Source organism: Halomonas kalidii (genome assembly GCF_030010475.1).
In the GTDB taxonomy this organism is placed as follows: Bacteria; Pseudomonadota; Gammaproteobacteria; order Pseudomonadales; family Halomonadaceae; genus Halomonas; species Halomonas heilongjiangensis.
The window spans coordinates 341,434-395,605 of sequence record NZ_JASCQN010000051.1 but is presented as its reverse complement, the minus strand read 5'-3'; the positions used below and the strand labels follow the sequence as shown (position 1 = coordinate 395,605).

At 67.4% G+C, this 54,172-nt stretch carries 59 protein-coding genes (2 of these 59 running past the window's edge); 21 read left to right on the top strand and 38 right to left on the bottom strand.

Annotated features, from left to right (window positions below):
• Together dnaG and rpsU are read right to left on the bottom strand one after the other, a co-directional pair.
• A protein-coding gene (gene dnaG / locus QLQ85_RS18465; RefSeq protein WP_282740330.1) for a DNA primase crosses the window boundary here: on the bottom strand, positions 1-1,597 show its 5' portion. 245 nt of this gene lie to the left of the window's left edge; 1,597 of the gene's 1,842 nt are visible here — the first part of the coding sequence; its start codon is at positions 1,595-1,597; the stop codon falls past the left edge of the window.
• Positions 1,598-1,728: 131 nt separating this feature from the next.
• Positions 1,729-1,944: a 30S ribosomal protein S21 gene (gene rpsU, locus QLQ85_RS18460; RefSeq protein ID WP_086622362.1), complete on the bottom strand. Its 216-nt coding sequence runs from the start codon at positions 1,942-1,944 to the stop codon at positions 1,729-1,731.
• 304 nt (positions 1,945-2,248) lie between these two features.
• On the opposite strand from rpsU, the gene tsaD reads away from it, so the two are divergent.
• Positions 2,249-3,286: a tRNA (adenosine(37)-N6)-threonylcarbamoyltransferase complex transferase subunit TsaD gene (gene tsaD / locus QLQ85_RS18455; protein WP_282740329.1), complete on the top strand. Its 1,038-nt coding sequence runs from the start codon at positions 2,249-2,251 to the stop codon at positions 3,284-3,286.
• A gap of 292 nt (positions 3,287-3,578) precedes the next feature.
• Here tsaD and plsY read toward each other — a convergent pair whose 3' ends face one another.
• Positions 3,579-4,148 carry a glycerol-3-phosphate 1-O-acyltransferase PlsY gene (gene plsY, locus QLQ85_RS18450; protein ID WP_282740484.1) on the bottom strand — a complete coding sequence of 190 codons (570 nt, stop codon included), beginning with the start codon at positions 4,146-4,148 and terminating at the stop codon, positions 3,579-3,581.
• A gap of 188 nt (positions 4,149-4,336) precedes the next feature.
• Here plsY and folB point away from each other — a divergent pair, with 188 nt between their 5' ends.
• Positions 4,337-4,702: a dihydroneopterin aldolase gene (gene folB / locus QLQ85_RS18445; RefSeq protein ID WP_282740328.1), complete on the top strand. Its 366-nt coding sequence runs from the start codon at positions 4,337-4,339 to the stop codon at positions 4,700-4,702.
• Entirely contained in the window at positions 4,702-5,220 is a 519-nt protein-coding gene (gene folK / locus QLQ85_RS18440; protein WP_282740326.1) for a 2-amino-4-hydroxy-6-hydroxymethyldihydropteridine diphosphokinase, read from the top strand. Before folB ends, folK begins: the two co-directional genes overlap by 1 nt.
• A 17-nt stretch (positions 5,221-5,237) precedes the next feature.
• Here the strand turns inward: folK and QLQ85_RS18435 are convergent, their stop codons facing one another.
• From QLQ85_RS18435 to QLQ85_RS18400, 8 genes are all read right to left on the bottom strand, one after another.
• Positions 5,238-6,377, bottom strand: coding sequence for a polynucleotide adenylyltransferase (locus QLQ85_RS18435; protein WP_282740325.1), 1,140 nt, complete (start codon positions 6,375-6,377; stop codon positions 5,238-5,240).
• 3 nt (positions 6,378-6,380) lie between these two features.
• Positions 6,381-6,710, bottom strand: coding sequence for a thiosulfate sulfurtransferase GlpE (glpE, locus tag QLQ85_RS18430; RefSeq protein WP_282740324.1), 330 nt, complete (start codon positions 6,708-6,710; stop codon positions 6,381-6,383).
• A gap of 29 nt (positions 6,711-6,739) precedes the next feature.
• The gene (locus QLQ85_RS18425; RefSeq protein WP_282740323.1) at positions 6,740-7,573 is read right to left on the bottom strand and encodes a symmetrical bis(5'-nucleosyl)-tetraphosphatase; all 834 of its coding nucleotides are present in this window, start codon (positions 7,571-7,573) and stop codon (positions 6,740-6,742) included.
• A gap of 28 nt (positions 7,574-7,601) precedes the next feature.
• Positions 7,602-8,000 (bottom strand): Co2+/Mg2+ efflux protein ApaG, encoded by a 399-nt coding sequence (gene apaG, locus QLQ85_RS18420; RefSeq protein ID WP_282722955.1) that lies wholly within the window; start codon positions 7,998-8,000, stop codon positions 7,602-7,604.
• The gene (gene rsmA / locus QLQ85_RS18415; protein WP_282740322.1) at positions 7,997-8,815 is read right to left on the bottom strand and encodes a 16S rRNA (adenine(1518)-N(6)/adenine(1519)-N(6))-dimethyltransferase RsmA; all 819 of its coding nucleotides are present in this window, start codon (positions 8,813-8,815) and stop codon (positions 7,997-7,999) included. Before rsmA ends, apaG begins: the two co-directional genes overlap by 4 nt.
• Positions 8,816-8,919: 104 nt before the next feature.
• Complete coding sequence (pdxA, locus tag QLQ85_RS18410; protein ID WP_282740321.1) at positions 8,920-9,978, bottom strand: 4-hydroxythreonine-4-phosphate dehydrogenase PdxA; 1,059 nt, start codon at positions 9,976-9,978, stop codon at positions 8,920-8,922.
• On the bottom strand, positions 9,978-10,982 hold the full coding sequence (locus QLQ85_RS18405) for a peptidylprolyl isomerase (RefSeq protein WP_282740320.1): 1,005 nt from the start codon (positions 10,980-10,982) through the stop codon (positions 9,978-9,980). Before QLQ85_RS18405 ends, pdxA begins: the two co-directional genes overlap by 1 nt.
• 44 nt (positions 10,983-11,026) lie before the next feature.
• Positions 11,027-13,459, bottom strand: coding sequence for an LPS-assembly protein LptD (locus tag QLQ85_RS18400; RefSeq protein WP_282740319.1), 2,433 nt, complete (start codon positions 13,457-13,459; stop codon positions 11,027-11,029).
• Between the two features lie 172 nt (positions 13,460-13,631).
• On the opposite strand from QLQ85_RS18400, the gene QLQ85_RS18395 reads away from it, so the two are divergent.
• The 3 genes from QLQ85_RS18395 to QLQ85_RS18385 all read left to right on the top strand — a co-directional run bounded on the left by QLQ85_RS18395 (position 13,632) and on the right by QLQ85_RS18385 (position 15,821).
• On the top strand, positions 13,632-14,657 hold the full coding sequence (locus QLQ85_RS18395; protein ID WP_282740318.1) for an aminoglycoside phosphotransferase family protein: 1,026 nt from the start codon (positions 13,632-13,634) through the stop codon (positions 14,655-14,657).
• The gene (gene murU / locus QLQ85_RS18390) at positions 14,654-15,325 is read left to right on the top strand and encodes an N-acetylmuramate alpha-1-phosphate uridylyltransferase MurU (RefSeq protein ID WP_282740317.1); all 672 of its coding nucleotides are present in this window, start codon (positions 14,654-14,656) and stop codon (positions 15,323-15,325) included. Before QLQ85_RS18395 ends, murU begins: the two co-directional genes overlap by 4 nt.
• Before the next feature lie 76 nt (positions 15,326-15,401).
• A complete protein-coding gene (locus QLQ85_RS18385) occupies positions 15,402-15,821 on the top strand; it encodes an OsmC family protein (protein WP_282740316.1) in 420 nt (139 codons plus the stop codon).
• A 12-nt stretch (positions 15,822-15,833) separates the two neighbouring features.
• Here QLQ85_RS18385 and QLQ85_RS18380 read toward each other — a convergent pair whose 3' ends face one another.
• From QLQ85_RS18380 to QLQ85_RS18370, 3 genes are all read right to left on the bottom strand, one after another.
• Entirely contained in the window at positions 15,834-16,439 is a 606-nt protein-coding gene (locus QLQ85_RS18380; protein WP_282740315.1) for a DNA-3-methyladenine glycosylase family protein, read from the bottom strand.
• A 12-nt stretch (positions 16,440-16,451) separates the two neighbouring features.
• Positions 16,452-17,096 carry a 2-polyprenyl-3-methyl-6-methoxy-1,4-benzoquinone monooxygenase gene (gene coq7, locus QLQ85_RS18375; protein WP_282740314.1) on the bottom strand — a complete coding sequence of 215 codons (645 nt, stop codon included), beginning with the start codon at positions 17,094-17,096 and terminating at the stop codon, positions 16,452-16,454.
• A 162-nt stretch (positions 17,097-17,258) separates the two neighbouring features.
• Entirely contained in the window at positions 17,259-17,600 is a 342-nt protein-coding gene (locus QLQ85_RS18370) for a histidine triad nucleotide-binding protein (protein WP_282722963.1), read from the bottom strand.
• A 285-nt stretch (positions 17,601-17,885) separates the two neighbouring features.
• Here QLQ85_RS18370 and QLQ85_RS18365 point away from each other — a divergent pair, with 285 nt between their 5' ends.
• From QLQ85_RS18365 to tal, 7 genes are all read left to right on the top strand, one after another.
• The gene (locus QLQ85_RS18365) at positions 17,886-18,617 is read left to right on the top strand and encodes an SDR family oxidoreductase (protein WP_282740313.1); all 732 of its coding nucleotides are present in this window, start codon (positions 17,886-17,888) and stop codon (positions 18,615-18,617) included.
• A gap of 268 nt (positions 18,618-18,885) precedes the next feature.
• Positions 18,886-19,824 (top strand): ABC transporter substrate-binding protein, encoded by a 939-nt coding sequence (locus QLQ85_RS18360; RefSeq protein WP_282740312.1) that lies wholly within the window; start codon positions 18,886-18,888, stop codon positions 19,822-19,824.
• Between the two features lie 58 nt (positions 19,825-19,882).
• A complete protein-coding gene (locus QLQ85_RS18355) occupies positions 19,883-21,385 on the top strand; it encodes a sugar ABC transporter ATP-binding protein (protein ID WP_282740311.1) in 1,503 nt (500 codons plus the stop codon).
• Positions 21,382-22,362, top strand: a complete 981-nt coding sequence (locus tag QLQ85_RS18350) for an ABC transporter permease (protein ID WP_282740310.1) — start codon at positions 21,382-21,384, stop codon at positions 22,360-22,362. Before QLQ85_RS18355 ends, QLQ85_RS18350 begins: the two co-directional genes overlap by 4 nt.
• 140 nt (positions 22,363-22,502) lie before the next feature.
• Positions 22,503-24,056, top strand: coding sequence for an FGGY-family carbohydrate kinase (locus QLQ85_RS18345; protein WP_282740309.1), 1,554 nt, complete (start codon positions 22,503-22,505; stop codon positions 24,054-24,056).
• Positions 24,053-24,784, top strand: a complete 732-nt coding sequence (locus QLQ85_RS18340) for an SDR family oxidoreductase (protein ID WP_282740308.1) — start codon at positions 24,053-24,055, stop codon at positions 24,782-24,784. Before QLQ85_RS18345 ends, QLQ85_RS18340 begins: the two co-directional genes overlap by 4 nt.
• 144 nt (positions 24,785-24,928) lie before the next feature.
• The gene (gene tal, locus QLQ85_RS18335; RefSeq protein WP_282740307.1) at positions 24,929-25,882 is read left to right on the top strand and encodes a transaldolase; all 954 of its coding nucleotides are present in this window, start codon (positions 24,929-24,931) and stop codon (positions 25,880-25,882) included.
• 126 nt (positions 25,883-26,008) lie between these two features.
• Here tal and QLQ85_RS18330 read toward each other — a convergent pair whose 3' ends face one another.
• The 4 genes from QLQ85_RS18330 to phaR form a co-directional block, all read right to left on the bottom strand.
• On the bottom strand, positions 26,009-26,989 hold the full coding sequence (locus QLQ85_RS18330) for a LacI family DNA-binding transcriptional regulator (protein ID WP_282740306.1): 981 nt from the start codon (positions 26,987-26,989) through the stop codon (positions 26,009-26,011).
• A gap of 44 nt (positions 26,990-27,033) precedes the next feature.
• Positions 27,034-27,906, bottom strand: coding sequence for a phosphoribulokinase (locus tag QLQ85_RS18325; protein ID WP_282722964.1), 873 nt, complete (start codon positions 27,904-27,906; stop codon positions 27,034-27,036).
• 43 nt (positions 27,907-27,949) lie between these two features.
• A complete protein-coding gene (gene purD, locus QLQ85_RS18320; RefSeq protein WP_282740305.1) occupies positions 27,950-29,245 on the bottom strand; it encodes a phosphoribosylamine--glycine ligase in 1,296 nt (431 codons plus the stop codon).
• An 80-nt stretch (positions 29,246-29,325) separates the two neighbouring features.
• Positions 29,326-29,778: a polyhydroxyalkanoate synthesis repressor PhaR gene (phaR, locus tag QLQ85_RS18315; RefSeq protein WP_102627346.1), complete on the bottom strand. Its 453-nt coding sequence runs from the start codon at positions 29,776-29,778 to the stop codon at positions 29,326-29,328.
• A gap of 88 nt (positions 29,779-29,866) precedes the next feature.
• Between phaR and QLQ85_RS18310 the strand changes: the two genes are divergently transcribed.
• Positions 29,867-30,580, top strand: coding sequence for a 16S rRNA (uracil(1498)-N(3))-methyltransferase (locus QLQ85_RS18310; RefSeq protein WP_282740304.1), 714 nt, complete (start codon positions 29,867-29,869; stop codon positions 30,578-30,580).
• Positions 30,581-30,588: 8 nt separating this feature from the next.
• Here the strand turns inward: QLQ85_RS18310 and rloA3 are convergent, their stop codons facing one another.
• Positions 30,589-31,164, bottom strand: a complete 576-nt coding sequence (gene rloA3, locus QLQ85_RS18305; RefSeq protein WP_456070617.1) for a retropepsin-like aspartic peptidase RloA3 — start codon at positions 31,162-31,164, stop codon at positions 30,589-30,591.
• Between the two features lie 194 nt (positions 31,165-31,358).
• Here rloA3 and QLQ85_RS18300 point away from each other — a divergent pair, with 194 nt between their 5' ends.
• A complete protein-coding gene (locus tag QLQ85_RS18300; protein ID WP_282740303.1) occupies positions 31,359-31,943 on the top strand; it encodes a PRC-barrel domain containing protein in 585 nt (194 codons plus the stop codon).
• Positions 31,944-31,982: 39 nt separating this feature from the next.
• Here the strand turns inward: QLQ85_RS18300 and QLQ85_RS18295 are convergent, their stop codons facing one another.
• The 8 genes from QLQ85_RS18295 to QLQ85_RS18260 form a co-directional block, all read right to left on the bottom strand.
• Entirely contained in the window at positions 31,983-33,263 is a 1,281-nt protein-coding gene (locus QLQ85_RS18295; protein ID WP_282740302.1) for a lytic murein transglycosylase, read from the bottom strand.
• Between the two features lie 161 nt (positions 33,264-33,424).
• Positions 33,425-33,829, bottom strand: a complete 405-nt coding sequence (mnhG, locus tag QLQ85_RS18290; RefSeq protein ID WP_282740301.1) for a monovalent cation/H(+) antiporter subunit G — start codon at positions 33,827-33,829, stop codon at positions 33,425-33,427.
• A complete protein-coding gene (locus QLQ85_RS18285) occupies positions 33,822-34,091 on the bottom strand; it encodes a monovalent cation/H+ antiporter complex subunit F (RefSeq protein WP_282722971.1) in 270 nt (89 codons plus the stop codon). Before QLQ85_RS18285 ends, mnhG begins: the two co-directional genes overlap by 8 nt.
• A gap of 11 nt (positions 34,092-34,102) precedes the next feature.
• Positions 34,103-34,576, bottom strand: a complete 474-nt coding sequence (locus QLQ85_RS18280) for a Na+/H+ antiporter subunit E (RefSeq protein WP_282740300.1) — start codon at positions 34,574-34,576, stop codon at positions 34,103-34,105.
• Positions 34,573-36,090 (bottom strand): Na+/H+ antiporter subunit D, encoded by a 1,518-nt coding sequence (locus tag QLQ85_RS18275; RefSeq protein WP_282740299.1) that lies wholly within the window; start codon positions 36,088-36,090, stop codon positions 34,573-34,575. Before QLQ85_RS18275 ends, QLQ85_RS18280 begins: the two co-directional genes overlap by 4 nt.
• Positions 36,087-36,434: a Na+/H+ antiporter subunit C gene (locus QLQ85_RS18270; protein WP_282740298.1), complete on the bottom strand. Its 348-nt coding sequence runs from the start codon at positions 36,432-36,434 to the stop codon at positions 36,087-36,089. Before QLQ85_RS18270 ends, QLQ85_RS18275 begins: the two co-directional genes overlap by 4 nt.
• Positions 36,422-36,874, bottom strand: a complete 453-nt coding sequence (locus tag QLQ85_RS18265; protein WP_282740297.1) for a Na+/H+ antiporter subunit B — start codon at positions 36,872-36,874, stop codon at positions 36,422-36,424. The genes QLQ85_RS18270 and QLQ85_RS18265 overlap by 13 nt, the downstream gene beginning before the upstream one ends.
• On the bottom strand, positions 36,867-39,197 hold the full coding sequence (locus QLQ85_RS18260; RefSeq protein ID WP_282740296.1) for a putative monovalent cation/H+ antiporter subunit A: 2,331 nt from the start codon (positions 39,195-39,197) through the stop codon (positions 36,867-36,869). The genes QLQ85_RS18265 and QLQ85_RS18260 overlap by 8 nt, the downstream gene beginning before the upstream one ends.
• A 207-nt stretch (positions 39,198-39,404) precedes the next feature.
• On the opposite strand from QLQ85_RS18260, the gene QLQ85_RS18255 reads away from it, so the two are divergent.
• The 6 genes from QLQ85_RS18255 to QLQ85_RS18230 are packed head-to-tail and all read left to right on the top strand — an operon-like array spanning position 39,405 to position 45,317.
• Positions 39,405-42,296 carry a monovalent cation/H+ antiporter subunit A gene (locus QLQ85_RS18255; RefSeq protein WP_282740295.1) on the top strand — a complete coding sequence of 964 codons (2,892 nt, stop codon included), beginning with the start codon at positions 39,405-39,407 and terminating at the stop codon, positions 42,294-42,296.
• The gene (locus QLQ85_RS18250; protein ID WP_282740294.1) at positions 42,296-42,640 is read left to right on the top strand and encodes a Na+/H+ antiporter subunit C; all 345 of its coding nucleotides are present in this window, start codon (positions 42,296-42,298) and stop codon (positions 42,638-42,640) included. Before QLQ85_RS18255 ends, QLQ85_RS18250 begins: the two co-directional genes overlap by 1 nt.
• Positions 42,637-44,145: a monovalent cation/H+ antiporter subunit D gene (locus QLQ85_RS18245; RefSeq protein ID WP_282740293.1), complete on the top strand. Its 1,509-nt coding sequence runs from the start codon at positions 42,637-42,639 to the stop codon at positions 44,143-44,145. Before QLQ85_RS18250 ends, QLQ85_RS18245 begins: the two co-directional genes overlap by 4 nt.
• Positions 44,142-44,651, top strand: a complete 510-nt coding sequence (locus QLQ85_RS18240) for a Na+/H+ antiporter subunit E (protein ID WP_282740292.1) — start codon at positions 44,142-44,144, stop codon at positions 44,649-44,651. The genes QLQ85_RS18245 and QLQ85_RS18240 overlap by 4 nt, the downstream gene beginning before the upstream one ends.
• Entirely contained in the window at positions 44,633-44,902 is a 270-nt protein-coding gene (locus QLQ85_RS18235) for a K+/H+ antiporter subunit F (protein ID WP_282722981.1), read from the top strand. Before QLQ85_RS18240 ends, QLQ85_RS18235 begins: the two co-directional genes overlap by 19 nt.
• Positions 44,903-44,924: 22 nt before the next feature.
• Positions 44,925-45,317: a Na+/H+ antiporter subunit G gene (locus QLQ85_RS18230; RefSeq protein WP_282722982.1), complete on the top strand. Its 393-nt coding sequence runs from the start codon at positions 44,925-44,927 to the stop codon at positions 45,315-45,317.
• Between the two features lie 27 nt (positions 45,318-45,344).
• Here the strand turns inward: QLQ85_RS18230 and hemH are convergent, their stop codons facing one another.
• The 11 genes from hemH to rnr all read right to left on the bottom strand — a co-directional run.
• Positions 45,345-46,439: a ferrochelatase gene (gene hemH, locus QLQ85_RS18225; protein ID WP_282740291.1), complete on the bottom strand. Its 1,095-nt coding sequence runs from the start codon at positions 46,437-46,439 to the stop codon at positions 45,345-45,347.
• A gap of 211 nt (positions 46,440-46,650) precedes the next feature.
• Positions 46,651-46,953: a DUF6482 family protein gene (locus QLQ85_RS18220; RefSeq protein WP_282740290.1), complete on the bottom strand. Its 303-nt coding sequence runs from the start codon at positions 46,951-46,953 to the stop codon at positions 46,651-46,653.
• A 148-nt stretch (positions 46,954-47,101) separates the two neighbouring features.
• Positions 47,102-47,395, bottom strand: a complete 294-nt coding sequence (locus QLQ85_RS18215; protein ID WP_282722985.1) for a hypothetical protein — start codon at positions 47,393-47,395, stop codon at positions 47,102-47,104.
• Between the two features lie 67 nt (positions 47,396-47,462).
• Positions 47,463-48,851, bottom strand: a complete 1,389-nt coding sequence (gene dnaB, locus QLQ85_RS18210; protein ID WP_282740289.1) for a replicative DNA helicase — start codon at positions 48,849-48,851, stop codon at positions 47,463-47,465.
• Positions 48,852-49,024: 173 nt separating this feature from the next.
• Positions 49,025-50,518, bottom strand: coding sequence for a carbohydrate porin (locus QLQ85_RS18205; protein ID WP_282740288.1), 1,494 nt, complete (start codon positions 50,516-50,518; stop codon positions 49,025-49,027).
• A gap of 336 nt (positions 50,519-50,854) precedes the next feature.
• Positions 50,855-51,301: a 50S ribosomal protein L9 gene (gene rplI, locus QLQ85_RS18200; protein ID WP_102627368.1), complete on the bottom strand. Its 447-nt coding sequence runs from the start codon at positions 51,299-51,301 to the stop codon at positions 50,855-50,857.
• A 15-nt stretch (positions 51,302-51,316) separates the two neighbouring features.
• The gene (locus tag QLQ85_RS18195) at positions 51,317-52,168 is read right to left on the bottom strand and encodes a YybS family protein (protein ID WP_282740287.1); all 852 of its coding nucleotides are present in this window, start codon (positions 52,166-52,168) and stop codon (positions 51,317-51,319) included.
• Between the two features lie 11 nt (positions 52,169-52,179).
• Complete coding sequence (gene rpsR / locus QLQ85_RS18190; protein WP_016853668.1) at positions 52,180-52,407, bottom strand: 30S ribosomal protein S18; 228 nt, start codon at positions 52,405-52,407, stop codon at positions 52,180-52,182.
• A 33-nt stretch (positions 52,408-52,440) separates the two neighbouring features.
• Positions 52,441-52,812, bottom strand: coding sequence for a 30S ribosomal protein S6 (rpsF, locus tag QLQ85_RS18185; protein ID WP_102627370.1), 372 nt, complete (start codon positions 52,810-52,812; stop codon positions 52,441-52,443).
• Positions 52,813-52,960: 148 nt separating this feature from the next.
• Positions 52,961-53,794 (bottom strand): 23S rRNA (guanosine(2251)-2'-O)-methyltransferase RlmB, encoded by an 834-nt coding sequence (gene rlmB, locus QLQ85_RS18180; protein WP_282740286.1) that lies wholly within the window; start codon positions 53,792-53,794, stop codon positions 52,961-52,963.
• A protein-coding gene (rnr, locus tag QLQ85_RS18175) for a ribonuclease R (protein ID WP_282740285.1) crosses the window boundary here: on the bottom strand, positions 53,794-54,172 show its end. The gene runs 2,024 nt beyond the window's last position; the window shows 379 of its 2,403 coding nt (coding positions 2,025-2,403); the start codon falls outside the window, past its right edge; its stop codon occupies positions 53,794-53,796. The genes rlmB and rnr overlap by 1 nt, the downstream gene beginning before the upstream one ends.

Below are 54,172 nucleotides of genomic sequence, written 5' to 3'. Positions count from 1 at the left end.
CCAGCAGCACCTGGGCGCTGCGGTAGCGCCCCGCCCGCAGCAGCCGGATCACCTCCCGGCACAGCACACCATCGCTATCGTCCGCCGGGCACCAGTCGTCGCCCTCGGGCACCCGCTCGATCAGTAACGGCTCGTGCACCAGCAGCTGCAGCATTCGCGCCACCAGGCTCAGCGAGCCGCTACCGGCCCCGCGCCGCCCGCCCCCCTCGGGGGGTGGCACCTCGTTTCCCGGCACGTCGGGCTCATCGCCGCCCCCGCTCGCCTCGCTAGGCGCCGAGTCGCTCCCCGGGGCGCTGCGCGCCAGCAAACTCTCGAAGCTTGACTGGTCGACGCCGGTACGCCGCGAGAGTTCACTGAGCATCAGCGACTTGAGCACGCCTTCCGGCAATCTGCCGAGCGCCGTCAGCACCTGGCTGGCATAGCGTTCACGATCCTCCATCCGGGCCAGGTCGCGCCCCGCCGCCGCCTGGTCGAAGAGAAACTCCGACAGCGGGCTGGCGCAGGTGATGCGGTCCTGGAAGGCCTCAGGGCCCTCGCGGCGCACCAGGGTGTCCGGATCCTCGCCTTCGGGCAGGAACAGGAAGCGCGCCTGGCGGCCGTCGATCATCAGCGGCAGCACCGTCTCCAGCGCCCGGGCCGCCGCCTGGCGGCCCGCCCGATCGCCGTCGAAGCAGAACACCACCTCGCCCACCAGCCGGAACAGCCGGGAGAGATGCTCCTCGCTGGTCGAGGTCCCCAGCGTCGCCACGGCGTTGCGGATGCCGAACTGTGCCAGGGCCACCACGTCCATGTAGCCCTCGACGATCACCAGGCGCTCGAGGCGCGATTCGGCCTGGCGCGCCTCGAAAAGCCCGTAGAGCTCACGTCCCTTGTGGAACACCGGCGTCTCGGGCGAATTCAGGTACTTGGGCCTGGCATCGCCCAGCACCCGCCCGCCGAAGGCGATGGTGCGCCCCTTGAGGTCGCGGATCGGGAACATCACCCGGTCGCGGAAGCGGTCATAGGTGCGCCCGCTCTCCTCCCGGTGCACCAGCAGGCCATACTCCACCTGCACCGCCTCGGGGATCCCCCGCTCGTCCAGGTGGCGCTTGAGCGCCTCCCAGCCGTCGGGGGCATAGCCGATGCCGAAGGCCTGCTGGACCTCGGACGACAGGCCGCGACGCGCCAGGTACTCCCGGGCCGCGCCGGCTTCCGGCATCTTCAGCCGCTCGCGGAAGAAGGCCGCCGAGAGCTCGAGCAGGTTGACCCCCTCCTTGCGCTTGCGCTCCCGGGCCTGTGCCCGCGGATCGTCGGCGCCCTCCCGGGGCACCTCCATGCCGAGACGGGAGGCGAGTTGCTCCACGGCTTCCGGGAAGCGCAGCTTGTCGTACTCCATCAGGAAGCGCAGGGCGCTGCCGTGGGCACCGCAGCCGAAGCAGTGGTAGAACTGCTTGTCGGCGCTGACGGTGAACGACGGCGTCTTCTCCTGGTGGAAGGGGCAGAGCCCCGAGTAGTTGCGCCCGGCCTTCTTCAACTGCACGCGCTCGCCGACCACCTCGACCACGTCGACGCGAGCCAGCAGGTCATCGATGAAACGCTGCGGAATCTGACCGGCCATCCTGGTGAACTACCTCGAGCGGGGCGACAACGAGCGCGCGGCGGAAAAAACAAGCGGCCACCTAATGGCGGCCGCTTGGCGTCCCTCCTGAGACGGCCCGCGCAATGCGCTGCGGCCGACTCCAGTACGGATCAATAGAGCCGTTCGAAACGCTTGCGCTCGCGCTGAAGCTTCTTGGCATGGCGCTTGACGGCGGCAGCCGCCTTGCGCTTGCGCTCTGCGGTCGGCTTCTCGTAGTTCTCGCGACGACGAACCTCGGAGAGAACACCGGCTTTTTCACAGGAACGCTTGAAGCGACGCAGCGCGACGTCAAACGGCTCGTTATCACGTACTTTGACAGAAGGCATTAAGCACTCACCTACCTTAGGAAACTTGAGTTCGGTTAGTACGCACACCCCTGCGGGCGGCTCCTGCCGCTGGCACCATGCCCGACCTTGCCGGCGAACCGTCGTCGGACGGTACCGGAAAGCAACAAACCCCGGGCGGATGCGTCACGGGAAATCGCCACCTGGGTGCACGACCCAGTCTTGCAGCGCACAATAGTCTAGACCCGAGGCACAGGCTTTGCAAACCGTTTCCACCCCGGCCCCTGCCGTCCCGCGGCCAAAGCGCGTAGAATACGGCCCTCCCCCGCACTACCGAGCCATCACCATGCGCGTACTGGGCATCGAGACTTCCTGCGACGAGACCGGCGTCGCCCTCTTCGACAGCGACCGCGGCCTCGTGGCCGACGCGCTCTACAGCCAGGTCGCCATGCACGCCGACTATGGCGGCGTGGTGCCCGAACTCGCCTCCCGCGACCATACCCGCCGGCTGCTGCCGCTGATCCAGCAGGTGCTCGACGAGGCAGGCCTGGCCCGCCACGAGCTCGACGGCATCGCCTACACCGCTGGCCCCGGCCTGGTGGGGGCGCTGATGGTGGGCGCCAGCACCGCCCACGGCATGGCCCGTGCGCTGGGCATCCCGGTGCTCGGCGTCCACCACATGGAGGGCCACCTGCTGGCGCCGATGCTCGAGGACGAGCCGCCGGCCTTCCCCTTCGTCGCCCTGCTGGTCTCCGGCGGCCACACCCAACTGGTGGAGGTGCGGGGACTGGGACACTACCGGCTGCTCGGAGAGTCGGTGGACGACGCCGCCGGCGAGGCCTTCGACAAGGCGGCCAAGATGCTCGGCCTGGACTACCCGGGCGGCCCCCATGTGGCCCGGCTGGCCGAGGCGGGCGACCCGAAGCGCTTCCGTTTTCCCCGGCCGATGACCGACCGGCCGGGCCTGGACTTCAGCTTCTCGGGGCTCAAGACCCATACCCTGACGGCGATCCGCGAGCTGGAGGCGGCCGGGAACCTGGACGACCAGGCGCGCGCCGACGTGGCCCGGGCCTTCGAGGAGGCGGTGGTGGACACCCTGGTGATCAAGTGCCGCCGCGCCCTCGACGCGACCGACCTCAAGCGGCTGGTGGTGGCCGGCGGGGTGAGTGCCAACGTGCGCCTGCGCGAGCGCCTCGAGCGCGAGACCGACAAGCGCGGCGCCCGCGCCTACTACCCCCGCGGGCGCTTCTGCACCGACAACGGGGCGATGATCGCCTACGTGGGCGCCCAGCGGCTGCTGGCCGGCGAGCACGACGAGACCGGCATCATGAAGGCCGTGCCGCGCTGGCCGATGGATAGCCTCGAGGCCCCGGCCGGCACCTGACGGCTGGCGACCTTCTCCCGCGGCCGACCCTCGGGCAGGCGCTCAGCCAAGAGCCAGTTGCCGCCTGGCTACCAGAAGCGGGCGAGACAGGGTAACGATGCGAAGCGATATATACCCGGGGACGCTGACAACGAGCGCTGCGGCGCGCGGGAATCGACAGGGATGTCGATTCAGGGCCGGCAAGAGGGACCTTGTTCCGGCCCGACGCGCAGGCCGCAAGCGATGTGTCAGGGTTTCGTCCACGGGATCGCGAGCTTCGTCACCCTCCCGAGCCACCGACGTCGCGGGTTGACTAGTCGTGACGGCGCCCCAACCCCGGCTCGTCACCCCGCCCCAGCCGGCGGATATTGAGCACATGGCGTGCCAGCACCAGCAGGGTGAAGGCGATCACCACCCCGACATAATCCGGCGCCAGCCAGATGCTGGCCAGCGGCGCCAGGGCCGCACTGGCCAGGGTGGCGATGGCGGCGGTGCGCACCCGCCAGGCCAGCAGTGACCAGAGCGCCGCACAGACCAGCGCCACCCAGGGCGTCAGTACCAGCATCACGCCGAAGGCGCTGGCCACCGCCTTGCCGCCGCGGAAGCGGTGCCAGGCCGGATAGCTGTGGCCCAGCAGCACACCGAGACCGACCAGCCCCTGGGCCCAGGGCGGCATTCCCATGGCCATGGCCAGCCACAGCACCGGCATGCCCTTGGCCGCATCCACCACCAGGGTGGCCAGGGCCAGGCGCGTGCCGTAGAGGCGCAGCACATTGGAGAAGCCGGGATTGCAGGAACCGGCCAGGCGCGGGTCACGCACGCCGGCGAGCCGGCACACGGTCAAGGCACCGAGCCAGGTACCACTGAGGTAGCCCAGCGCCATCAGCGGGAGAAGGAGTTCGGGTTGCACCGCCACGGGCCGGCCTCTCGTTGTTGTCCGACGACGAATTCTGCCAGCCCCGGGCGCGACAGGACAGCCGGGCGTCGTCCGCGCGGTGTCGTTGCGCGCCGCGCTCACGTACAATCCCCGCCACATTATCTCTACCACCACCCAGCCCGGAAGCACCATCCATGGATCTTGTGCTGATCGAGTCGCTCGCCGTGGACACCGTGATCGGGGTCTACGACTGGGAACGCACCATCACCCAGCGCCTGGTGCTCGACCTCGAACTCGCCACCGACATCCGCCCGGCCGCGGCGGACGACGACATCGCCCTGACGCTGGACTACGCCGCCGTCAGCGAGCGCATCGTGGCCTTCGCCGGCGAACACGACTTCGCCCTGGTGGAGACCTTCGCCGAGCGGCTCGCGACCGCCCTGCGCGAGGAGTTCGCCATCGCCTGGCTGCGCCTGACCGTGCGCAAGCCCGGTGCCGTGGCGGCCGCCGCGGCGGTGGGGGTGCGCATCGAGCGCGGCACCCCGCCGGAGGACAGCTGATGGCTCGGGTCAGCGTCAGCATCGGCAGCAACATCGACCGCGACCGCTACGTGCGTGCCTGCCTGGACGCGCTGACGGCCACCTTCGGCGAACTGGCCGTCTCGCGAGTCTTCGAGAGCGAACCGGTGGGCTTCGAGGACGGCCGCAACTTCTACAATCTGGTGGCGACCTTCGCCAGCGACTGGCCGGTGGGCGAGCTGCAGGCCTGGTGCAAGCGGCTGGAGTTCGCCAACGGCCGACGCAAGGACAGCCCCAAGTTCAGCCCCCGCACCCTGGACATCGACCTGCTGACGGTAGGCGACCTCACCGGCCTCCACGACGGCATCGACCTGCCGCGCGACGAGATCCTTCATCACGCCTTCGTGCTGCAGCCACTGGCCGAACTGCTGCCGGAAACGCGCCATCCGCTCACCGGCCGGACCTATCGTGCCCACTGGGCGAGCTTCGAGGCCGGCGATCAGCGCCTCTGGCCGGTGGACTTCGTGTGGGCCGGCCGTACGATCTCCCGGGCCGACTAGCCCCCCCTCGTTCACCGTCACAGCGCGGCGTCGATCGCCTCACGCCGTCGCCGGGCGAGCTCCGCGCCCAACTCACGCCCCTTGAACCCCTCCTCCATCAGCAGGGCCGGGAGAATCTGCGCCGCCAGCCGCCAGGCCAGCGCCAGGTCCTCGGCCAGCTCGGGAGCATCCAGGCTGACCAGGCTGATCAGTGGAGCGACCCGCTCGCTGCGTCGCCAGGCATCGATGCCATCGAGCCAGGCCATTACCCGTGCGCCATCCGGTGCCGCACATGCGGCCTCCAGCCTCAATGTCCGCGTCAGAGCGGCCTGGTGCGCCAGGTCGGCATGGGCCCTGGGCAGGCGCAGGCGCTCGGCCAGGGCCGCTCGCGCCGGCTCCGCCAGGTGCTCGACCAGCCGAGCCCAGCGCCAACGGACCTCCTGCTCGGCCTCGATGTCCTCGGGCAAGCGGTGCAGCCGTCCCAGTGCCTGGTCCAGGGCCTCGCGGTCTGCCACCAGTTCCGGCAACAACTGCGCCAGGGCGCCACACTCGTCCAGGGCCTGGAAGTAGACCTCCGGCCAGGGCTCCCCGAGGGCCTTCTCGGTCTCGGTCCAGACACGCTCGGCCACCAGGTGGGCCAGCTCGCCGCTGTCCACCAGTTCGGCCATCAGTGCCCGGGTCTCGTCGGCGATGACGAAGCCGAGCCCGGCGTAGCGGGCCAGGAACCGGGCAGTGCGCAGCACCCGTAGCGGATCCTCGACGAAGGCCGGCGATACGTGGCGCAGCCGCCGTGCCTCCAGATCGGCCAGGCCGCCGTGGGGATCGATCAGCTCGCCCCCCGGTGTCTCGGCCATGGCGTTGATGGTCAGGTCGCGCCGCGCCAGGTCTTCCTCGAGCGTCACCTCGGGACTGGCGTGCACCGAGAACCCGGTGTAGCCGTGGCCGGACTTGCGCTCGGTGCGGGCCAGGGCGTACTCCTCGTGGGTCTCGGGATGCAGGAAGACCGGGAAGTCGCGCCCCACCGGCCTGAAGCCCCGGCGGGTCAACGCCTCCGGCGTGGCGCCCACCACCACCCAGTCGTTGTCGTAGACCGGCCAGCCGAGCCGCGCATCGCGCACCGCCCCGCCGACCCGATAGACCTCGAGCCCGTGCAGGTACGGGTCCCGTGCCTCGGCCATGGCTCAGCGCTCCACCCGCTCGGGATACCGCAGCCGCCAGCCGGCGAAGCCCCCGTCGAGGCTGTAGACCTCGGCGAAGCCCTGGCCCGCCAACCAGTCGGCCGCCTGCTGGCTGGAATGGCCGTGGTAGCAGACCACCACCAGCGGACGCTCCCGGGGGATCTCCTCGAGCAGGGCCGCCACGCTGTTGTTGTCCAGGTGGCGACTGCCGGGAATATGGCCCTCGGCGAAGCTCATGGGATCGCGGATATCGACCAGGGTGAGCGTGGTGTCGCTGGAGAGCCGCTCGCCCAGGGTCGGAATGTCCAGGTGTCGAAAAGCAGGTGCGTCCATGGTGGACTCCGGGTCGTCGGAATGGGGAATCAGGAGTGGCCCCGGCGACTAGGCACACTGACACGCTCGCCGCTCGCCAGGTTCAGGGCCGTCAGGCGACCGCCCCAGACACAGCCGGTATCCAGTGCCTCGGCGCGGATCCGGCAACCGGGCAGCCGGCCCTGCAGGGCGGCCCAGTGGCCAAACAGCAGCCAGGGGTCGTCGGCACGCGGGTACTGGAACCAGGGGGCGAAGCCGGGAGGGGCACTGTCGAGCCCCTCCTTGGTGGTGAAATCGAGCCGTCCCTCGGCGTCGATGAAGCGCATACGGGTGAAGGTGTTGACGATCACCCGCAGACGATCGATGCCTTCGAGGTCGTCGCGCCAGCGGGATGGCTCGTTGCCGTACATCCGCTCGAGGAAGGCCCCGGCGTGCTCGCTGGCCAGCCGCGCCTCGAGCTCCCCGGCCAGGTCGGCGGCAAGTGCCACCGACCACTGGGGCGGCAGCCCGGCATGGGTCATCACCGTCTCGCCGTTGCCGGGTGTCCCGGCAGCACGCATCAACAGGGGACGTGACTGCAGCCAGTCGAGCAGCCGCTCGCGGTCCGGCGCCTCGAGCACCTCCGCCAGGGTGTCGCTGGGCTTCACGCGTTCTCCCCCCCGCGCCACCGCCAACAGGTGCAGGTCGTGATTGCCGAGCACCGTGGTGGCCGCCTCGCCCAGCGCCATCACCTCCCGCAGGCAGGCCAGCGACTCGGGCCCGCGATTGACCAGATCACCGGCGAGCCACAGCCGGTCCCGGCGTGGATCGAAATCGAGCCGTTCGAGCAGCGCGACGAATTCGGCGTGGCAACCCTGCAGATCACCGATGGCGTAGGTGGTCATCTCCGCTCCTTGCGACGCGTGTGATTGCTCAGTGCACCTGGTTGGGGCCGGCCAGCCGGAAGGGCGCGATGGCCACCTCGAAGGGACGCTGGCTGGCGGTATCGACACAGGTGTAGGCCCCCTCCATCACCCCCACCGGGCCATCGAGGATCGCCCGGCTGGTGTAGCGAAAGGTCTGGCCCGGGCCGATCATCGGCTGCTGCCCCACCACGCCCTTGCCGCGCACTTCCTGCACCTTGCCACTGCCCTGGGTGATCTTCCAGTAGCGGGCGAGCAGCTGCACACTGCGCTGGGAGTGATTGTGCACCGTGACCGTGTAACTGAAGACGAAACGCTGCTCGTCGGGGGCAGACTCCTCCACGCGAAAGACCGGCTCCACGTCGACACGCACGGCATCGTCGAGTTCTTCGGGGGTTCTCAGGGTCATGGGGTCGCTCCTTGCCCGGTATCGGCCAGGTGGTTGGCGATGCGCACGAACTCGGCCACCGTCAGGGTCTGAGGGCGGCGGCTGGGGTCGATCCCCAAGATCTCGAGGTCGGCCGCCTCGATGCGGCCCTTGAGGTTGTTGCGCAAGGTCTTGCGCCGCTGGCCGAAGGCTTCGCGGACCAGGGTAAACAACTGCGCCTCGTCATGCGCCCGGTGCGGCCGTTCGGCGTGGGGGGTGAGGCGAACGATGGCGGAGTCGACCTTGGGCCTCGGCACGAACGCCTCCGGCGGTACCACGAACAGCGAGTCGACCCGGCAGTGGTACTGGGCCATCACCGAGAGCCGGCCCCAGTCGGCCCCGCCCGGTTCGGCAGCCAGACGGTCGACCACCTCCTTCTGCAACATGAAATGCATGTCGGCGACCGCGTCACCGGCCTCGAGCAGGTGCATGATCAGGGGAGTGGAGATGTTGTAGGGCAGGTTGCCGACCACCCGCAGCGGCTCTCCCTCGCCCCGGAGTGCTCGAAAGTCGAACTTCAGGGCGTCGCCCTCGTGGATCACGAACCCGGCATGATTGAAGAACTGCACGCGCAGTCCGGGGATCAGGTCACGGTCGAGCTCGATCACCTCCAGGTGCCCGCCGGCCGCGTCCAGCAACGGTTCGGTCAGCGCACCCTGGCCGGGGCCGATCTCCACCAGGCGCTCGCCGGGCCGCGGCCCGATGGCGCGCACGATGCGCGAGACGATGCCCGGGTCGCGCAGGAAATTCTGGCCGAAACGCTTGCGGGCCCGATGAACCGGGGGGCGGGATGCCATTCAGGGGTGTCCTTCTATCGCTGTGGTCTTCTGCTGGATGCTATACGGTGTGATCCGGCGACAGCCCCCGGGGTGCCGGACCATCGCGGAGGCGCTGTGAACCCTTACATGGGCGCCACTTCAGCGCCGCGCCGGGCCATGTCGGCGGCCAGCGCCACGGCCACCGCGAGGCTGCCCGGGTCGGCGCTGCCGCGGCCGGCCAGGTCCAGCGCTGTGCCGTGATCCACCGAGGTGCGCACCAGCGGCAGGCCCAGGGTGATGTTGGCGGCGCGCCCGAAGCCGGCGTACTTGAGCACCGGCAGGCCCTGGTCATGGTACATCGCCAGCACCGCATCGACGCCCTCGAGGTGTCGCGGAGTGAACAGGGTATCGGCGGGGAGCGGGCCGTCAAGGGCCAGGCCCTCGGCGCGCAGCGTCTCCAGCGCCGGAATGATGACGTCAAGCTCCTCGCGTCCCAGGTGACCGCCCTCCCCGGCGTGGGGGTTGAGTCCGCAGACCGCGATACGCGGCGCCTCGATGCCGAACCAGCGCCGCAGGTCGGCATCGAGGATGCGCAGGATTCGCGCCAGGCGGGGCCCGGTGATGGCATCGCTCACCTCGCGCAGCGGCAGGTGGGTGGTGGCGAGCGCCACGCGCAGCGCGCTATCGCCCCGCCAGCCCGGCTGGCCGGCGTGCAGGGCGCTGTCGGTGGCCAGCAGCATCACCACCTCGTCGACGCCACAGGCATCGCGCAGATACTCGGTGTGGCCGCTGAAGCCGGCATGACCGGCGTCGAGGATCACGCCCTTGTGCAGCGGGGCAGTCACCATGCCGGCGGCGTGGCCCTCCCGGCAGGCTCGAATCGCCACATCCAGGGTCTCGAGCACATAGGCGGCATTGGCCGGCTCGAGCACGCCGGGCCGCGACGGCGCGCGCAACGTCACCGGCCATACCGGCAGCACACCGGGGCGAGGTGCCGGCAAGGGATCGCCAGCCGCGAGCTCGACGAGATCGATGCCACGACCGATGAGCGCGGCCCGCTCGGCCAGCAGCGCCGGATCGCCCACCGCCACCACGCGGCCCACCGGAACGGCCCTTGTCGCCAGCATCACCGCAAGCTCCGGCCCGATGCCGGCGGGCTCGCCGGTGGTCAGCGCCAGGACGGGGGACGGGGTACCGGCCATCAGCGGTCGTCGAGTCGGTTGTCGACGAAGGCCTGGGAGCGGATCTCCTGCAACCACACCTCCAGCTCCTCGTTGGCCTTGCGCTGGAACAGCGCCTGGCGGATCTGGTCGCGCCGCGCCTCGCCACTGACATCCTGCTGGCGGCGCTCCTCCACCTGAATCAGGTGGTAGCCGAACTGGGAGCGCACCGGCGGGGAAACCTCTCCGATCTCGAGTTGCGTCAGGGCCTCCTCGAAGGCCGGCACGGTCTGACCGGGGCGCACCCAGCCGAGCTCGCCGCCATTCATGGCGCTGCCGCGGTCGCCGCTGAATTCCTGGGCCAGGGCGGCGAAGCTCTCGCCCGCCTCGAGGCGACCGCGCAGCTGCTCGGCCAGTCGACGGGCCTGGTCGTCGTCGCGGTCGGGGGTGAGATCGATCAGGATATGGCGAGCGCGATGCTCCTCGATCACCACCTGGTCGCCGCCGCCGCCCTGCTGTTCGAGAAAGCGTTCGACCTCGCGGTCGCTGACATTGATCCGGCTGGCCACCTGACGCTGCTGCAACTCGCGCAGCAGCATCTCACGGCGTACCTCTTCGCGCACCGACGCCAGGGTCAGGCCGTCGGCCTCCAGGGCATCGGCGAACTGCTCCAGGGTCATGCCGTTGCTCTCGGCGATGGCACGCACCTGGCGGTTGAGCGCGGTGTCGTCGATGGAGAGCCCGGCGTCGCGGGCCATCTGCAGCTGGATCTCCTCGACGATCATGCGGTCGAGCACCTGCTCACGCAGGACACGCTCCGAGGGCGCATCGATGCCGCGCCCGGCGAGCTGGCTGCGGGTCTGCACGACACGCTCGTCGAGTTCGCTCTCCATGATCGCGCCCTCGTTGACCACCGCCACGATGCGGTCCAGCGCCCGGCGCTCCATCGGCTGGAAGTCCTGGGCCTGGCCCGCCGGCGGCAAGACCCCGAGACACAGAGTCAGGGCCAGGCCGGCGCCCAGGGTGGCGGTACGTCGACTGCGCATAACGTTCTTTCCTCTCATCGATTCTCTCATTGGCGGTCTCCGGGTCAGAAGGCGGTGGAGCGATAGCCCGGAATGGCCTCCTCGAAATAGCTGTCGGCTTCGCGGCCCACGCCGCCCAGGCCCTTGAACACGAAGCGCAGGAAGATCCCTCGATCGGTGAAGTCGTCGTCGATGGTGTTCGCGGTCTCGTTGTCGTCGATCCACTCGCGCCAGACCAGCTGCAGACCATAGCAGCAGTCGTTCCACTGCACACCCGCCAACTGCTCCAGCGCCCGGCTGTTGGTGTGGTCGTAGAGGAAGCGCCCGATCATGTCGACCCGAGGGCTCGCCTTCCAGGCGAACGACAGGTCGTACTCCTCGCGGTTGTAGTTGAGTACGTCCTCGTCCTCCAGGGAGGGATCGAAGCCTTCGAGTTGCCAACGGTAGCCAAGGTTCACCACGTGTCCCGCTGGAGCCCGATATTGCAGGCTCGTGGAGGCCCGTTCGGTACGCTCCCGCTGGTCGTCATAGAGCCACTCCCAGCGCGAGCGCCACTGGTCGTTGATGCGCCAATCGAGCCGGGTCACCAGTGGCGAGCGATCCCGGGTAGCGCGATACCACTCCTCGTCCCGGAGCTCCCGGTCAGGCAGCGTATCGGGGTCGCCGTTCATGTCGATGGTGCGATCATCGAAGTAGGCCGACTGCCCCACCCCCACCGCGAGACGCTCGCGGCCACGCGCGTCCTCCAGCAGCCGTGACTCGACCCCCAGGGAGAGCCGGTTGAGATCCCCCACCCGGTCGGCCCCGGAGAAGCGGTACGGCGACCAGAGCTGGTTCCAGGAGAAGGCCCGCTCCCTGGTGTCGAAGTCGGGAAACTCGCTCTGGTTCCGTGCCGGCACATAGGCGTAGTTGAACCGCGGCTCGAGGGTCTGACGGTAATCACGCCCGCCGAGTTCCAGTTCGCGTTCGAAGACCAGGCCACCGTCCACCGAAGAGACCGGCACCTCGCGGGTCAGCGAGGTGTCGCGGTCGGTCTGGCGGTCGCCGTAATCCAGGTCATAGGCGGTGGCGAGCCACTCCACGCGGGGCTCCAGGTGCCCCCAGCTTTGATCGAAGCGCCAGCCGGTCGCCGGCGACAGGTGCAGCCGCGAGCCGGTGGCCGACTCGCGCAGCGGCACGCGGTTCTCGTCCACGTCACGCCAGAAGTGCGTGGCATTGGAACGCCACTGCTGGTAGAAGCCGGTGTCCTGGGACCAGCGGGCGTTGGCGGTCAGGCTGGGCAGGCGATAGAAGGGCTTGTCACGGTCGCGCAGCGGGTCGTCGAGCTTCTGGTAGCCCTGGGCCTTGGCGTCGAGCTGCCAGACGTCGCCGCGCCAGTCGAGCTGTGCCAGCCGCGGCAGGTTGGAGGTGCCGCGCTCGCCGAAGTCACTGCCGAAGTCATCGAAGTAGCGCCCGTCGCTGGCCGCGCCGTAGCGAAGCCGATAGCGGGTACGGTCATCGAAGCGACCGGCATGCCGGTAGTCCACATACCAGCGGTCCTCGCCCTCGTGGCGACGGGCAGCATCATTCGGTTCGCTGCTGGAGCCGCCCTTGTCGCTACCGAGGAAGGCCCCCTCGAGCTGGCCGGCGTCCGTGGGGAAGAGGTAGCGGTACTCGCCGCCCAGCAGCAGGCCGCGGTCGGTGATCCAGCGCGGGGTGATGGTGGCGTCAAAGTTGGGCGCGATGTTCCAGTAGAACGGCTGGGCATAGTCCAGGCCATCGCCCGAGACCCCGAGCGCCGGCCACAGGAAGCCGGTTTGACGGCGGTCGTCGATGGGAAAGCGCACCCAGGGCCAGTAGAATACCGGCACTCGGCCCATCTCGAGGCGCGCGTGGCGAGCGGTGCCGAAGCCGCTCTCGCGGTCGAGCACCACGTCGTTGCCGATCAAGCGCCACAACTCGCTGCCCGGGTCGCAGGTGGTGAAGCTCGCTTCCGAGAGGCGGTAGCGGCCGTCCTCGAGACGCTGCAGGCGCACGGCGTCGCCACGCAGGCGATGGTCATGGACCACGTAGTGGGCGGTGTCGATGCTCGCCGCGTCCGAGGTCAGGGAGACCTCGGCGGCCTCCCCTCGTACCAGCAGGTTCTGGTCACGCAGCGCCAGCGGGCCCTCGGCGAAGGCGCTCTCCCGCGAGCCCGGCACCCGCACGCGCGGCGCCTCGAGCTGGGAGGTGTCACGACGAAGGATCACCTCACCGCCGAGAATGGTCTCGCCGTCCTCGCCGTAGTGGGCGCTGTCCGACTCGCTGCTGACCCGCCCCCCCTCGGGGGGCGGCAGCCGGTAGCCGGGCATCACGTAGGTCCCGCGGCACAGGGCGTCCGCGGGACGGTCGTCGCCCCAGGGTTGCCAGTCCAGCGACTCGGCCGGCAGCGGCTCGGGAGGCGCCGCCGAGAGCGGCCCGCTGAGCAGGCCAGAAGTCGCCAGGCCGGCCAGGGCCGTCCATGTGAGTCGCTTGCCCATGTTCCTCGATGTCCTTGGCGGGATGAATCGGTATTATACAGGCCGCACCGAGCCTGTCCCCCCGACATCCAGCACCCTGGAGGCCGGCGGTGGTCGGCTCAGCATGCGGTGACGCCATGGACCCGTCAACCGGGCATGACCACCCAGCCCGTCCATCGAATCAGGAGCCAGAATGCCCCAGGCCACCCCCGTCACGCGAACCGAACGACTGCGTCTCTGGGCCGCTGCGCGACACGGCCTGGCGCCCGAGGCCCTGGCACTGAGCCTGGCCGCCGGCGATGCCAGCTTCCGGCGCTATTTCCGGCTGCACCTGCCCGACGGCACCACCCGCATGCTGATGGATGCACCTCCGGCGCAGGAGGACAGCCATCCCTTCGTGGCCATCGCCCGGTACTGGGGGGCCGTCGGCCTGCCGGTGCCGCGCCTCCACGGCGAGGACCTCGGCGCGGGCTTTCTCGAGCTCGACGATCTGGGGGACACCCCGTTGCAGGCATACCTGCGCGGCGACGACCACCCCGAGACCCTGGCCTGGCACGAGCGCGCCATGGCGCTGCTCCATGAGCTGCAGAACCGAGCGCTCCCAACGGACCTGCCGCCCTATGACGCGGCACTGCTCGGTCGCGAACTCGACCTCTTTCCCGACTGGTGCCTGGACGCGTGGCTCGAGATCGAGACGCCACCAGGCTGGGCGGCACTGCGCGAGACGCTGATCGCCTCCGCCCTGGCCCAGCCGGTGGTCACGGTGCATCGCGACTTCGACGCCATGAACCTGATGGTCCATGAGCGGTGCCTCTACCTGATCGACTTCCAGGACGCCGTGGCGGGGCCGATCAACTATGACCTGATCTCGCTGCTGCGCGGCCGCTACTGCCGCTTCCCGCCGACCCGCTTCGCCGCCTGGGTCGAGGCCTTCCGGCAGCGCGCGGTCGCCGATGGCCGCCTCCCGGGCACCACCACGGCCGATGCCTTCCTCGCCCAGGCGCAGGCCATGGCCGCCCAGCGCGCCCTGAAGGTACTGGGCATCTTCTGTCGCCTGACCCTGCGCGACGGCCGCGAGGGCTATCTCGAGCGATTGCCGCACTTTCTCGACCACCTCGACGACAGCCTGGCGCACCTGCCCGATCGGGACGCCTTCCGCACCTGGCTGACACGCGAGTTCCGCCCGGCGCTGTCGCGGCGCCTGGAGGCCACCCCATGAAGGCGATGATCCTGGCCGCCGGGCTCGGCACCCGCATGCGTCCGCTCACCGACCACTGCCCCAAGCCACTGCTGCCGGTGGGCGGCAAGCCGTTGATCGTGCATCACCTGGAACGCCTGGCCGCCGCCGGTATCACTGAAGTGGTGATCAATGTCAGCTACCGGGCCGAGCAGATCATCGCGGCCCTCGGCGACGGCAGCGATTTCGGCATCGCCATCGCCTGGAGTCGCGAGGAGATACCGCTGGAGACCGGCGGCGGCGTCCTCCAGGCCCTGCCGCAGTTGGGGGAGGCCCCCTTCCTGCTGATCAACGGCGATATCTGGTGCGATCTCGATCCCGCCCGCCTGCCGCCGCTCGGTGACGACCTGGCCCATCTGGTACTGGTGGACAACCCCGACCACCATCCCGCGGGCGACTTCCACCTGGACGATGGCGGCCGGGTGCATGCCGAGGGCGAACCGCGGCTCACCTTCGCCGGGATCAGCCTGATCGCCCCGGCGCTGCTGGCCGGCCAGGCAGCGGGCGCCTTCGCCCTGGCACCGCTGCTGCGACGGGCCATGACCGCCGGGCTGGTCGGCGGCCATCATCACCGGGGCGGCTGGGTCGACGTGGGCACCCCCGCACGCCTCGATGCGCTCGATCGCCGGCTGCGGACCGAACGGAGCTGAGCCCCGATCCGTCAGATGCTATGCTGCCCTGCCCGATGCGGGCCCCAAGATACCGACACAGAAGGAACCCCACCCCATGAAAGCCAGCGTCAAGTGGACCGACGGTCGCCAATTCGTGGCCGAATCCGGCAGCGGCCACAGCGTGGTCATCGACGGACCACCCGACCACGGCGGCCGCAACACCGGCCCGCGCCCCATGGAGATGCTGCTGATGGGTCTCGGCGCCTGCACCTCCTTCGACGTGCTGGAGATCCTCGAGAAGTCCCGCGCCCCGGTCGTCGACTGCGTGGCCACCATCGAGGCGGAACGCGCCGACAGCGTGCCCAGCGTCTTCACCCGGATCCACGTGCACTTCACCGTCTCCGGCACGGGACTGAAGGAGAACCAGGTGAAGCGGGCCGTGGAACTCTCGGCCGAGAAGTACTGCAGCGCTTCGATCATGCTGACCAAGGGCGGCGTCGACGTCAGTCACTCCTTCACCATCGTCGACGGCTGAACGGCGGACGCCTCACACCGGCGGGGCATCCGCGTGGCGCCACATGTAGAGGGCGAGGCGCGAGCGGTATGGAGCGAAGCGCGCGGCCGTCCGCACGGTCTTGCGCCTCGGGCTGGTGAGCCGTGACAGGGTCTTGCGGGCGGCGACGTCGCCATCGGGCCAGACGTCCTCATCGCCGAAATAGAAGATCGAGATCATGTCCGCCGTCCACTGGCCGACGCCCCACAGCGCGGTGAGGCGGCGAGAACGCGCCGCATGATCGAGGTCGCGCAGCTCACCGGCCTCGAGCCCACCGGCTCGCGCCTCCCGGGCGATGGCGCACATCGCCCGCGTCTTGGCGGCGGACAGCCCGCAGGCCCGAATCGCCTCGCCGTTCGTCTCGACGAGAAACTCCGTCAGCGGCATCGAGCCCGCCGCGGTGAGCACACGACTCCAGATCGAGCGGGCCGCCTTCACCGACAGCTGCTGGCCCGCCACCGACCGGCACAGACGCTCGGCCAGGGGCTGGCTCGCGTCGGCGCGGAAGGCCACCGGCCCGCCGCGCTCCAGGGCGTCGACCAGCACGGGGCTCAGCCCCCCGGCAATCTCGACAAACCGGCGGTGGATCTCCTCGGACATGGGTCGCCAGGCTCAGATGCGATAGACGCTCTTGGTCATCACCTTGGACATCAACGACATACCGAACTTCACCGGGGCCGGGAAGCGGGCACCGCCGGCCTCCAGCGCCAGTTGGGCGTGATGGGCCTCGTCGATGGCCATCTGCTTGAGCACCGCACGGGAGCGATGATCACCCGGCGGCAGACGCTCCATGTGATCGTCCAGATGCTTGCCGACCTGCTCTTCGGTAGCGGCGACGAAGCCCAGGCTGAGGCGATCGCCGATCGCCCCGGCCACGGCACCGAGGCCGAAGGAGGCGGCATAGAAGAACGGGTTGAGCCGGCTGGTGTGGTCATGCAGCTCCCGGAGGCGTTCATCGCACCAGGCGAGGTGGTCGATCTCCTCCTGGGCGGCCTCCTCCATCTGGCCGCGCACCTCGGGCAGCTTGGCGGTCAGCCCCTGGCCCTGGTAGAGCGCCTGGGCACAGACCTCACCGGTATGATTGATGCGCATCAGTCCCGCGGCGTGGCGCCGCTCCTCATCGCTCATCGGCTCATCGTGCACCTCTTCGCCGGCAGGCGTCGGCCGCGTGGCCCGGGCGGCATGAGGCACCAGGGTACGCAGCACGGTATCGAACTGGTGGATCAGGTTGTCGGTACGGGAGAGCTTGCGGGTCATGGTCGCCTCGTCGCGGATCCTGACGCCATTGTAGCCGACGAGGCCTGGCGCCAGAAGCTCCTCTCTGCAACGCACAGCGCCACCCGACCGGTGGCGCCGCAAGGATGCACCTGATGCGTCGAACCGCCTGGACGCGAGCGGCTTTACCCCGCCGAGCGCCAGCTAGCCAGCCGGCCAAGTGAAGCGTCGACCGCCCATCAGGTGCATGTGTATATGATAGACGGTCTGCCCACCCTGGTCATTGCAGTTCATCACCACCCGGTAGCCGTCATCGGCGAAGCCGCGCTCCTTCGCCAGCCTGGCCGCCGTGTACTGCAGCCGGCCGACCAGCGCCAGGTCGCCCTCCTCGAGGTCGTTGAGGGTAGCGATGTGCTGCTTGGGCACGATCACGACATGGGTCGGGGCCTGGGGGTTGATGTCATTGAAGGCCAGCACCTGATCGTCCTCGTGGACGATGTCGGCAGGAATCTCGCGGTTGATGATCTTGCAGAACAGGCAGTCCATGGATCACTCCAATTCGAATCGGCTGCAATGATACCACCTAGGCCAGAGGTTACTCCCGCACGACGCCGATGTCAGTCCATATGCTCTGTCCTCGGTGCCCGATTGAGCCCGCGCGCCTCACTAGACATTGGTCGAAGGCCAGTTGACCTGCCATCAGGAGCTATCTAGTCTGCAAAAATGTTGACGTTAACATTTCAATGATGTCAGCACCCACTCGCTTCACAGACGCCCGAAGAAAAAACTTCGAGTCGAAGTGATCAGCAATGGCAATCTAAAGGAGAGAATATGAAGACAAATGAATTAACTGGCAAGGTTGCAGCCGTCACCGGAGCGGCGTCGGGCATCGGGCTGGCCAGTGTCAGGGCAATGATTTCGTCGGGCGCCTGCGTGGTACTGATCGACCGCGACGAGGCCGCCCTGACGGCGATCTGCGCAGAGCTCGGCGATGCGGCGATCCCACTGGTCATCGACCTGCTCGACCCAAAGGACTGTGCGACGCTACTGTCGCGCACCCTGGAGAAGGCAGGCCAGCTCGATATCTTCCACGCCAATGCCGGTAGCTATATCGGTGGTGACCTGATCGATGCCGAGCCGGACGCGATCGACCGGATGGTGAGCCTGAACGTCAGTGTCGTGATGAAGAACGTCCATAATGTCCTGCCACACATGATCGAGCGTGGCACGGGGGACATCATGGTGACGAGCTCGGTGGCAGGGCATTTTCCCGTTCCCTGGGAGCCGGTCTACGCATCCTCCAAGTGGGCCATGACCAGCTTCGTCCAGACCGTGCGCCGCCAGGTCCTTAAACACGGCATACGGGTCGCCTCGGTCTCGCCCGGTCCGGTTAACAGCGCCCTGCTTGCCGACTGGCCCGAGGAAAATCTGCTCAAGGCGAAGGAGTCCGGCAGCATCATCGAGCCGACCGAGGTAGCCGATGCCATCATGTACATGCTGACCCGCCCTCGCAATGTGACCATTCGCGATATGGTGGTCCTGCCGAGCAATTTCGATATGTAGGTAGAGAGAACATCCGACATCGTAACGGTAAGAATGCCCCCCTTGGACTCGACCGACCTTTCGGGACATCTAGTTTCGAAGATTCTGGACTTACAAAACTAATGCATCCACCAGACGAAGACTGGCAAGGATAAATAGAAGGATTAGACATTGGTCTGAGCCCTGTTGATTTGTCGGCTGGGGCCTTCTAGCCTTCAAAAATGTTGACGTTAACATTTAAGCAATATCAACACATCACAACGTGACAAGAACAAGCCTGGAGCCAACCATGAATTTCCGCGAAATCTCAGTTCCCTTCCGCAAGACCGCTCTCGCAGTGGCCAGCTCGACCGCTCTGGCCGCGGGCACCGTGGGGGCAGATGACCACAACCTGAAAATCGGCATGTCCTTCCAGGAGCTCAACAACGAATATTTCGTGACCATGCAAGAGGCGCTCGAGACCGCCGCCGCCAGCCTGGGGGCCGAGGTGATCACCACCGATGCCCGCCATGACGTCGCCAAGCAGGTCAACGATGTCGAAGACATGATCCAGCGGGGCATCGACATCCTGCTGCTCAACCCCGCCGACTCCGTAGGTGTCGAGACGGCGGTGCTGGCCGCCAAGGCAGCCGGCGTCACCACCGTCGCGATCGATGCCCAGGCCAATGGCCCGGTGGACGGCTTCGTAGGCTCCAAGAACTACGACGCCGGCTACAAGGCCTGTGACTACCTGGCCCAGCAGCTCGACGGTGAAGGCCAGGTGGCCCTGCTGGACGGCATTCCGGTCGTCCCCATCCTGCAGCGCATCGACGGCTGTACCGCCGCGCTCGACGAATACGACGGTATCGAGATCGTCGACAAGCAGAACGGCCGCCAGGAGCGCACCCATGCCATGACGGTCACCGAGAACATCATCCAGGCCCACCCGGATCTCGACGGCCTGTTCAGCGTCAACGACATCGGTTCCCTGGGTGCCCTGATCGCCATTGATGGGAGTGGCCAGGACATCAAGCTGGTCAGTGTCGACGGTCACCCCGAAGCAATCGAGGCCATCCAACGCCCGGACTCGGCCTTCATCGCCACCTCGGCGCAATACCCCCGCGACATGGTGCGCCTGGGCCTTGGCCTGGGTCTGGCCAAGCACTGGGGCGCCAGCACGGCTCCCGCAGAGATCCCCATCGATGTGGAGCTGATCGACCGCGACAAGGCCGCCGACTTCAGCTGGTAACCCCTATCCCTGACGCTGACAACGTGTGCCGCCTCGGGCGGCACACGAGGGTATCCCCATGACTCCTTTACTTTCCCTGAGGCACATCTCGAAGTCGTTCCCCGGGGTGAAGGCCCTGCAGGATGTGTCACTCGATGTCCACGCCAGCGAGGTGCACGCCCTGCTCGGCGAGAACGGGGCCGGCAAGTCGACCCTGATGAAGATCCTCTGCGGCATCTACCGCCAGGACGAGGGGGACATCATCATCGATGGCAAGACATGCGACTTTCACGGCTACCAGGACGCCCTCAATGCAGGGGTCGGCATTATCTTCCAGGAATTCAGCCTGATTCCCGACCTGGATGCCGTGGATAACATCTTCCTGGGCCGCGAACGGCGCAACCGGCTCGGGCTGCGCGACCGGCCCGGCATGATCCGCGAAGCCCAGCACCTGTTCGACCGCCTCAAGGTCTCGATTCCCCTGGACTGTCCCATCGCCGAACTGAGCGTCGCCGACCAACAATTCATCGAGATCGCCAAGGCACTGTCGCTGAATGCCCGCATCCTGGTCCTCGATGAGCCGACCGCGACCCTGACGCCCAGCGAAGCCGATCACCTGTTCACCATCATGCGCGAACTGCGCAAGCAGCAAGTCGGCATGGTGTTCATCTCTCACCATATGGAGGAGATCTTCACCATCTGCGATCGCGTCACCGTGATGCGCGATGGCGAGAAGGTCGACGACTGCGACATCGACTCGACCACCCCCGACGACCTGATCGAGATGATGGTCGGCCGACGCGTCGAGAACATCTTCCCAGAACACCGTTGCGATGCCGACTACAACGATGTGGTGCTGGACATCGAGGCCCTGCGCCTCGACACCGATGGCCCCGAGCACTCGCTGAAGCTCCACCGTGGCGAGATCCTCGGCTTCGCCGGCCTGGTGGGGTCCGGTCGCACGGAACTGGCCATGGGGCTGATCGGCGCGACGCGCCCCATTTATGCCAGGATCAGCATGGAGGGAAAGCCGGTCAGGCTCCGTCACCCCGCCAGTGCCCTCAAGCAAGGGATCGGCCTGCTGCCGGAGAGCCGCAAGACCCAGGGGCTGATCCTGCCGTTCTCGTGTCGCGACAACATCTCCTTGAACAACCTGACGCAATTCCAGGGAGCCTTGCCGCTGATCCGGCGCGATCAGGAGTCGCGTACCGCCGCCCAGCTGATGGCATCGGTACGCGTCAAGGCGCCCAGCCCCGAGACGCAGGTGGGCGACCTCAGCGGCGGCAACCAGCAGAAGGTGGTCATCGCCCGTTGGTTGGGCCATCAGTGCAAGGTGCTGATATTCGATGAACCCACCCGCGGCATCGACGTCGGCGCCAAGTCGGAGATCTATGCCCTGATGAAGGGGCTCACTGCCCAGGGGGTGTCGATCATCATGATCTCCTCGGAGCTGCCCGAAGTGCTCGGCCTGTGCGACCGCGCCGCGGTCTTCTACCACGGCCGCATTGCTGCCGAACTGCAGGGCGACGATCTCAACTCACAATCCATCATGCATCATGCCACGGGGGGACTCAGCTCATGAGCCAGCTCGCCTCAACTCCCGGCACCGCCCGTCAGTCCCTCAAAACGCGACTGGCCCGCTGGCGCCGTACCCCGATCTTCTACCCGCTGATCGGTTTCATCGTCGTCTTCATCGCCATGGCGGTGATCAATGACAACTTCCTGTCCGGCAGCAACCTGACCAACCTGGCCCGCCAGGCGTCGATCATCGCGATCATCGCGGTGGGCATGAGCCTGGCCATCCTCACCGGCGGTATCGATCTCTCGGTGGGCCCGGTGATGGCCCTGTCGGGGACGATCATGGCCGGCCTGATGGTCGCCGGTGTCCCACCCTCACTGGCCATCATCATCGGGCTGCTGGTGGGCGCCGCCTTTGGCGCCTTCAATGGCGTCTTCATCGCCTTCGCCGGCATGCCACCGATCATCGTCACCCTGGCGACCATGGGCATCGCCCGCGGGCTCGGCCTGATCTATACCGGTGGCTATCCCATCTCCGGCCTGCCCTCGGAATTCGCCTTCTTCGGACGCGGCAGCCTGGCCGGCATCGAGATGCCTATCCTGATCATGATCGCCGTCTACGCGCTCGGCTACGTGCTGCTCAGCCATACCGCCACCGGTCGCTACCTGTATGCCATCGGCGGCAACGAAGAGGCGACCCGACTGTCCGGCATCCGGGTCTCACGCTACAAGCTGCTGGTCTACACCCTGAGCGGGACGACCGCAGCCATTGCCGGGTTGATCCTGACATCGCGCCTGATGAGTGGCCAGCCCAACGCCGGAGTCGGCTTCGAGCTCGACGCCATCGCTGCCGTGGTTCTGGGGGGGGCCGCTATCACCGGTGGGCGCGGCATGATCCTCGGTACCCTGGTCGGGGCCCTGCTGCTCGGCGTGCTCAACAACGGTCTCAACCTGATGGGCGTCTCGCCCTACCTCCAGAACGTCATCAAGGGCCTGATCATCCTGCTGGCCATCTATATCAGCCGCAAACGCACGCCCTGAGCCCCTGGTGCCATCACATCAGTCCAGATGTTCCGAGAAGGCGACGAGCCCCGGGTCAAGCCCCCCAGTGGCCGCCGGCGTCCCGGCCGGAGTGTCCCAGGAACTCAAGGTGACCCGCAGCCGCGAGTGAGGAGAACTACATGGAGACCGTCATCGGTATCGATATCGGCACCCAGAGCACCAAGGCAGTGGTGATCGATCACCATGGCCGGATCCTGGCCGAGCATAGCCAAGGCTACCGCGTCGACACCCCTCGCCCACTCTGGGCCGAGCAGTGGCCGGACGTGTGGTGGGAGGCCATGCTCCGCTGCCTCCGGACCTGCCTGAAAGCCCCCGGGATCGATCCCCGGGGCGTCAAGGGGCTGTGTGTGAGCAGCCTCTACGGGGGATCGGGGATCCCGGTCGACGCCGAGATCCGCCCCCTGCACCCCTGCCTGATCTGGATGGACCGCCGGGCCGAGGCCCAGGTCCAGTGGGTGAAGGAGCATGTCGACATGGCCCGCCTGGAGGCCGTCACCGGCAATGGCGTGGACAGCTACTACGGCTTCACCAAGATGATGTGGCTCAAGGCCGAGCGTCCCGATGTCTGGGAACGGACCCGCTACCTGCTGCCGCCCAACAGCTATATCAACTATCGCCTGAGCGGCGAGATCGCCATCGACCACAGTTCGGCCGGCAACATCGGCGGCATCTACGACCTGGCGGCACGCGCCTGGTCGACGGAGATGCTCGACGCCCTGGACCTCGATCGGGACAAGCTCCCGACCCGACTGGTGGAGTCGGGCGCGACCGTCGGCGGCCTGCTGCCAGCGCTGGCCGATTCGCTGGGCCTGTGCGCCAATATCCCCGTGGTCGCCGGTGGCGTCGATGCGGCAATGGCCACGCTGGCGGCGGGGGCGACCCGCCCCGGCAATCACGTCGCCATGATCGGCACCAGCATGTGCTGGGGGGTGATCAACCAAAGCGTCGAGCCCGGTCAGGGGCTGATCAGCATGCCGCATGTGCTGAACAGCGGCCGCGACCTCTATACCTTCGGCGGCGCCCTGACCGCCGGCGCCTCGGTCAGTTGGTTCGTCGACACCCTCTGCGGCGAGGACCGGATCGCCGCCGGGGAGCATGGCAGCGCCTACGACCAGCTCGAGCCGCCCGCCCGAGAACTCCCCCCGGGCGCCGATGGCCTGCTCTTCCTGCCCTACCTGATGGGGGAACGCAGCCCGGTATGGGATGCCCAGGCCAGTGCGGGCTTCATCGGACTCAGTCTCTATCACCGCCGCCATCACCTGTATCGCGCCGTGCTGGAAGGCGTGACCTTCGCCCTGCGGCACAACATGGAGGCGGGCAAACGTCAGGGGGTGCCCCTCGACTCCCACCTGATCGTGGTCGGCGGGGCCACCCGGTCGGACCTGTGGATGCAGATCATCGCCGACGTGACCCGCATGCCGGTCTACACCTACCACGAGAACGTGGAGGCGGCCCTAGGAGCCGCCCTGCTGGCCGGGCAGGCCACCGGCCTGATCGACCTCGACCAACCGCTGCGGCATGGCACCCTGATCGAGCGTGCCGAACCTTCCGAAGCGGCAGCGCGTCGCTACGACGACCTCTTCGCCCTGTATTGCCGGCTCTATCCGACGCTCAAGCCAATCATGCACCGGCTCAACGTCAACAACACCCGAGCGAGTGACCCCACATCATGAATTTCGAACTCCAGAATCAACGTATCCTCGTCACGGGTGCGACCAGCGGCATCGGTCTCGACATCGCCCGGTCCCTTGCCGAGCTCGGTGCCGACCTCGTGCTGTTCGGTCGCAACCGGGACAAGCTAAGCGAACTCGAGCAAGAGCTGGGGGCACGCACCCTGGCCGTCGACATCACCGATGAGGCCGCGGTCACCGAGGCCTTCATCGAGATGCCCATCCTCGATGGCCTGGTCAACTGTGCCGGCATCTCGATCCTCGACGACGTCCTGAACGTCAAGGCACAGGACCTCGAGCGGATCATGACCACCAACGTCACCGCCAGTGCCGTGGTGGCGCGGGAAGCGGCACGCCACATGATCGCGCGCGGCTGCCAGGGCAGCATCGTCAACGTCTCCAGCCAGGCGGCCATGGCCGCGCTGCCAGGCCACCTCGGCTACTGCGCGTCCAAGGCGGCGATGGATGCCATGACCCGCGTACTGTGCCTCGAGCTGGGGCCCAAGGGCATACGCGTCAACAGCGTCAATCCGACGGTGACCCTGACGCCCATGGCCGAACGCGCCTGGGCGGATCCCGCCAAGCGCGACCCGATGCTGGCCGCCATTCCCCTGGGACGCTTCGCCACCCCTCGGGAAGTCGCCCTACCGGTGGCCTTCCTGCTGAGCCCGGCCGCGTCGATGATCAGCGGTACCTGCCTACCGATCGACGGTGGTTTCACTTCCCACTAATCCCTCGCTCTACAAGGAGCCTGACATGTATATCGGTGTGGACTGTGGCACCCAGAGTACCAAGGTGCTGGTGGTCGATATCGCCAGGCCCTGGCCGATCACTACGCCTGACCAGACCGATCACTCACCTGAGGGAGCTACTCCATGACCCATCAACTCGACGCGCTCAGACAACACTCCCTGGTGGTCGCCGATACCGGTGACCTGGAAGCCATCCAGCGCTACCAGCCCCATGACGCCACCACCAACCCCTCGCTGCTGCTCAAGGCCTTCGAGTTGCCGGGCTACCGGGCGTTGATCGACCAGGAACTCGCCGCGGTCAAGGCCGAGACCAGCGACCGGCAGGAAGAGCATGCCGTGGACCGCCTCGCCGTGGCCATGGGCAGCGAGATCGCTAAGGTGGTGCCCGGCCGGGTGTCCACCGAGGTGGCCGCCAAGCTGTCCTTCGACACCCAGGCCAGCATCCGCAAGGCCCACGAGCTGGTCGCGCTCTACGACAAGCGCGGCATGTCCAGGGACCGGTTACTGATCAAGCTGGCCTCGACCTGGGAGGGGATCCGCGCCGCCGAGGTGCTGGAACGAGAAGGCATCAACTGTAATCTGACCCTGCTGTTCAGCGACGCCCAGGCTCAGGCCTGCTTCGATGCCGGTGTCTACCTGGTCTCGCCCTTCGTCGGCCGAGTCACCGACTGGTACAAACAGGCGACCGGGCAGGACTTCACCCCCGATACCGACCCCGGCGTGCAGTTCGTGCGCGGCGTCTGCCAACGCGTCAGCCAGGGTGGTTATGACACCGTGGTGATGGGCGCCAGTTTCCGCAACACCGGCCAGGTGCTGGCGCTGGCGGGCTGCCCGCGGCTGACCATCTCGCCGGCGCTGCTCGAGGAGCTGGCCACCACGCCGGGCGAGGTGAAGTCCGGGGTACTCATGACGCGTAGCGGCGGCCCGCGGCCGATGCCGCTCACCGAGCCCGCCTTCCGCTGGGGCCATAACCAGGACGCCATGGCCAACGATAAGCTGGCCGAAGGCATCCGCCGCTTCGCCGAGGACCAGGAACGTCTCGAGGACCTGATCGCGGACCGGCTGGCTACCCTCTGACCCGATAACCGCCTGACCGAGACCGCTTTCGTGTTTTCCACCGATCACGACTCGAGCGTGGTATCTGGGGTCGAGGGGGCGATGGACGCTGCACGATGATGGGCGGATGTCTCCCACATTCCGGGACTACCGCAGGAGAGTGGCAGAGATCACGACTTCACGGGGGGCAGTGGCGGGGTCGTCGATCTGCTCGAAGAGGAGTTGAATCGCTTCGTGTCCTGCAAGATAGGTATCGTGCACGGCACAGGGAACCGATACATCGAAGATATCGGCATAGGGAAGGCGGTCTACCCCCACTACCAGCACCTCGTCCCGGGATAAATGGGCATCGTGCAAAGCCCGCATCGCTCCAAGGGTGATTAGCTGGTTGAAGCCAAAAACGGCCTCGGGAAGTGGGCTATGGCGCAGGTAGTCGGCCATGTCGCGATAAGCGGGCTGAAGGGTGTAGTCACCCGCCCGTTGGTCCAACCTGAGGGGGACACCCGCGGCCTCAAAGGCCCCCTTGAGGCCAGCCAGGCGTTGTTGCGTGATCTGCGAGCCACGAGGGCCGGTCAATGCCAGCACCTGCCGGATGCCTTGCTTCACCAGCTGCTCGCCGAGCAATCTTCCAGCACGATGGTTGTCCAGTACCACGCGACTGAAATCAGCCACGTTCAGGGTGCGGTCCAGCATCACCACCGGCAAGCTGGCCTGACGCAATCGATCGAGATAGGCGGGACGATACTCGGCATCGTCGGAAACGGGAGACAGGATGATACCGGCCACCTGGTAACTGAGGAGGGTCTCGATCGCAACTTCCTCGAGTTCCGGCGCACCATCGGTATCGATCAGCATGATGGTGTAGTTCTGCTTCTTTGCATCACGCGAAATCGCCTTGATCACCTCGCTATAGAAGGGGTTGTCGACACTCGCCGTGACCAGGCCGATCAAGCGATTCTCGCGACTCCTGAGGTGGCTGGCAAAGGCATTGGGGACATACCCCAGCTCCCGAGCTGCGACGAGAATCCTTTCTCGTGTCTCCGGCTTGACCTTGTCGGGCTTGTTCAAGGCACGCGATACCGTCATGTTGGTCATGCCCACATGCCTGGCGATATCGGCAATGGTCACCTTGTCACGTCTCGCCATGTCTCACCCGAGATGCCAAAGCCAGTTCAGCGGAAGCGCCGCTGGGCCAGCAGGTGGCGCACCAGCGGCGCCAGGATCAACTCCATGGCCAGAGACAGCCGCGACCCCGGCACCACCAGGGTGTGCGGACGGCTCATGAAGGCGTCCTGGATCATCGCCAGCAGATAGGGAAAGTCGACCGTGGAGGGATCGCGGAAACGAATCACCACGAAGGACTCGGCATCGGTGGGGATGTCCTGCACCTCGAAGGGGTTGGAGGTATCCACCGTGGGCACTCGCTGGAAATTGATGTGGGTGCGCGAGAACTGTGGCTGGATGTAGCGCACGTAATCGTCCATGCGCCCCAGGATGGTGTCGATCACCGCCTCCTGGGAGTAGCCGCGCTGCTTGATGTCGCGGTCGATCTTCTGGATCCACTCCAGGTTCATGGTCGGCGCCACGCCCACCAGCAGATCGACGTGGCGGGCGATGTCGTGCTCGGCGGTGACCAGGCCGCCGTGCAGCCCCTCATAGAACAGCAGGTCGGTGCCGCAGGGCAGCGACTGCCACTCGGTGAAGGTGCCCACCCGATAACCGGCCTCGATCATCTGCTTGTCTTCGGCGTGGATATAGTGGCGGAAGGTCCCGGTACCGAACTCGCCGTACTCCTGGAACAGCGCCTCGAGACGATCGAGCAGGTTGGCTTCCACGGCAAAGTGGGAGAGCTCGCCCTTGCGTTCGGGCTCGTCGCGGAAGATGCGCGCCAGCTCCTCCCGACTGTAGCGATGGAAGGCATCGCCGTCGACGAAGGCGGCGTGCACGTCCTCCCGGGCGAACATGCGCTCGAAGGTGCGCTTGACCGTGGTGGTCCCGGCCCCGGAGGAGCCAGTCACGGCGATGATCGGATACTCGCGGGACATCAGCTCGCTCCATCGTCTTGTTGTTCTCGGTGGGACCTGGCGATCAGCCGGCCTGGCGCTCGCGGGCGATGGCCCGAAAGGCGATATCGCGACGGTAGAAGGCGCCCTCCCAGGCGATCGCCTCCACGCCCCGGTAGGCCAGGTCACGCGCCGCCGAGACCCCCTCGCCGAGGGCGGTGACGCAGAGCACCCGGCCACCGGCGGTGACGACCTCGCCCCGGGCGTCCTCCCGGGTCCCGGCATGGAAGACCTTGCAACCGGTGGCCTCGGCGGCCTCGAGCCCGGTGATCACGTCATCCTTGCGGTAGCTGCCGGGATAACCGCCGGCGGCCAGCACCACCCCCACCGCGGCACGCGGGTCCCAGTCACAGGCAAGCCCCTCGAGCTCGCCCCGGGCGCCGGCCAGGCAGAGTGCCGCCAGGTCGGACTGCAAGCGCAGCATGATCGGCTGGGTCTCCGGGTCGCCGAAGCGACAGTTGTACTCGATCACCCGGGGGTTGCCCTGTGGATCGATCATCAGGCCAGCATAGAGGAACCCGGTGTAGGGGTGGCCCTCCTCGGCCATCCCGCGCACCGTGGGCAGAATGACCCGCTCCATGATCCGCGCATGCACCGTGTCGGTGACCACCGGCGCCGGCGAGTAGGCACCCATGCCGCCGGTGTTGGGGCCGGCATCGCCATCGCAGGCGCGCTTGTGGTCCTGGCTGGTGGCCATGGGCAGCACCGTCTCGCCGTCGACCATGACGATGAAGCTGGCCTCCTCGCCCTCGAGGAACTCCTCGATCACCACCCGGGCGCCGGCATCGCCGAAGGCATTGGCCTCGAGCATGTCACGCACTGCCGCCTCAGCTTCGGCGAGGGTCATGGCCACGATCACTCCCTTGCCGGCGGCCAGGCCGTCGGCCTTGATCACGATGGGCGCGCCCTTCTCGGCCAGGTACGCCAGGGCCGGTGCCACCTCGGTGAAGGTGCGGTAGTCGGCGGTGGGGATGGCATGTCGCGCCAGGAAGTCCTTGGTGAACGACTTGGACCCCTCGAGCTGGGCGGCGGCCCGGGCCGGGCCGAAGATCGCCAGCCCCGCCTCGCGAAAACGGTCGACCACCCCCTCGACCAGCGGCGCCTCGGGACCGACGATGGTCAACGCAACGCCCTCCTCCCGGGCGAAGGTCACCAGCCCCTCCAGGTCGGAGACGCCGATGTCGATGTTCTCCAGCCCCGGCTCGCGGGCGGTGCCGGCGTTGCCGGGCGCGACGAAGACCGCCTCCACCCGGGGCGACTGGGCGACCTTCCAGGCCAGCGCGTGTTCGCGGCCACCGCCGCCGATGATCAGAACCTTCATCCGTTCAACCTTTTGGCATCTCGAAACGTCGCGGCATTATGTCAGAAAGTCGCCGCCACCGCCCTCCCGAGCGCCCTGCATCACTTCTGCTCGTCGTCGTCCTTGCTGCCGGCCTGGCTGATGGTCTGCTGCCAGAAGCGCATGTTCTCCTCGGCCAGCTCACGCATCAGCTCCATGGGCGAATGTCGCATGGCTTGCTGCCACTGGTCCTGCACGTGCTTCTGCTGCTCGAGCATCAGCCGTGTGCCCTGCTCCAGGTAGCGGGCCAGCGGCAGCGGCTGGGACATGGCATAGACACGGATCAGCTGCTCGAGCAGGTCGTTGGAGAAGACCTCCGCCTCGCCGTCGGCCTGCTCCTGCTCGATGATAATCGACAGCAGGATGGTCCGGGTCAGGTCCTCGCCGCTCTTGGCATCCTCGACACGAAAGGGAACCTCGTCGAGGATCAGGCCTCGCAGATCCTCGAGGGTCACGTAGCGACTCTGTTCGGTATCATAGAGTCTGCGGTTGGCATACTTGCGTATCACGCGCACGGCGCTGCTCCTTGTCGTGAGGTGGGCCGTTGCCCCCATACTGGTATTGTGCACCGCGACACCGCCCATGCAAGGGAAACGAGCCCCCATGAACCTGATCCTGCTCTCGCCCGCCGACCTCGAAGGCAACAGCCTCGCCCGGGTCCGCGATCCGCGCCGCCTGGCCCACCTGCACACGGTACACCGCGCCCGACCCGGCGACCGCCTCACCCTGGGCGTCGAGGGGGGCGGCATCGGCCGCGGCGAACTCCTGTCACTCGACGCGCACGAGGCCTGCTTCGCCATCGACGCCCTCGACCAGTTGCCGCCACCGGCACTGCCGGTACACCTGGTGCTGGCACTGCCGCGCCCGCGCATGCTGGCGCGTAGCCTCGAGCACGTCACGGCACTCGGCGTGAAGCATATCACCCTGCTGCATAGCCGCCGCGTTGAAAAGAGCTACTGGCAATCGCCTGAGCTGGCAACGGAGAAGATCCAGGCCCACCTGGTGCTGGGCCTGGAGCAGGCACGCGATACGACGATGCCCGTGGTGACGCTGGCGAAGGGGTTCCGTCCCTTCGTCGAGGACAGGCTACCGGAACTGCTGGCGGAGCGCCGCGGCCTGCTGGCCCACCCCGGCATGCCCCGGGCCTGTCCGCGCGGTCTCTCCGAACCCACCCTGCTGCTGGTCGGGCCGGAAGGGGGCTTCATCCCCTGGGAGGTGGAACAGCTGCTCGCCGCCGGTTGCGAGGGCATCCACCTGGGCCCACGCATCCTGCGCGTGGAGACCGCAGTGACCGCCCTGCTCGCCCGACTGTTCTGAGCAGCGCCTCAGTCCTCGTCCGGCTCATGGGCGACCAGCGGTGAATCCTCGTCACATTGCGGGGCGTTCAGGAAGGTCTCGCGCACGTCCAGCACTCCGAGATGGCCGATGGTGCGCCGCCCCAGCAGCAACGGATAATGCATCTCCTCGCGGTTGCGCAGGCCGAACTGCTCCTCGTAGACGGTGTCACCCATGCACACCTTCATCAGCACTACCAGCCGCTCGTCGCGTCCTCCCGCACCGCGTACCCGCATGTCCCGGTACAGCGGCAGTTCCATCGATTTGGAGAAGGTTTCGCCGCTCGCCTCATCCTCCAGCTCGAGGTCGAAGCGCACCCACTCCTCATCATCCTTCTCGAAGCGCTCGATGTCGCGGGCATCGAGCGAGGAGGTCAACGCCCCGCTGTCGAGCTTGGCCTTCACCTCCACGCCCCAGGGTTCCAGGGTCGCCTTCTCGACCCAGCCGAACACCTGTTCGTCGGCGAGGGCCTGGGACATCCCGACGGCCAACAGCAGTGCCGTGATCAGACAGAGCGCACGCTTCGGCCAGTGAGCCGGGGGCTGGGGTGACAGGGGGATTCTCATTGGAAGACTCCTTCGTGCGAGATACACGCGGGACTGAAAATGGCAAAAAACGAGCAAATGGACCACGCCGCGGGTCACAGGTTCCCTACTTGACGCCCCGGCACGGCTCGCAAATGCTGTAAATACGGCCTGCCGAACGTGTCACCGCGGCATCGGCAGGCGGTCCATGGAGCCTATCGACAGGAGGAGAGGCCATGTCCACTCGAGACATCACAAGGACGATACTGCCCGGCGCCCTGGGCCTGATCGCCACTGGCCTGGTCATCACGGCCCAGGCCCAGTCGGATCCCCAGGGACTCTACTCGGCCCGCATGATTCTCGATGCCGACGTGCACCTGGCACCCGACCCCGATACTCGCGTCGGCGAAGTCGATGACATCCTGCTCGGCGACGACATGGCAGTCCATGCCCTGGTGGTGCAGAGCGGGGCCAGCCTGGGTCTCGGCGGCCAGGAGGTCGTGATCACCAACGCCCTCTACCGGCTCGACACCCTGCCCGACGAGGACGGTACCACCTCTCACCGGGTGATGGTCGAGGCCAGCGAGGAGGAGTTCGCGTCCCTGCCCCGCTACGACCGCGACTGGCAGCAGCAGGCCCGGGAGCGCTCGCGCGCGGCCTGGGAGCGCTCCCAGGAGGGCGCCGACAGCGCCTGGCAGCGTACCCGCGAAGGGGCGGAACGCGTCGGCGACCGCGCCGAACGCGCCTGGGAACGTACCCGGGAAGGCGCCGAGCGCGCCGGGGACGCGATCAGCGAGGCCCTCGACAACATGACCAATTGAGGATCCCCCCGGCTGCATCCGGCCAGGTGCCATCATCCTTCACCGCTTCAACCACTCCAACAGACGAACGGTGGCGAAGCCGTCCGGGGTGACATCGATCGACTGCTGGAAGGCCCTCAGGCCACGCCGCGTATTGGGCCCCATGATCCCGTCCGGGGTACCCACGTCGAAGCCGCGGGCATTCAGCGCCTGCTGCATCTCGCGTACCTGACTGCGCATCAGCGGCTGCTCGTCGCGGGGCCACCCCTGCACCACGCCCTCGCGCCCGGCGATCTCGTCGGCCAGGGAGCCCACCGCCAGGGCATAGCTGGCGGCGTTGTTGTAACGCAGGATGGCCCGGTAGTTGGGCCCCACCAGGAAGGCCGGCCCGCGAGCCCCGGCCGGGGCGATCACCGAGGCCGCCGCGAACTCGGGCAACCGCTCACCGCTTACCGTGCGCACCCCCTGGTCGGCCCACTCCTGGCTCGAGTGACGGGTAGCGAGTTCGGTCTGGGCATGGTCGAAATCTTCCGGCAGGCGCACCTCCACCCCCCAGGGCTCCCCGGACTGCCAGCCGGCCCGCGCCAGGTAGTTGGCGGTGGAGGCCATCACGTCCGGGATACTGCCCCAGATATCGCGGCGCCCGTCGCCGTCGCCGTCGACCGCATAGCTCTCGAAGCTCGAGGGGATGAACTGGGTATGGCCCATGGCACCGGCCCAGGAACCGACCATGCGCTCGGGGGCAATGTCGCCCTGGTCGAGGATGCGCAGCGCGGCCAGCAGCTCGCCACGGGCGAAATCGCGGCGGCGGCCATCGAAGGCCAGCGTGGCCAGGGCATCGAGAGTCGAGAAGTCGCCGAAGTTGCTACCGTAGTTGCTCTCGATGCCCCAGATGGCCACGATCACCTCGGCCGGAACACCGTAGTGTCGCTCCATGCGACGAGCCGTATCACGGTGCGCCGAGAGCCTCTCCCGCCCCTGGGTCACCCGCTGGGCGGAGACGGCACTGTCGAGATACTGCCAGATCGGTCGCACGAACTCGGGCTGGGAGCGGTCGAGCTCGATGACCCGCGAACGGTAGCGAACACCGTCCAGGGCACGGGCTAGGGTCGACTCGCTGATGCCCTCGGCACGGGCGTCACGCCGGAAGCCGGTCAACCAGCCGGGAAAATCCGACGGCGGCGCGACCTCGGCCACGTCCTCGGGGGCAGCCGGCGACGGGGCCGCCGCCGCCTCGGCACCTTCGGCGTCGCGATCGGCGGCGCTGGCCTCGGTGGTCGGGCTGCTCTGGCAGCCGGCGAGCAGCGCCAGCAGCACGGAAGTGGAAAGAATCCTGCGCATCGTCACTCCTGCTTTCCTTGGCAATCATCCGGCATCGATCATCGCGCAGAAAGCTCATCCAGGCCAGTAGCATCGACGTCCGCCATCATCTCTCCGTCACGCCCTGCCGGGCCCATCACGCAGGAGGCCACCCCTGGGTGGCCTCGCGCTCCTTCCTGCCCTCAGGACGGGTCGGTCTCCCTGGGCTGATGCCTGGCATTGGCCTCGGTCTCGAGCCCGCTCTTCAGTTCGTGGGTCAGCGGATCGTAATTGGGTCGCAGTTCGTCCTTCACCGTGCCACTCCACAGCTTGGCGCCGACGAAGTAACCGGCCCGGCCGATCACGTGGGCCGCCACCGGCGCGGTCATCATGATGAAGAGGATGACCCCCAGGGCCCTGGCGACCACCGCCACCTGGGCGAAGTGCAGCGCCACCGCCAGCATGATCAGGGTGGCCCCCAGGGTCGCCGCCTTGGTGGTGGCGTGCATGCGCGTCAGCAGATCGGGGAGGCGCAGCACGCCCAGCGCCGCCAGGAACATGAAGATCGCCCCGGCCAGTATCAACCCGCCCTTGAGCATCTCAATCATCCCGCGGCCCTCCCCGCTCCAGGAAGCGCGCGAAGCCGATGGCGGCCATGAAGGCCATCAGGGCCATGACGATGGCCACGTCGAGCAGGCTGGGCACGTCGGTGGCGATGGCCACCACCCCGATGATGCCCACGATCATCGAGGAGAAGAGTTCCAGGGCTACCACCCGGTCCGGCAGGCTGGGGCCGCGGAACAGGCGCACGAAGGCCAGGCAGAGCGCCAGCGACATCACCACCAGGCTCAACAGGATCACGATCGACATGGGGCCCCCTCTCAATGGAACAGTTCCAGCGCACGGCGCTCGAGCTCCGCCAGGCCGCGCCGCAGCTCCTCCTCGTCATCGAGGAACATGGCATGGATGTAGAGCACGCGGCGGTCGTCGGAGACGTCCAGGCTCAGGGTGCCCGGCGTCAACGAGATCAGGTTGGCGACGAAGGCGATCTCGAACTCGGTGCGCGCCCGCAGCGGCATGGCGATGACCCCCGGCTTCATGTACCAGGGCGGTGTGACGATATCGAAGGCGACCTTGAGGTTGGCCAGCAGCAGCTCCTTGAGAAAGAAGCCGACGAAGCGGATCAGCCGCGGCAGGCGCTGGGCATAGCCGGCCAGCGCCGGCACCTGGGGCTGGATCAGTGCCAGCACCAGGTAGCCGAAGAGCAGGCCGGCCAGCAGGTTGCGGCCACTGAAGTCGCCGGTCAGCACGATCCAGGCCAAGCCCAGCAGCAGGTTCCAGGCGGCCCCGATCATGGTGTCGTCTCCCCGCCCGTGCCGAGCACGGCCTCGATATAGCGCTCCGGATCGAGCAGCTCGGCGGCCGAGGCCTCGGCCAGGGCATGGATGGGCCCGGCGTTGAGGCCGATGAACAGGGTACACAGGGCCAGGCCGATCACCGGTGCCGTCATCAGCCAGAGCTCTCGCTGGCTGACCTCAGGATAGGGATCGACATCCCCCTCCGGCGGCGTGGTCTTCCAGAACACCTCGGCCCAGATCTTGATCATCGAATAGAGGGTGAGCAGTCCCACCAGCAGGGCGATGAAGGTGACGCCATAGGCCTCGGCCTCGATGCCGGCACGGATCACGATGAACTTGGCGAAGAACCCGGAGAGCGGCGGCATGCCGGCCAGCGATAGCGCCGGGATCAGGAACAGCACCGCCAACCAGGGATGCGAGCGGTAGAAGCCGCCGAGCTTCTTGAGCTCGTAGCTGGCACGCAGCCGGTGGACGATGCCGCTGACCAGGAACAGGTTCGTCTTCACGATGATGTGGTGCATGATGTAGAAGACCCCACCGATGATCGCCAGGGGGGTGAACAGCGCCAGGCCCAGGATCATGTAGCCGATCTGGCTGACGATGTGGAACGACAGGATGCGCCGGAACTCGAACTGGGCCGCCGCGCCCAGCACCCCGGAGAGCATGGTCAGTCCCGCGCCCCACAGCAGTATCTCGTGGGTATAGCCGGGGCTGTGATGGAAGATCAGGGTGAACACCCGGTACAGCGCATAGACCCCCACCTTGGTGAGCAGGCCGGCAAACAGCGCCGAGACCGCCACCGGCGGCGTGTGGTAGGAGGCCGGCAGCCAGAAGAACAGCGGGAAGGCCGCCGCCTTGATGCCGAAGGCGACCATGAACATCATCGCCAGCACGTCGACCATGCCATTGTCTTCCAGGCTGGCCAGGCGACGGGCGATATCGGCCATGTTGAGGGTGCCGACCATGCCGTAGAGCAGGCCCACGGCGACCAGGAAGATCACCGACGACAGCAGGTTGAGGGTGACGTACTTGATCGCCCCCTCCATCTGCGCCTTCTCGCTGCCCAGTATCAACAGCGCGAAGGAGGCCACCAGCATCACCTCGAACCAGACATAGAGGTTGAAGATATCACCGGTGAGGAAGGCCCCGGCGACCCCGGCCAGCAGCAGGTGCATCAGCGGGAAGTAGCCGTAGGCCTCGTGGCCGCGGCCGATAGTGGCCAACGAGTAGAGCGCCACCGCGAAGCCGATGACGCCGGTGAGCACCACCATGATGACGCCCAGCAGGTCGGCCACCAGGCTGATGCCGAAGGGGGCGGGCCAGTCGCCCATCTGCATCACCAGGATGCCGTCGCGCCTGACCGTGGCCAGCAACCACAGGCTGGTGACGAGCAGCCCCCCGGTACCGGCCACGGCCACGAACCGCTGCATGCCCCGGGAGCGCCAGAACACCAGCGACACGGCGCCCGCCAGCAGCGGAATCAGGATGGGCAGCGCGATCTGCGGAATCACGTGTCGGTATCCTTCATCTTGTCCAGGTCATCGGCCCGCACGATCTCCCAGGCGCGACGCACCAGCACCACGGCGAACGACAGCACGCCGAAGGCGATCACGATGGCGGTGAGCACCAGGGCCTGGGGCAAGGGATCGGCCACCACCCCCTCCGGTGCAGTCAGCCCCGCAGGGACCAGCGGCGGCGCCCCGCGGACCATGCCTGCGGTGGAGAAAATCAGCAGGTTGGCGGCGTTGGAGAGCAGCATCAGTCCGATCACCAGCTTGACGATGGACCGCCGCAGCATCATGTAGATGGCGGCGGCGAACAGGATGCCGATCGCGACGGCCATCAGCGGCTCCATGGGACCTCCCTGGCGTCGTCCTCGTGGTCGGTCTTCACCAGCGCCGTGATCGCCGTCAGCACCGACCCCAGGACCACCAGGTAGACGCCGATGTCGAAGATCAGCGGTGTCGATGCCTTGTAGCCGATGATCGGGATTGTCCACCACTGGGCGGTGAAGAAGGGGTCGCCGTACCACCAGGCCGGCAGCGTCGAGACCACGCCGAGCAGTAGCCCCATGCCGACCAGGTCCCGTGGCGACACCTTGAGCATGGCGTGCATGGCGCGTCGGCCATAGGCGAAGAGATAGAGCGCGAAGCCGCCTGCCGCCACCAGGCCGGCGATGAAGCCGCCGCCCGGCTCGTCGTGGCCACGCAGCAGCAGGAACAGCGAGAACAGCAGTTGCAGCGGCAGCAGCAGGCGCGCCGCCACGTTGAGGATCAGGGTGCCGGATCTAACCATCGTCTCTCTCCGGTGGGGACGCGGGATGCCTGGCGTCATACTCCCCGGCATGGAAGCGCAGCATCGCATAGACCCCGATCGCCGCCAGCGCCAGCACGAACATCTCGCCCAGGGTATCGAGGGCCCGGAAATCCACCAGGATGACATTGACGATGTTATGGCCATGACCCAGTGGCTGGCTGTTGGCAACCATGTAGTCGGAAATCCGCGGCAGGCGCTCACCGCCCAGCACGGAGAGCATCAGCAGGGTGACCATGCCGCCGACCAGGGCCGCCACCACCAGGTCACGCAGGCGCTCGAGCGGCGTGGAGAGGGTGGCGAAGCGCGGCAGCCGGAACAGCACCAGCACCAGCAGGATCACCGTCAGGGTCTCCACCAGCAGCTGGGTGATCGCCAGGTCGGGGGCGCTGAAGAGCACGAAGGCGAGGGCGATGGAGAACCCCATGATGCCCAACGCCGCCACTGCCGCCAGGCGCGAACGCATCACGCAGGCGGCCACTGCACCGGCGACCATCAGGCCCGCCACCACCGCCTCGTGGAAGTAGAGGTCCAGGGACAGGGCGAAATCCAGCGAGTGGCGGAAGAACAGCGCATGCCCGACCAGGCCCAACAACACCAGCAGCGTCATCACCAGGTAGTTGCGGATATAGCCGTTCTGCAGCATGCCGGTCTGCCACTCGGCCACCCTGACCACCCCCCGCATCAGCGCCTCGTAGCCGGCCTCGGGGCCTCGGGCGATGATCGGCTCGAGACACCCCAGTCGCCCCCGCAGGCGGTCCCAGTGACGGAACACCAGGCCGCCCAGCAGCAGGCTCGCCAGCGTCAGCATGAGCGGCAGGTTGACCCCATGCCAGAGGGCCAGGTGTACCGACGCCTCGCCGGCGCCGATGGCCACCGTCGTCGCCGCCACCAGACCATCGAGCACGCCCGGCGCCAGCCCCGCCAGCAGCGACAGCGTCGCCAGCAGCGCCGGGCCGACCAGCATGCCCCACGCGGCCTCGTGGGGCACCTTCGGGGTCTGTCTCGGTACTCCGAAGAAGGGCCGCAAGGCGACGATGGCCGCCACCGCCAGGGTGAGGAAGGCCGCCACGAAGGCCAGCAGCAGGATCAGGGGACGATAGGCGCCGGCCTCGAGCACCGACTCGAACATCAGCTCCTTGCCGAGGAAGCCCAGCAGCGGCGGCAAGCCGGCCAGCGACAGGCCGGCGACCATCGCCACGGCGGTGGCCAACGGCATGGTGCGCCAGAGTCCGCCCATGGCGGTGACATCCTTGGTACCGGTCTCGTGGTCGAGGATGCCGGCGACCAGGAACAGCGCCCCCTTGTAGAGCGAGTGGGCCAGCAGGAAGACCACGAAGGCCACCAGGGCGCCGTCGGTACCGATCCCCAGCAGCATGGTCAGGGTCCCCAGCGCCATCACCGTGGAGTAGGCCAGCAGCTTCTTGATGTTGGTATGGCGGATCGCCAGGAAGGCGCCGGTGATCATGGTGAGCGCCCCCACCAGCGAGAGCGTGACGCCCCAGACCTCGGTGCCGCCCAGGGCCGGGTGCAGCCGGGCCAGCAGGTAGATGCCGGCCTTGACCATGGTCGCCGAGTGCAGGTAGGCCGAGACCGGGGTGGGGGCGGCCATGGCGTTGGGCAACCAGAAATGAAAGGGAAACTGGGCCGATTTGGTGAAGGCGCCGATCAGCACGCAGATCAACAGCGGGGTGTAGAGCGCATGGGCGCGCAACGCCTCGCCGCGGGTCGCGAGTTCGGTCAGCGACCAGCTGTCGCCGGCCACGGCCAGCATGACGAAGCCGGCGATCAGGGCCAGGCCCCCGCCCACGGTGACGAGAAGCCCCTGCAGCGCCGCCTTGCGGGCCGACAGGTCGGTATGGTTGAAGCCGATCAGCAGATAGGACGTGATGCTGGTGAGTTCCCAGAACACGAACAGGGTCACCAGATTATCGGCCAGCACCAGGCCGAGCATCGACATCATGAAGGCGGTGATCACCACCAGAAAGCGTGGCAGGTCGCGATGCCCGCGCAGGTAGTCGCCGGAGTAGACCAGTACCAGGGCGCCGATCACCGTGATCAGCAGGGCGAACAGCCAGGCCAGACCATCGATCAGGAAGGTCAGGGTGATCTCCAGCCCCGGCACCCAGGCCCACTCCAGCAGCAACACCTCACCGGCGGCGATGGTCGGCCACTGGCCCAGCAGCCAGAAGGCCAGGGCGGCGGGCAGCAGCGCCATCACCAGGGGTGTCCTGGCGCCGAACCAGCGATGCAGGAGTGGCGCCATGCCCGCCACCACGAAGCCTCCCAGCACGGCCAGTTGCATAAGGCGTCCCTCCGTCGTTCCGAGCGGCCGGGGCGCTGTCGCCGTGACCACCACGGGTTCGAAGCATCAACTCTATAGACACAAGGTGTTGAAAGGCAAGGAGGGCGCGATAAGCGCTCCTTTGCGGTAAAGTGTGCAGTCGAATGCCATTGGTGGGCCTTTCAGCTAACGCCCTTTGCTAACGGAGTCGCCCAGGATGACCGATCGATGACATTGCTGTGGATAGCCCTGCTGCCCTTGCTCGGCGTACTCGTGCCGGCGCTCAGCGCCGGCCGCGGGCGCCGCGACTGTTCCCTGGCCACCGCGGTGTTGCCGGCCATCGCCCTGCTGCTGACCCTGTCGCAGCTGCCGGCGCTCGCCGCCGGCGAAGCGCTGCGCTTCTCCGTCGACTGGGTACCCGCGCTGGGCCTCGACCTGGCCTTCCGGCTGGACGGCCTCTCGCTGCTGTTCAACCTGCTGATCGTAGGGATCGGTCTGCTGATCCTGCTCTATGCCCACTACTACCTGTCGCCGGAGGAGCCCTTCGGGCGCTTCTACGCCTACCTGATCCTGTTCATGGCCTCCATGGTCGGCATCGTGATGTCCGACAACCTGCTGTTGCTGTGGCTGTTCTGGGAGCTCACCGGCATCTCCTCCTTCCTGCTGATCGGCTTCTGGTCGCATCGCAGCGATGCTCGCAAGGGCGCGCGCATGGCCCTGACCGTCACCGGCGCCGGCGGGCTGGCGTTACTGGCCGGGCTACTGCTGCTGGGTGACATGGCCGGCAGCTTCGACATGAACGTGGTGCTGGCCAGCGGTGATGCCATCCTGGCCGACCCGCGCTACCCGGCCATGCTGGTGCTGGTACTCCTGGGCGCCTTCACCAAGTCGGCCCAGTTTCCCTTTCATTTCTGGTTGCCTCACGCCATGGCCGCCCCCACCCCGGTCTCGGCCTACCTGCACTCGGCGACCATGGTCAAGGCCGGCATCTTCCTGATGGCGCGGTTGCACCCGGCCATCGCCGGCAGCGAAGCGTGGTCGGTGATCGTCTCCCTGGTCGGCATCACCACCATGCTCTACGGTGCCTGGTTCGCCCTGATCAAGACCGACCTCAAGGCGATCCTGGCCTTCTCCACGGTCAGCCACCTGGGGCTGGTCACGGTGCTGCTGGGTATCGGCAGTCCCATGGCGGTGCTGGCCGCGCTCTTCCACATCCTCAATCACGCCACCTTCAAGGCGGCACTGTTTATGGGGGCGGGCATCATCGACCACGAGACCGGCACCCGGGAACTGGGCCGGCTGGGTGGCCTGCGACGCGCCATGCCGGTCACCGCACTGCTGATGTCGCTGGCCGCCGCGGCCATGGCCGGGGTGCCATTGTTCAACGGCTTCCTCTCCAAGGAGATGTTCTTCACCGAGACCCTGGCCACCCCGGTGCTCGGCGGACTGAGCTGGCTGCTGCCGCTGCTGGCGACGCTCGGCGGCATCCTCTCGGTGGGCTATTCGCTGCGCCTGGTGCATGCCGTCTTCTTCAAGCCGGCCCGCGAGGCCCCGCCCAGGTCGCCCCATGAGCCGCCGCGGCTGATGCGCGCCCCGGTCGAGCTGCTGGTGGCACTCTGCGTACTGGTGGGCCTCTTCCCCGCCGTCCTGGCCACCGGGATACTCGACATGGCCGCCCGGGCGGTACTCCGCGAGCCGCTCGACTTCCACCTGGCGATCTGGCACGGCATCAACCTGCCGCTGCTGATGAGCCTGGCGGCCCTGGTGGCCGGGGTGACGAGTTACCTGCTGCACCCACGGCTGCTGCAGTTGATCAAGAGTTTCCGCCCGGTGGACGCCCGCCTGGTGTTCGAGGCCGCCCTGCAGCGGCTGGGACGATACGCGGAAGTCGCCGTGGCGCACTTCGACGGTGGCTCGCTGCAGCGCTACATGAGCCTGCTACTGCTGGCCGCCCTGGCCATGGGCGGGCTGGGCCTCGTCGGCATGCCGGTGCTCACCGGCGAGCGGGGCAACCAGCCGCTGGACGGCATCCTGATCCTGGGGGCGGCCCTGCTGATCTTCGGTGGCATCGGCACCGTGGCCACCCACCGCTACCGGCTGATCTCGCTGCTGCTGCTCTCGGTGGTGGGGCTGGTGGTATCGCTGACCTTCGCCCGCTTCTCCGCCCCCGACCTGGCCCTGACCCAGCTGTCGGTGGAGGTGGTGACGATGATCCTGCTGATGCTGGCGCTGTTCTTCCTGCCCCAGAGGACGCCGCGGGAGTCCTCGCCGATGCGCAACCTGCGCGACGTGGGGCTGGCCGGCGCCCTGGGCATGGTGGTCGCCAGCCTCAACTACGCCGTGCTGACCCGCGACAATGCGGCGATCTCCGGCTTCTTCCTGGACAACAGCGTGCCCGGCGGGGGCGGCCACAACGTGGTCAACGTCATCCTGGTCGACTTCCGCGGCTTCGATACCCTGGGCGAAATCACCGTGCTGGCCCTGGCGGGCCTGGCGATCTTCAAGCTGCTCAACCGCCTGCGGCTGTTCATGCCCCACAGCGATGGCGAGGGGCGGGTCTGGTCGCCGGACCGCTACCCGGCCATCCTGACCTCCATCTCCATGGCCCTGCTGCCCCTGGCCCTGCTGGTCTCGGCCTTCATCTTCCTGCGCGGCCACAACCTGCCCGGCGGCGGGTTCATCGCCGGCCTGATCACCGCCGTGGCACTGATCCTGCTCTACATGGCCCGTGGCGTGGAGTGGACCCAGCGGCGCCTCGACTTCCCCTACCAGCCGGTGGCCGTCGCCGGCGTGGGTATCGCCACGCTCACCGGCCTGGGCAGCTGGTTGTTCGGACGCCCCTTCCTGACTTCGGCCTTCGGCCACTTCCACCTGCCGCTGGTGGGCGAGTTCGAGCTGGCCACCGCCATGCTCTTCGACCTCGGCGTCTACCTGGCCGTGGTGGGGGCCACCCTGATGATCCTCGCCAACCTGGGCAAGGTCACCACACCCCATCGCCCGGCCAAGGAGCCCGCCGCCGAGTCGGTGCGGACTCGTCCCCACAAGGAGCCCGCCGGCCCCCGCAAGGAACTCGCCCGTCCTCACGAGGAGCCCACTCCCCCCCACAAGGAGCAAGCCTGATGGAAAGCCTCTACGCCATCACCACCGGCGTGCTGACCGCCTGCGGGCTCTACCTGACCCTGCGCGGGCGCACCTTCCCGGTGGTCGTCGGCCTGACCCTGCTCTCCTACGCGGTGAACCTCTTCCTGTTCTCCATGGGGGGGCTGACCACCGACGGCGCGGCCATCGTCGACGGCGCGGCCGACTATGCCGACCCCCTGCCCCAGGCCCTGGTGCTCACCGCCATCGTCATCGGCTTCGCCATGACCGCCTTCGTGGTGATCCTGGCCATGCGCGCGCGCAGCGAGGCGGGCAATGACCACGTCGACGGGCGCAAGCAGGAAATCGGGGAGGAGCGCCCATGATGCAGCATCTGATCATCCTGCCCATCGTGCTGCCGCTGGTCGCCGGCATCCTGCTGCTGTACAGCCGCCGGGGGAAGACGCGCCTCAAGCGCCTGGTCGGCGTGTTCGCCACACTGCTACTGGTGGGGGTGGGCATCGCCCTGGTGGCCCGTGCCGCGGGTGGCGAGGTCACCTACTACGCGCTCGGCGACTGGCAACCGCCCTTCGGCATCGTGCTGGTGCTCGACCGGCTCTCGGCGCTGATGGTGCTGCTCACCGCGGTGCTGGCGCTGGGCGCCGTGGTCTTCGCCTGCGCCGGCGACGACGAGCAGGGCAGCAACTTCCATGGCCTCTTCCAGTGGCAGCTGATGGGGATCAACGGCGCCTTCCTCACCGGTGACCTGTTCAACCTCTTCGTGTTCTTCGAGGTCCTGCTGCTGGCCTCCTATGCCCTGCTGCTGCACGGCGGCGGCAAGGCACGCATCCAGGCCGGCGTGCACTACGTGGTGCTCAACCTGGCCGGTTCGTCGCTGTTCCTGATCGCCGTGGGCGTGCTCTACGGCGCCACCGGCACCCTCAACATGGCCGACATGGCGGTGCGCCTGACCGAGCTGCCCGCCGAGCGGGCCGGCCTGGTCAGCGCCGGCGCCCTGATGCTGCTGGTGGTGTTCGGCCTCAAGGCGGCGATCCTGCCGCTCTACTTCTGGCTGCCGCGGGCCTACGCCGCGGCCCCGGCCCCGGTGGCGGCGCTCTTCGCCATCATGACCAAGGTGGGCATCTACGCCATCCTGCGGGTCTATTCGCTGATCTTCGGCGAGCAGGCCGGGCCACTCGCGGCCCTCGAGCAGCCCTGGGTCTGGTGGCTGTCGCTGGCCACCCTGGCGGCGGCCGGCATCGGGGTGCTGGCCGCCCGGGACCTTCGCCTGCTGGTCGCCTACCTGGTGCTGGTCTCGGTGGGCACCCTGCTGGCAGGCATCGGCATGCGCTCTCCCGAAGCCACCGCCGCCCTGCTCTACTACCTGGTGCACACCACCCTGGTCACCGGCGGGCTCTTCCTGCTCGCGGAGCTGATCGGCCTGCAGCGCGGCAAGGCCGGCACGCGCCTGGTCAGGGGCCGGCCGCTGCGGCAGGGCGGCTGGCTGGCCGGCCTGTTCTTCCTGGGCGCGGTGGCGGTGGCCGGCCTGCCGCCGCTCTCCGGGGCCATCGGCAAGGCACTCATGCTCCAGGCCGCCGACGCCGGTCAGCGCTCCTGGCTGTGGCCGATCCTGCTGGTCACCGGGCTATTCACGCTGATCGCCCTGTCACGTGCCGGCTCTACCCTGTTCTGGCGCAGCCGGGGCGACCCCGCGGGCGAGCCGCTGTCACGGTATCGCTGGTTCGGGATCGCCTGGCTGCTGGGCGCCTCGCCGCTGCTGGTGGTCCTGGCCGGTCCGGTCAGCGAGTACACCCGCGCCACCGCCGACCAGCTGGCGCGCCCGGCGATCCTCATCGACTCGCTCCTGCCCACTGCCGGAGACGCCCCATGATCCGCCCCCGCCCCTGGCTCCCGACCCCCCTGCTGTCGATCCTGCTGCTGGTCGTCTGGCTGCTGCTGGTGCGCAGCCTGGCCTTCGGCCATATCCTGCTGGGCACGCTGCTCGCGGTCACGATCCCACTGGCCACCTCACGTTTCTGGGACGCCCAGCCCCATGTCGCCAGGCCCTGGCTGCTGCTGCGCTTCGTGCTGCGGGTCCTGGGTGACATCATCATCGCCAACCTCGAGGTCGCCTGGTTGATCATCAACCCGTGGCGACGCCTGCGCCCGCACTTCGTGGAATACCCGCTGATGCTGGAAGACCGCTTCACGGTCACCCTGCTTGCCAACACCATCAGCCTGACCCCCGGCACGGTATCGGCCAACCTGCGCATGGACGGCAAGACACTGCTGATCCACGCCCTGAACGTGGAGGACGAGGAGGCACTCATCGCGCATATCCGCGAACGCTACGAGCAGCCGCTCAAGGAGATCTACGAATGCTCGACATCGCGCTGAAGATCAGCCTGGCCCTGGTGGTCATGGCCCTGCTGCTGAATGTCTATCGCCTCACCGTGGGCCCGGACATGCCCGACCGCCTGCTGGCGCTGGACACCATGTACATCAACTCCATCGCGCTGATCGTGCTGATGGGGCTGTGGCTCAACACCAAGACCTACTTCGAGTCGGCGCTGCTGATCGCCATGCTCGGCTTCATCAGCACCGTGGCGGTCTGCAAATACCTGCTGCGCGGCGACATCATCGAGTAGTCGCGCCGAGGAGGGAGGGAAGATGATCCATTACGTGATTCTCGAGGGCGTGATCGCCTTCTTTCTGGTCGCCGGCGGAGCCTTCGCCTTCATCGGCTCGCTGGGCATGGCCCACCTGCGCGACTTCTACATGCGCCTGCACGGCCCCACCAAGGCCACCACCCTGGGTATCGGCTGCATGCTGATCGCCTCGATGCTCTACTTCTGGGTCACCGAAGGCAAGCCCGACATCCAGGAGATGCTGATCACCCTGTTCCTGTTCATCACCGCCCCGGTCAGCGCCCACCTGCTGGCCAAGACCGGGCTGCACCTGCAGTTGCGCCACGAGGACCACACCGGCGGCCGGCCGCCGGAGCTGCGCGACGAGGAGATCGGCGATCGACCGGTGCCCCACCCCGAACGGGGGCACGGCTGAGGGGCCACCCCCGGCCGCCCCGGGTGCTTACGGCTCGACCCAGCCGGCCAGCTCGTTCCCGATGATCGCCAACAGCGCGGCGATATGGTCGTCGCGGTCGTTGAGACAGGGAATGTAGGTGAACCGCTCACCTCCGGCGGCCAGGAAACTCGCCTTGATCTCCTCGTTGATCTCCTCGAGGGTCTCCACGCAGTCGGCCGAAAAGGCCGGCGAGATCACCGCGATGTGCTTGCGACCCTGGCGGGCCAGCTCGGCCACGTGCTCCACGGTGGCCGGCCCCACCCACTCCTCGGGCCCGAACTTCGACTGGAAGGCGGTGACGATGGCGTCATCGCCCCAGCCCAGGCGCTCCTTGAGCAGCCGAGTGGTCTTCTGGCACTGGCAGTGATAGGGATCACCTTCCATCAGGAAGCGCTTGGGAACACCGTGGTAGGAGGCCACCAGCACCTCCGGAGGCGCCCCGGCCGCGTCATAGGCCTCGCGCACCGAGTTGGCCAGTGCACCGATATAGGCCGGGTGATCGAAGTAGGCCGGCGCGGTACGCAGGGCGGGCTGCCACTTGAGCTTCATCAGGGTGCGGAAGGCCTGGTCGTTGGCCGTGGCGGTGGTCGGCGAGGCGTATTGGGGGTAGAGCGGGAAGAACAGGATCCTCTCGCACCCCTGGGCCTGCATCCGGCGCAGCACGCTGTCGGTGGAGGGATTGCCGTAGCGCATGCAGAAGTCGACCACCACCCGATCGCCATGGGCCTCGTGCAGCCCCTCGGCCACCTTGCGGGTCTGGTCGCGGGTGATGGTCAACAGCGGGCTCTCGTCCCGCTCGTTGTTCCAGATGCCGCGATAGGCCTCACCCGACTTGAAGGGCCGCCGCGAGAGGATGATCAACTGCAGCAGTGGCTGCCATTTCCAGCTCGGATAGTCGACCACGCGCTTGTCGGAGAGAAACTCGCCGAGGTAGCGCCGCATCGACCAGTAGTCGGTGGCATCCGGCGTGCCGAGGTTGGCCAGCAGCACCCCTACCTTCCGCTGCGGCACCGGCGGATGGTCGGCCGGAGCCTGGGCCAGGCGTCCACTGCCGGGCCTGTCCAGTCCGAACCGTTCCTGCTCCAGTTGACGGGTGGTCATGCGCAGTGCTCCTCCTGATCGTTGGCTGACGGGCGTGGCGACAGTCTATCAGGCGGCGCACGAGGAGGGCGGATAAAGTTGTACTATCGACTCGATTTGTACAGCTTGAGGTCAGCTACACGAGCCGGCCCGGCATGCGAGCGCAGCACACTCGCATACCGCCAGTACCTCCGGGAAGCACGATGGGCAGCGACAAGGGGAGGAGCGAGGGTCAGAACACCAGGGGCATGCGCGCGGTGAGGGGATCCCGGTAGTGGGCTTCACGGCCGATCACCTCGTCATGGGGCACATGCTGCACCAGATAGGCACGGTGAATGCCGGCACGGTTGAGCTCCAGATAGACATCCTCGAGGGTGCGGAACAGCACCGGCTTGCCGGCGCGGGTCAACATGTGGCGAGTACCCTCCACGTCTTCCAGCTCCACCTGATAGACATGGCTGCCGGTGTGGCCGATCACGCGGATCTCGAAATTGTCGTGGTGCGCCACGAAGGCCTTGAGGTCATTGAATTCCATGGTTCCCTCCAACTCACTGGCGACGTGTTCAGGCGTCGCATTGCGGATGACGGATACAAATTGGGCACAGCATGGCTGCGCCCGATGACGGTGTCGTGTACCCGACGTTACCGTAATATGACCCTGACCGCCCCGTCAGGTTCCAGACTCATCGGTACTCGGAGGGGTCGATGGCCTTGCCCAGGGAGTTGCGGTCGACCCACTTGCCGGCCTTGGTCTCCTTGTAGCGGAACACCACCCGGTCGCCGACCTGCACCGGCAGTTCGGCGTCCTCGGTCTGGTAGCTGTAGCTCTCGCCGTCCACCGTGAGCTGGTAACGGTAGAGATCGGGCATGCCCAGCCACTCCTTGAAGGGGCCTTCCCGCTCCATTGCCTGGAGCTCGCCGCGGGCTTCGAGTTTCGGGGTACGACGGCGATTGCCGCGTCGGAATCCGCCTGCCATGCTGCCTCCTTCACTGTGGTCGAGGGGTCGGCATTATACGGGGCCGGAGGCCGGACTCAAGGTCCACCTACTCGCCGAAGCCCCCGCCGTAGCTGTCCGGTGCCAGGTCCTCGAAGCGCGTGTACTTGCCGATGAAGGCCATGTGCACGGCCCCGATGGGGCCGTTACGCTGCTTGCCGATGATCAGCTCGGCCAGCCCCTGGTTGTCGGGGTTGTCCGGATTGTAGACCTCGTCACGATAGACGAAGGCGATGATGTCGGCGTCCTGCTCGATGGCGCCCGATTCCCGCAGGTCCGACATCACCGGGCGCTTGTTGGGCCGCTGCTCCAGCGAGCGGTTGAGCTGGGAGAGCGCGATCACCGGACAGCCGAACTCCTTGGCCAACCCCTTGAGAGAGCGCGAGATCTCCGAGATCTCGCCGGTGCGGTTCTCGGAGAAGCCGGGGATCTGCATCAGCTGCAGGTAGTCGATCATGACCAGCGACATGTTGCCATGCTCACGCACCACCCGGCGCAGCCGCGAACGCATCTCGTTGGGCGAGAGTGCCGCAGTGTCGTCGATGAACAGCTGCTTGTCCTTGAGCAGGTTCACCGCCGAGGTGAGCCGTGGCCAGTCCTCGTCCTCGAGCTGGCCGGTACGCACCCGGGTCTGGTCGATGCGCCCGAGTGACGAGAGCATCCGCAGCATCAGCGACTCGGCGGGCATCTCCATGGAGAACACCATCACCGGCTTCTCGCTGGCGATCACGGCATGCTCCACCAGATTCATCGCGAAGGTGGTCTTGCCCATGGAGGGGCGCCCGGCGATGATCACCAGGTCCGAGGGCTGCAGCCCCGAGGTCATCTCGTCCAGATCGCGGAAGCCGGTGGACAGCCCGGTCATCTCGCCCTGCATGTTGAACAGCTCGTCGATACGGTCCACCGCCTTGGCCAGCAGCTCGCTCATGCCGATGGGGCCGCCCGACTTGGGGCGCTCCTCGCTGATCTGGAACACCAGCCGCTCGGCTTCGTCGACCAGCTCGTCGGCGGGCCGGCCCTGGGGGCTGAAGGCACCGTCGGCGATCTGGCTGGCGGCGCGGATCAGCTTGCGCAGGGTCGCGCGCTCGCGAACGATATCGGCATAGGCGCGGATGTTGCTCGCCGAGGGAGTGTTGCGGGCCAGTTCGGCCAGATAGGCCAGCCCACCCACGGTGTCGAGCTGGTCGCGCCCCTCGAGGGCCTCGGAGAGGGTCACCACGTCCATCGGACGTGCCCCCTCGGACAGGCCGATCATGACGTTGAAGATCAGGCGGTGCTCGTAGCGATAGAAGTCGTCCGCCACGAGCCGGTCGGCAATGCTGTCCCAGGCCTGATTGTCGAGCATCAGGCCGCCGAGCACCGACTGTTCGGCCTCCAGCGAGTGCGGGGGCACCTTGAGGGCGGCGGTTTCCTGATCGAGCTCGAGGGTGTCGTTCATGACATGGCAACCTTCAGGGGAACGGGCCGGGACATTCTACCCGAAGGGCCGGCACCACCCTACACTCCCCGAACGGCAAGCACTCACGGAGCGGCAAAAACCCGCGCTCGAGACCGGGCGCGGGCAAGGATCGAAACAGCGGGCATGGCCCGGCAGACGCCGGGCCAGGGGCGTCAGAACCAGACTTCGGTCTGGACGCCGAAGGTCCACTGGCTGCCGGTGAAGCCGTCGCTGCCGAAGGCGTCACCGTCGCTGTAGTCGTTGAGCTCGTCGTCCCAGTCGCTCCAGGAGGCGAAGAGGCGGACCTCCGGGCGCTTCCAGAAACCGCCCACCTCGGGCTTGAAGGTCGGGGCGATGGTGAACTTGGTGTAGTCGCCCTCCACGGCGTTGTTGCCGCCGAAGCCCTGGGGATCGAGGTCCATCCACTGGTAGCTGGCCTCGTACTGCATCTCGAAGTTCTCGGTCAGCTCGTTGGCCAGGCGCACGTTGAGGGTCGCCCAGTCGTACTGGTCGCCCTCGACGAAGCGGTCCTCGCTGGTCTCGGCGAGGATCGCCGGCGCCACGCGCCAGCTCGGCGCGAGGTAGGTGGTGCCGTAGAGGCCGACCCGGGTGGAGGTAGCGTCCTCGGTGAGCGAGCCATTGGAGCCGATGCCCTTGGTCTCGCCGCCCAGGCCCTGGCCATGGATCACCGCGGCCTTGAAGTTGCCCTCGCCGAGGCCGAAGAAGCTGTCGCCATGGTAGGCCACCATGGTGTGGAAACCGCTGTCGGCCGCGGTATCGCCGCTGTCGAGCAGGCGTTCCTCGTTGTCGGCGGCGGACATGCCGCTGACCATCCACTGCCAGTTGCCGAAGTAGTTGTTGGAGGTCAGGATCAGGTTGTCGGTGTCGCCGCTGTCATCCCCCGGCGACTCGCGTGTCACGGGGAAGTCGCTGAAGCTGCGACCATAGAGCGAGAGGTTGGACTTCCAGTTGTCGGCCAGCTGCATGTCGTAGATACCGGCACCGGTACCGGCCAGGAAGATGAAGTCGCTGTCGAGCCAGTGGATGTCGAAGTTGTCGCGGTCGAAGCGCTTGCCGGCCCAGATCGAGGCGTTCTCGAAGACGCCGGTAAAGCTCGGCAGGTCGCTGAACTCGGCATAGACCTGACGCACGTTGAGATTGGAATCGTCGTTCCAGTCGTTGCTGGTGGTGGTACCGTCGGCCAGCATGGTGCGATAGTGCGCCTTGGCGCCATTGTCGTAGGTCTGGCGATAGTTGAGGATGGCCTCGGCGTAGGTATCCGGTTCGTTGCCCAGCCGGCCCACCGCGCCCCCCTGGGAGCCCGCCGGCGTCAGGTAGGGGCCGCCCTCCGCGCTCTTGCCGTCCTCGCCGATCAGCAGGCCGGAGCGGGCGTAGGCGTTGAAGGAGAAGCCCTCCTCGCCACTGGCCTGGCGCTCGACCTTGGCGAGACGCTCCTCGACCTCTTCCGCGGCAAGACGTCCCTCGGCCTGGGCCTCGGCCAGTTCCGCCCGCTGCTCGGCGTCGTCGGCGCGCCGCTCGGCAGCGGCGATCCGCGCCTCCAGCTCGGCCAGGCGCTGCTCGAGGCCGGAGTGAGTGTCGGCGCCGGCGAGGCCGGTCATGGCGAAACTGGCCACGGCGACGGCGGCAACGAGGGGAGATCTGAGCATGGCAGTCTTCATCGGAGCGAGTCCTTTTATGGTTGTTTTCGCAGGGAAAGTGGCGGAAGGCCCGATCTGTATCGTTTAAGTCAGCCGACAGACCGAGGGCCCCGCCACCCTCTCGATCGACCCGTCGCCTCGCGACCGAGGACAGGCCATGGCGAGAACTTAATCGTTTAAGCCCACTGTTGCAAAAAGAAAACCGTAATATTACTACCAATGTCTAAGCGCTCGGCGCACGGCCGGGCTCTCCCCCTCCCCGAGGCCGGCCTCCCGCCAACGGAAAAGGGGCGCGAGGAAGATTCCCTCGCGCCCCTTCGGGTGCCTCCGGTGCCAGGACGGGCTTTACTCGGCCACGACCACCACGCGCACGGTGGCGTCGACTTCGGCGTGCAGGTGCAGGTCGATGTCGTACTCGCCGGTCTGGCGGATCGGGCCTTCCGGCATGCGGACTTCGCTCTTGGCGACGTCGATGCCGGCGGAGGCAATGGCCTCGGCCAGATCACGCGGCCCGATGGAGCCGAACAGCTTGCCCTCGTCACCGGCCTTGGCCACCAGCGACAGCTCGATCTCGCTCAGCTGAGCGGCGCGGGCTTCGGCGACGGCCTTGCGCTCGGCGGCCTGGGCCTCGAGCTCGCTGCGCTGGGCCTCGAAGGCCTGCACATTGTCCTTGGTCGCCGGCACGGCCAGGCCGTAGGGCACCAGGTAGTTACGACCATAACCGGGCTTGACGGTGACCTTGTCACCCAGGCCGCCCAGCTTGCCAATCTTGTCGAGCAGAATGACTTCCATCTCGTTAACCTCTTGTCAGTCGCTTCTGGCCAGTCGTGCGCGGAAGTCCGCGAGCGAGTCGATGAAGGCCAGCAGCAGCACGATGAGAATCATGGGCCAGGTAGTGATCAGCAGCACATAGAAGGCTACCAGCCACAGCCCGTTCATTCCCTTCAATCCGATGAAACCGTGAACCAGCGCGATGCCCGACACCAGCAGTGGCACCCAGGAGAGCAGCCCCAACGCCGGGATCCCCAGCACCATGCCCACCACCCCGAGCGCCACCAGCAGAGCGAGCTCGCGGGGTGCCAGGCGCAGGGCATGGAACTCCCCGCGAAAGCCACCGGGGTTGTAGAGCCCGGCCTGCCAGCCGCGCGCCAGCGCCAGGCAGGCCACGGCGGCGAGCAGCACGATCATGCCGGTGACTCCGCTGATCAGCAGCGCTGCCAGTTGCTCGGTATCCAAGCCCTGAGCAGCGAGCTCGCGGAGCATGCCGTCGACCTCGGCCGACCCATGGCGCAGTTGCTCCAGCATGGGACCGGCCCCGCCGGGCGGCAGGAAGACCCCCAGCTGGATCATCGCCGCCCCGACCAGGGCGCCGGCGATCAATGCCTCGCTCCAGCGCATGCGCGACCGCAGTACCACCGCCATCAAGGTGACCAGCAGGATACTGGCCAGCGGGATGGCATCGCCCTGGGTCCACCACCAGCCTGCCGGGAGCGCCGCGGCGATGATCACCGGCAGCGCCGGCGACAGGCCGCGGCGCAGGGTCACCAGCGCCGCGATCGCGGCCCCCAGCCAGAACAGCCAGGGGATGAGTGACGCAACGGCGGCCCCGCCGACGGCGTGGGGCGTGCCCCGCATCATCCAGCGGGCGATCGGCAGCATCACGTCCGTTCTTACTGGTGGCTGTCGGTGTAGGGCAGCAGCGCCAGGTAGCGAGCCCGCTTGATGGCGGTGGACAGCTGGCGCTGATAACGGGCCTTGGTACCGGTGATGCGGCTGGGAACGATCTTGCCGGTCTCGGTGATATAGGCCTTGAGCGTGTCCAGGTCCTTGTAATCGATCTGCTTCACGCCTTCAGCGGTGAAGCGGCAGAACTTGCGACGACGGAAAAAGCGTGCCATGGAAAGACTCCTTCAAACGTGCGATGGGTGGGCTCAGGCGGTTTCGGCGCTGCGCGGCTTTTCGTCGCGACGGGCACGCTTCTCTTCCGCCGGCTTCATCATCGGCGAAGCCTCGGTGACAGCTTCCTTGCAACGCACCACCAGGCTGCGAATGATGGCATCGTTGAAGCGGAAGATGTTCTCGATCTCGTCGAGGGTCTCGCCGCGGCACTCGACGTTCATCAGCACGTAGTGAGCCTTGTGGATCTTGTTGATCGGGTAGGCCAGGTGGCGGCGGCCCCAATCCTCGAGGCGATGCACGGTACCGCCGTTCTCGGTGACGAGGCTGGTGTAGCGCTCGACCATCGCCGGTACCTGCTCGCTCTGGTCCGGATGGACCATGAACACGATCTCGTAGTGACGCATGGGATCTCCTTGCGGTTTGACAGCTTCCTCATCGAGGACCTCGGTCGCTCATGGGAAGCAAGGAGTGGTTGTCGAAGGTTCTCGACCACAGGGTGTCTTGGCTCAAAAAAGCCGACGCCCGCTCGGCAGACGAACGGGCGCAAGCATTCTAGTGAGGAGTGGCGCGGGATGCAAGCCGGCGCTGACGCACCGCCTCGAACAGACAGATCCCGGTGGCGACCGAGACGTTGAGGCTCGAGACACTGCCGGCCATGGGCAGCTTGACCAGGGTGTCGCAGGCCTCACGGGTCAGGCGGCGCATGCCCTTGCCCTCGGCCCCCATCACCAGGGCCACGGGGCCGGCGAAGTCGGCCTCGTACAGGCTCGCCTCGGCCTCGCCAGCGGTACCGGTGACCCAGACGCCGAGCTCCTTCAGTCTCGCCAGGGTCCGTGCCAGGTTGGTGACCTGGTAGACGGGAACGCCCTCGGCGGCCCCGCAGGCGACCTTGCGCACCGTGGCATTGAGCGGGGCGGCCTTGTCCTTGGGCACGATGACACCGTGCGCCCCGGCGGCATCGGCGCTGCGCAGACAGGCGCCGAAGTTGTGCACGTCGGTGATCCCGTCGAGGACCAGCAGCAGCGGCGGCGTGGCATCGGGCCAGGCCTCGAGACGCAGCCACAGCGAGGCCTCACCCTCGGCGGCGAGCGGCGCGGCGAAGGCGACGACCCCCTGGTGGGCAGCCCCCTGGGCCAGGCGATCGAGCTCGTCGCGGGGACGCGCCTGGATGCGTGTGCCTCCCTGGCGCGCCGCCTCGACCAGCTCGGCCAGGCGCTGGCCGGCATCGCCCTCCTGTACCCAGAGCTCGCGCGGCCGCTCGCCGCGGTCGAGCAGCGCGCGCACCGCATGCACGCCGAACACGGCCTCGAGCCCCCCGGGAGCCCCGGGGGAGCGATGGGATCCCTTCTTCACGTCGCGATGGCGCCCCTTGCGTCCCGTTGCCATCAGCCGCGCGTACGAGGCTTGGGCTTGCGTGCCCCGCGGCGACGCTGGCCGCCTTTGCCCCCCTGGTCATCGGGCTTGCCATTCCCGGCGGGTGACCGGGCGTCGGCGGCCGCGCCCTCACCGGCAGCACGCCGCTTGCGGGGCTGACGCTTCGGACGCGGCTTGTCGTCGGCCAGCTCGAAGTCGATCTTGCGATCGTTCATGTCGACCCGCGCGACCTGCACGGTGACGCCATCGCCGAGCCGGTAGCTCATGCCGCTGCGCTCGCCCTTGAGGCGGTGCTTCTCGGCCTCGTAGTGATAATAGTCGGAGGGCAGCGAGGTGACGTGGACCAGTCCCTCGACGTAGACCTCGTCGAGGCGCACGAAGATGCCGAAC

What these genes read in the sequence shown, in the direction of transcription:
- rpsU (WP_086622362.1), bottom strand. Translation starts at nt 1,944, where the DNA reads ATGCCTTCTGTCAAAGTACGTGATAACGAGCCGTTTGACGTCGCGCTG.
- tsaD (WP_282740329.1), top strand. Translation starts at nt 2,249, where the DNA reads ATGCGCGTACTGGGCATCGAGACTTCCTGCGACGAGACCGGCGTCGCC.
- plsY (WP_282740484.1), bottom strand. Translation starts at nt 4,148, where the DNA reads ATGGCGCTGGGCTACCTCAGTGGTACCTGGCTCGGTGCCTTGACCGTG.
- folB (WP_282740328.1), top strand. Translation starts at nt 4,337, where the DNA reads ATGGATCTTGTGCTGATCGAGTCGCTCGCCGTGGACACCGTGATCGGG.
- folK (WP_282740326.1), top strand. Translation starts at nt 4,702, where the DNA reads ATGGCTCGGGTCAGCGTCAGCATCGGCAGCAACATCGACCGCGACCGC.
- QLQ85_RS18435 (WP_282740325.1), bottom strand. Translation starts at nt 6,377, where the DNA reads ATGGCCGAGGCACGGGACCCGTACCTGCACGGGCTCGAGGTCTATCGG.
- glpE (WP_282740324.1), bottom strand. Translation starts at nt 6,710, where the DNA reads ATGGACGCACCTGCTTTTCGACACCTGGACATTCCGACCCTGGGCGAG.
- QLQ85_RS18425 (WP_282740323.1), bottom strand. Translation starts at nt 7,573, where the DNA reads ATGACCACCTACGCCATCGGTGATCTGCAGGGTTGCCACGCCGAATTC.
- apaG (WP_282722955.1), bottom strand. Translation starts at nt 8,000, where the DNA reads ATGACCCTGAGAACCCCCGAAGAACTCGACGATGCCGTGCGTGTCGAC.
- rsmA (WP_282740322.1), bottom strand. Translation starts at nt 8,815, where the DNA reads ATGGCATCCCGCCCCCCGGTTCATCGGGCCCGCAAGCGTTTCGGCCAG.
- pdxA (WP_282740321.1), bottom strand. Translation starts at nt 9,978, where the DNA reads ATGGCCGGTACCCCGTCCCCCGTCCTGGCGCTGACCACCGGCGAGCCC.
- QLQ85_RS18405 (WP_282740320.1), bottom strand. Translation starts at nt 10,982, where the DNA reads ATGCGCAGTCGACGTACCGCCACCCTGGGCGCCGGCCTGGCCCTGACT.
- QLQ85_RS18400 (WP_282740319.1), bottom strand. Translation starts at nt 13,459, where the DNA reads ATGGGCAAGCGACTCACATGGACGGCCCTGGCCGGCCTGGCGACTTCT.
- QLQ85_RS18395 (WP_282740318.1), top strand. Translation starts at nt 13,632, where the DNA reads ATGCCCCAGGCCACCCCCGTCACGCGAACCGAACGACTGCGTCTCTGG.
- murU (WP_282740317.1), top strand. Translation starts at nt 14,654, where the DNA reads ATGAAGGCGATGATCCTGGCCGCCGGGCTCGGCACCCGCATGCGTCCG.
- QLQ85_RS18385 (WP_282740316.1), top strand. Translation starts at nt 15,402, where the DNA reads ATGAAAGCCAGCGTCAAGTGGACCGACGGTCGCCAATTCGTGGCCGAA.
- QLQ85_RS18380 (WP_282740315.1), bottom strand. Translation starts at nt 16,439, where the DNA reads ATGTCCGAGGAGATCCACCGCCGGTTTGTCGAGATTGCCGGGGGGCTG.
- coq7 (WP_282740314.1), bottom strand. Translation starts at nt 17,096, where the DNA reads ATGACCCGCAAGCTCTCCCGTACCGACAACCTGATCCACCAGTTCGAT.
- QLQ85_RS18370 (WP_282722963.1), bottom strand. Translation starts at nt 17,600, where the DNA reads ATGGACTGCCTGTTCTGCAAGATCATCAACCGCGAGATTCCTGCCGAC.
- QLQ85_RS18365 (WP_282740313.1), top strand. Translation starts at nt 17,886, where the DNA reads ATGAAGACAAATGAATTAACTGGCAAGGTTGCAGCCGTCACCGGAGCG.
- QLQ85_RS18360 (WP_282740312.1), top strand. Translation starts at nt 18,886, where the DNA reads ATGAATTTCCGCGAAATCTCAGTTCCCTTCCGCAAGACCGCTCTCGCA.
- QLQ85_RS18355 (WP_282740311.1), top strand. Translation starts at nt 19,883, where the DNA reads ATGACTCCTTTACTTTCCCTGAGGCACATCTCGAAGTCGTTCCCCGGG.
- QLQ85_RS18350 (WP_282740310.1), top strand. Translation starts at nt 21,382, where the DNA reads ATGAGCCAGCTCGCCTCAACTCCCGGCACCGCCCGTCAGTCCCTCAAA.
- QLQ85_RS18345 (WP_282740309.1), top strand. Translation starts at nt 22,503, where the DNA reads ATGGAGACCGTCATCGGTATCGATATCGGCACCCAGAGCACCAAGGCA.
- QLQ85_RS18340 (WP_282740308.1), top strand. Translation starts at nt 24,053, where the DNA reads ATGAATTTCGAACTCCAGAATCAACGTATCCTCGTCACGGGTGCGACC.
- tal (WP_282740307.1), top strand. Translation starts at nt 24,929, where the DNA reads ATGACCCATCAACTCGACGCGCTCAGACAACACTCCCTGGTGGTCGCC.
- QLQ85_RS18325 (WP_282722964.1), bottom strand. Translation starts at nt 27,906, where the DNA reads ATGTCCCGCGAGTATCCGATCATCGCCGTGACTGGCTCCTCCGGGGCC.
- purD (WP_282740305.1), bottom strand. Translation starts at nt 29,245, where the DNA reads ATGAAGGTTCTGATCATCGGCGGCGGTGGCCGCGAACACGCGCTGGCC.
- QLQ85_RS18310 (WP_282740304.1), top strand. Translation starts at nt 29,867, where the DNA reads ATGAACCTGATCCTGCTCTCGCCCGCCGACCTCGAAGGCAACAGCCTC.
- rloA3 (WP_456070617.1), bottom strand. Translation starts at nt 31,164, where the DNA reads ATGAGAATCCCCCTGTCACCCCAGCCCCCGGCTCACTGGCCGAAGCGT.
- QLQ85_RS18300 (WP_282740303.1), top strand. Translation starts at nt 31,359, where the DNA reads ATGTCCACTCGAGACATCACAAGGACGATACTGCCCGGCGCCCTGGGC.
- QLQ85_RS18295 (WP_282740302.1), bottom strand. Translation starts at nt 33,263, where the DNA reads ATGCGCAGGATTCTTTCCACTTCCGTGCTGCTGGCGCTGCTCGCCGGC.
- mnhG (WP_282740301.1), bottom strand. Translation starts at nt 33,829, where the DNA reads ATGATTGAGATGCTCAAGGGCGGGTTGATACTGGCCGGGGCGATCTTC.
- QLQ85_RS18285 (WP_282722971.1), bottom strand. Translation starts at nt 34,091, where the DNA reads ATGTCGATCGTGATCCTGTTGAGCCTGGTGGTGATGTCGCTGGCGCTC.
- QLQ85_RS18280 (WP_282740300.1), bottom strand. Translation starts at nt 34,576, where the DNA reads ATGATCGGGGCCGCCTGGAACCTGCTGCTGGGCTTGGCCTGGATCGTG.
- QLQ85_RS18270 (WP_282740298.1), bottom strand. Translation starts at nt 36,434, where the DNA reads ATGGAGCCGCTGATGGCCGTCGCGATCGGCATCCTGTTCGCCGCCGCC.
- QLQ85_RS18265 (WP_282740297.1), bottom strand. Translation starts at nt 36,874, where the DNA reads ATGGTTAGATCCGGCACCCTGATCCTCAACGTGGCGGCGCGCCTGCTG.
- QLQ85_RS18260 (WP_282740296.1), bottom strand. Translation starts at nt 39,197, where the DNA reads ATGCAACTGGCCGTGCTGGGAGGCTTCGTGGTGGCGGGCATGGCGCCA.
- QLQ85_RS18255 (WP_282740295.1), top strand. Translation starts at nt 39,405, where the DNA reads ATGACATTGCTGTGGATAGCCCTGCTGCCCTTGCTCGGCGTACTCGTG.
- QLQ85_RS18250 (WP_282740294.1), top strand. Translation starts at nt 42,296, where the DNA reads ATGGAAAGCCTCTACGCCATCACCACCGGCGTGCTGACCGCCTGCGGG.
- QLQ85_RS18245 (WP_282740293.1), top strand. Translation starts at nt 42,637, where the DNA reads ATGATGCAGCATCTGATCATCCTGCCCATCGTGCTGCCGCTGGTCGCC.
- QLQ85_RS18240 (WP_282740292.1), top strand. Translation starts at nt 44,142, where the DNA reads ATGATCCGCCCCCGCCCCTGGCTCCCGACCCCCCTGCTGTCGATCCTG.
- QLQ85_RS18235 (WP_282722981.1), top strand. Translation starts at nt 44,633, where the DNA reads ATGCTCGACATCGCGCTGAAGATCAGCCTGGCCCTGGTGGTCATGGCC.
- QLQ85_RS18230 (WP_282722982.1), top strand. Translation starts at nt 44,925, where the DNA reads ATGATCCATTACGTGATTCTCGAGGGCGTGATCGCCTTCTTTCTGGTC.
- hemH (WP_282740291.1), bottom strand. Translation starts at nt 46,439, where the DNA reads ATGACCACCCGTCAACTGGAGCAGGAACGGTTCGGACTGGACAGGCCC.
- QLQ85_RS18220 (WP_282740290.1), bottom strand. Translation starts at nt 46,953, where the DNA reads ATGGAATTCAATGACCTCAAGGCCTTCGTGGCGCACCACGACAATTTC.
- QLQ85_RS18215 (WP_282722985.1), bottom strand. Translation starts at nt 47,395, where the DNA reads ATGGCAGGCGGATTCCGACGCGGCAATCGCCGTCGTACCCCGAAACTC.
- dnaB (WP_282740289.1), bottom strand. Translation starts at nt 48,851, where the DNA reads ATGAACGACACCCTCGAGCTCGATCAGGAAACCGCCGCCCTCAAGGTG.
- QLQ85_RS18205 (WP_282740288.1), bottom strand. Translation starts at nt 50,518, where the DNA reads ATGCTCAGATCTCCCCTCGTTGCCGCCGTCGCCGTGGCCAGTTTCGCC.
- rplI (WP_102627368.1), bottom strand. Translation starts at nt 51,301, where the DNA reads ATGGAAGTCATTCTGCTCGACAAGATTGGCAAGCTGGGCGGCCTGGGT.
- QLQ85_RS18195 (WP_282740287.1), bottom strand. Translation starts at nt 52,168, where the DNA reads ATGCTGCCGATCGCCCGCTGGATGATGCGGGGCACGCCCCACGCCGTC.
- rpsR (WP_016853668.1), bottom strand. Translation starts at nt 52,407, where the DNA reads ATGGCACGCTTTTTCCGTCGTCGCAAGTTCTGCCGCTTCACCGCTGAA.
- rpsF (WP_102627370.1), bottom strand. Translation starts at nt 52,812, where the DNA reads ATGCGTCACTACGAGATCGTGTTCATGGTCCATCCGGACCAGAGCGAG.
- rlmB (WP_282740286.1), bottom strand. Translation starts at nt 53,794, where the DNA reads ATGGCAACGGGACGCAAGGGGCGCCATCGCGACGTGAAGAAGGGATCC.